The organism is Flavobacterium album, from assembly GCF_003096035.1.
In the GTDB taxonomy this organism is placed as follows: domain Bacteria; phylum Bacteroidota; class Bacteroidia; order Flavobacteriales; family Flavobacteriaceae; genus Flavobacterium; species Flavobacterium album.
Genome location: NZ_CP029186.1, coordinates 2,939,264 through 2,996,934 on the forward strand (window position 1 = coordinate 2,939,264; position 57,671 = coordinate 2,996,934).

General features: G+C 43.9%; 51 protein-coding genes (1 of these 51 cut by a window edge). 30 read left to right on the forward strand and 21 right to left on the reverse strand.

What is annotated here, in order from left to right:
* The 6 genes from HYN59_RS13315 to acs all read right to left on the reverse strand — a co-directional run.
* Window positions 1-709 carry the 5' portion of a beta-ketoacyl-[acyl-carrier-protein] synthase family protein gene (locus HYN59_RS13315; protein WP_108778730.1) on the reverse strand. The gene continues 566 nt to the left of window position 1, outside the view, so only the first 709 of its 1,275 coding nucleotides appear in the window; its start codon is at window positions 707-709; its stop codon lies beyond the left edge, outside the window.
* Entirely contained in the window at window positions 706-1,143 is a 438-nt protein-coding gene (locus HYN59_RS13320) for a 3-hydroxyacyl-ACP dehydratase FabZ family protein (RefSeq protein ID WP_108778731.1), read from the reverse strand. Before HYN59_RS13320 ends, HYN59_RS13315 begins: the two co-directional genes overlap by 4 nt.
* Window positions 1,144-1,255: 112 nt before the next feature.
* Window positions 1,256-2,308 (reverse strand): type III polyketide synthase, encoded by a 1,053-nt coding sequence (locus tag HYN59_RS13325; protein ID WP_108778732.1) that lies wholly within the window; start codon window positions 2,306-2,308, stop codon window positions 1,256-1,258.
* Complete coding sequence (locus HYN59_RS13330) at window positions 2,305-3,018, reverse strand: methyltransferase domain-containing protein (RefSeq protein WP_108778733.1); 714 nt, start codon at window positions 3,016-3,018, stop codon at window positions 2,305-2,307. Before HYN59_RS13330 ends, HYN59_RS13325 begins: the two co-directional genes overlap by 4 nt.
* Window positions 3,018-4,148 (reverse strand): NAD(P)/FAD-dependent oxidoreductase, encoded by a 1,131-nt coding sequence (locus HYN59_RS13335; protein ID WP_108778734.1) that lies wholly within the window; start codon window positions 4,146-4,148, stop codon window positions 3,018-3,020. The genes HYN59_RS13330 and HYN59_RS13335 overlap by 1 nt, the downstream gene beginning before the upstream one ends.
* Window positions 4,149-4,289: 141 nt before the next feature.
* On the reverse strand, window positions 4,290-6,197 hold the full coding sequence (gene acs / locus HYN59_RS13340; RefSeq protein ID WP_108778735.1) for an acetate--CoA ligase: 1,908 nt from the start codon (window positions 6,195-6,197) through the stop codon (window positions 4,290-4,292).
* Window positions 6,198-6,463: 266 nt separating this feature from the next.
* On the opposite strand from acs, the gene HYN59_RS13345 reads away from it, so the two are divergent.
* From HYN59_RS13345 to HYN59_RS13365, 5 genes are read left to right on the forward strand one after another with little or no spacing between them, the layout of a single operon-like run.
* Complete coding sequence (locus HYN59_RS13345) at window positions 6,464-7,195, forward strand: class I SAM-dependent methyltransferase (protein WP_108778736.1); 732 nt, start codon at window positions 6,464-6,466, stop codon at window positions 7,193-7,195.
* Between the two features lies 1 nt (window position 7,196).
* Window positions 7,197-7,928, forward strand: a complete 732-nt coding sequence (locus HYN59_RS13350; protein ID WP_108778737.1) for a ZIP family metal transporter — start codon at window positions 7,197-7,199, stop codon at window positions 7,926-7,928.
* Between the two features lie 17 nt (window positions 7,929-7,945).
* Complete coding sequence (gene murQ, locus HYN59_RS13355; protein WP_108778738.1) at window positions 7,946-8,761, forward strand: N-acetylmuramic acid 6-phosphate etherase; 816 nt, start codon at window positions 7,946-7,948, stop codon at window positions 8,759-8,761.
* Complete coding sequence (locus tag HYN59_RS13360; protein WP_108778739.1) at window positions 8,748-8,969, forward strand: DUF6095 family protein; 222 nt, start codon at window positions 8,748-8,750, stop codon at window positions 8,967-8,969. The genes murQ and HYN59_RS13360 overlap by 14 nt, the downstream gene beginning before the upstream one ends.
* Window positions 8,966-9,340 carry a DNA topoisomerase IV gene (locus HYN59_RS13365; protein ID WP_108778740.1) on the forward strand — a complete coding sequence of 125 codons (375 nt, stop codon included), beginning with the start codon at window positions 8,966-8,968 and terminating at the stop codon, window positions 9,338-9,340. Before HYN59_RS13360 ends, HYN59_RS13365 begins: the two co-directional genes overlap by 4 nt.
* A 55-nt stretch (window positions 9,341-9,395) precedes the next feature.
* Here the strand turns inward: HYN59_RS13365 and HYN59_RS13370 are convergent, their stop codons facing one another.
* The 7 genes from HYN59_RS13370 to HYN59_RS13405 all read right to left on the reverse strand — a co-directional run bounded on the left by HYN59_RS13370 (window position 9,396) and on the right by HYN59_RS13405 (window position 18,091).
* A complete protein-coding gene (locus tag HYN59_RS13370; protein WP_108778741.1) occupies window positions 9,396-12,041 on the reverse strand; it encodes a DNA gyrase/topoisomerase IV subunit A in 2,646 nt (881 codons plus the stop codon).
* A complete protein-coding gene (locus HYN59_RS13375) occupies window positions 12,042-12,473 on the reverse strand; it encodes a hypothetical protein (protein ID WP_108778742.1) in 432 nt (143 codons plus the stop codon).
* 67 nt (window positions 12,474-12,540) lie between these two features.
* The gene (locus tag HYN59_RS13380) at window positions 12,541-14,391 is read right to left on the reverse strand and encodes a DNA topoisomerase IV subunit B (RefSeq protein WP_108778743.1); all 1,851 of its coding nucleotides are present in this window, start codon (window positions 14,389-14,391) and stop codon (window positions 12,541-12,543) included.
* 231 nt (window positions 14,392-14,622) lie between these two features.
* Window positions 14,623-15,588, reverse strand: coding sequence for a transglutaminase domain-containing protein (locus HYN59_RS13385; protein ID WP_108778744.1), 966 nt, complete (start codon window positions 15,586-15,588; stop codon window positions 14,623-14,625).
* Window positions 15,589-15,618: 30 nt separating this feature from the next.
* Entirely contained in the window at window positions 15,619-16,554 is a 936-nt protein-coding gene (locus HYN59_RS13390) for a transglutaminase domain-containing protein (RefSeq protein WP_108778745.1), read from the reverse strand.
* Window positions 16,555-16,884: 330 nt separating this feature from the next.
* The gene (locus HYN59_RS13400) at window positions 16,885-17,568 is read right to left on the reverse strand and encodes a TIGR02117 family protein (protein WP_108778747.1); all 684 of its coding nucleotides are present in this window, start codon (window positions 17,566-17,568) and stop codon (window positions 16,885-16,887) included.
* Window positions 17,552-18,091 (reverse strand): NADPH-dependent FMN reductase, encoded by a 540-nt coding sequence (locus HYN59_RS13405; RefSeq protein ID WP_108778748.1) that lies wholly within the window; start codon window positions 18,089-18,091, stop codon window positions 17,552-17,554. The genes HYN59_RS13400 and HYN59_RS13405 overlap by 17 nt, the downstream gene beginning before the upstream one ends.
* A 91-nt stretch (window positions 18,092-18,182) precedes the next feature.
* Here HYN59_RS13405 and HYN59_RS13410 point away from each other — a divergent pair, with 91 nt between their 5' ends.
* Together HYN59_RS13410 and HYN59_RS13415 are read left to right on the forward strand one after the other, a co-directional pair.
* Entirely contained in the window at window positions 18,183-18,461 is a 279-nt protein-coding gene (locus HYN59_RS13410; protein WP_108778749.1) for a hypothetical protein, read from the forward strand.
* Window positions 18,462-18,463: 2 nt separating this feature from the next.
* Entirely contained in the window at window positions 18,464-18,925 is a 462-nt protein-coding gene (locus tag HYN59_RS13415; RefSeq protein WP_108778750.1) for a hypothetical protein, read from the forward strand.
* Between the two features lie 59 nt (window positions 18,926-18,984).
* Here the strand turns inward: HYN59_RS13415 and ychF are convergent, their stop codons facing one another.
* Entirely contained in the window at window positions 18,985-20,079 is a 1,095-nt protein-coding gene (gene ychF, locus HYN59_RS13420; RefSeq protein WP_108778751.1) for a redox-regulated ATPase YchF, read from the reverse strand.
* A gap of 227 nt (window positions 20,080-20,306) precedes the next feature.
* Between ychF and HYN59_RS13425 the strand changes: the two genes are divergently transcribed.
* The 3 genes from HYN59_RS13425 (at window position 20,307) to HYN59_RS13435 (ending at window position 22,422) form a co-directional block, all read left to right on the forward strand.
* Entirely contained in the window at window positions 20,307-20,825 is a 519-nt protein-coding gene (locus HYN59_RS13425) for a hypothetical protein (protein ID WP_108778752.1), read from the forward strand.
* Window positions 20,826-20,984: 159 nt separating this feature from the next.
* A complete protein-coding gene (locus tag HYN59_RS13430; RefSeq protein ID WP_108778753.1) occupies window positions 20,985-21,416 on the forward strand; it encodes a T9SS type A sorting domain-containing protein in 432 nt (143 codons plus the stop codon).
* A 1-nt stretch (window position 21,417) separates the two neighbouring features.
* Window positions 21,418-22,422, forward strand: coding sequence for a hypothetical protein (locus HYN59_RS13435; protein ID WP_108778754.1), 1,005 nt, complete (start codon window positions 21,418-21,420; stop codon window positions 22,420-22,422).
* A gap of 89 nt (window positions 22,423-22,511) precedes the next feature.
* On the opposite strand, the gene HYN59_RS13440 is transcribed toward HYN59_RS13435, so the two are convergent.
* Entirely contained in the window at window positions 22,512-22,862 is a 351-nt protein-coding gene (locus HYN59_RS13440) for a 4Fe-4S dicluster domain-containing protein (protein ID WP_108778755.1), read from the reverse strand.
* A 71-nt stretch (window positions 22,863-22,933) separates the two neighbouring features.
* Between HYN59_RS13440 and HYN59_RS13445 the strand changes: the two genes are divergently transcribed.
* The 9 genes from HYN59_RS13445 (at window position 22,934) to HYN59_RS13485 (ending at window position 37,278) form a co-directional block, all read left to right on the forward strand.
* Complete coding sequence (locus tag HYN59_RS13445) at window positions 22,934-23,992, forward strand: acyl-CoA reductase (RefSeq protein ID WP_108778756.1); 1,059 nt, start codon at window positions 22,934-22,936, stop codon at window positions 23,990-23,992.
* A gap of 75 nt (window positions 23,993-24,067) precedes the next feature.
* On the forward strand, window positions 24,068-25,138 hold the full coding sequence (serC, locus tag HYN59_RS13450; RefSeq protein WP_108778757.1) for a 3-phosphoserine/phosphohydroxythreonine transaminase: 1,071 nt from the start codon (window positions 24,068-24,070) through the stop codon (window positions 25,136-25,138).
* A gap of 98 nt (window positions 25,139-25,236) precedes the next feature.
* Window positions 25,237-26,202 carry a D-2-hydroxyacid dehydrogenase gene (locus HYN59_RS13455; protein WP_108778758.1) on the forward strand — a complete coding sequence of 322 codons (966 nt, stop codon included), beginning with the start codon at window positions 25,237-25,239 and terminating at the stop codon, window positions 26,200-26,202.
* Between the two features lie 74 nt (window positions 26,203-26,276).
* Window positions 26,277-27,020, forward strand: coding sequence for a hypothetical protein (locus tag HYN59_RS13460; RefSeq protein ID WP_146185938.1), 744 nt, complete (start codon window positions 26,277-26,279; stop codon window positions 27,018-27,020).
* Window positions 27,017-27,589: a pseudouridine synthase gene (locus tag HYN59_RS13465; RefSeq protein ID WP_108778760.1), complete on the forward strand. Its 573-nt coding sequence runs from the start codon at window positions 27,017-27,019 to the stop codon at window positions 27,587-27,589. The genes HYN59_RS13460 and HYN59_RS13465 overlap by 4 nt, the downstream gene beginning before the upstream one ends.
* Before the next feature lie 104 nt (window positions 27,590-27,693).
* The gene (locus HYN59_RS13470; protein ID WP_108778761.1) at window positions 27,694-28,446 is read left to right on the forward strand and encodes a transporter; all 753 of its coding nucleotides are present in this window, start codon (window positions 27,694-27,696) and stop codon (window positions 28,444-28,446) included.
* Between the two features lie 66 nt (window positions 28,447-28,512).
* The gene (locus tag HYN59_RS13475) at window positions 28,513-33,630 is read left to right on the forward strand and encodes a translocation/assembly module TamB domain-containing protein (RefSeq protein WP_108778762.1); all 5,118 of its coding nucleotides are present in this window, start codon (window positions 28,513-28,515) and stop codon (window positions 33,628-33,630) included.
* Complete coding sequence (gene tamL / locus HYN59_RS13480; protein ID WP_219928777.1) at window positions 33,611-35,947, forward strand: translocation and assembly module lipoprotein TamL; 2,337 nt, start codon at window positions 33,611-33,613, stop codon at window positions 35,945-35,947. Before HYN59_RS13475 ends, tamL begins: the two co-directional genes overlap by 20 nt.
* An 89-nt stretch (window positions 35,948-36,036) precedes the next feature.
* Window positions 36,037-37,278 carry a pyridoxal phosphate-dependent decarboxylase family protein gene (locus HYN59_RS13485; RefSeq protein ID WP_108778764.1) on the forward strand — a complete coding sequence of 414 codons (1,242 nt, stop codon included), beginning with the start codon at window positions 36,037-36,039 and terminating at the stop codon, window positions 37,276-37,278.
* Between the two features lie 3 nt (window positions 37,279-37,281).
* Here the strand turns inward: HYN59_RS13485 and HYN59_RS13490 are convergent, their stop codons facing one another.
* Complete coding sequence (locus HYN59_RS13490) at window positions 37,282-38,547, reverse strand: NAD(P)/FAD-dependent oxidoreductase (RefSeq protein WP_108779740.1); 1,266 nt, start codon at window positions 38,545-38,547, stop codon at window positions 37,282-37,284.
* A gap of 242 nt (window positions 38,548-38,789) precedes the next feature.
* Between HYN59_RS13490 and HYN59_RS13495 the strand changes: the two genes are divergently transcribed.
* The 3 genes from HYN59_RS13495 to HYN59_RS13505 all read left to right on the forward strand — a co-directional run bounded on the left by HYN59_RS13495 (window position 38,790) and on the right by HYN59_RS13505 (window position 41,415).
* Window positions 38,790-39,764: a YihY/virulence factor BrkB family protein gene (locus HYN59_RS13495; RefSeq protein ID WP_108778765.1), complete on the forward strand. Its 975-nt coding sequence runs from the start codon at window positions 38,790-38,792 to the stop codon at window positions 39,762-39,764.
* A 118-nt stretch (window positions 39,765-39,882) separates the two neighbouring features.
* Window positions 39,883-40,170 (forward strand): DUF3817 domain-containing protein, encoded by a 288-nt coding sequence (locus HYN59_RS13500; RefSeq protein ID WP_108778766.1) that lies wholly within the window; start codon window positions 39,883-39,885, stop codon window positions 40,168-40,170.
* A complete protein-coding gene (locus tag HYN59_RS13505; protein ID WP_108778767.1) occupies window positions 40,171-41,415 on the forward strand; it encodes a mechanosensitive ion channel family protein in 1,245 nt (414 codons plus the stop codon). It begins immediately after the preceding gene.
* 429 nt (window positions 41,416-41,844) lie between these two features.
* On the opposite strand, the gene HYN59_RS13510 is transcribed toward HYN59_RS13505, so the two are convergent.
* The 3 genes from HYN59_RS13510 to HYN59_RS13520 all read right to left on the reverse strand — a co-directional run bounded on the left by HYN59_RS13510 (window position 41,845) and on the right by HYN59_RS13520 (window position 44,995).
* Entirely contained in the window at window positions 41,845-42,237 is a 393-nt protein-coding gene (locus HYN59_RS13510) for an acyl-CoA thioesterase (protein ID WP_108778768.1), read from the reverse strand.
* A complete protein-coding gene (locus HYN59_RS13515) occupies window positions 42,234-42,653 on the reverse strand; it encodes an NUDIX domain-containing protein (RefSeq protein ID WP_108778769.1) in 420 nt (139 codons plus the stop codon). The genes HYN59_RS13510 and HYN59_RS13515 overlap by 4 nt, the downstream gene beginning before the upstream one ends.
* A gap of 365 nt (window positions 42,654-43,018) precedes the next feature.
* Entirely contained in the window at window positions 43,019-44,995 is a 1,977-nt protein-coding gene (locus tag HYN59_RS13520) for an alpha-ketoacid dehydrogenase subunit alpha/beta (RefSeq protein WP_108779741.1), read from the reverse strand.
* Window positions 44,996-45,139: 144 nt separating this feature from the next.
* Here HYN59_RS13520 and HYN59_RS13525 point away from each other — a divergent pair, with 144 nt between their 5' ends.
* The 4 genes from HYN59_RS13525 (at window position 45,140) to HYN59_RS13535 (ending at window position 48,432) form a co-directional block, all read left to right on the forward strand.
* Entirely contained in the window at window positions 45,140-47,125 is a 1,986-nt protein-coding gene (locus HYN59_RS13525) for an AlbA family DNA-binding domain-containing protein (protein ID WP_108778770.1), read from the forward strand.
* Between the two features lie 54 nt (window positions 47,126-47,179).
* Complete coding sequence (locus HYN59_RS18095) at window positions 47,180-47,347, forward strand: hypothetical protein (RefSeq protein WP_181369439.1); 168 nt, start codon at window positions 47,180-47,182, stop codon at window positions 47,345-47,347.
* Between the two features lie 10 nt (window positions 47,348-47,357).
* A complete protein-coding gene (locus HYN59_RS13530) occupies window positions 47,358-47,837 on the forward strand; it encodes a hypothetical protein (protein ID WP_146185939.1) in 480 nt (159 codons plus the stop codon).
* A gap of 133 nt (window positions 47,838-47,970) precedes the next feature.
* Entirely contained in the window at window positions 47,971-48,432 is a 462-nt protein-coding gene (locus HYN59_RS13535) for a DUF7684 family protein (RefSeq protein ID WP_108778772.1), read from the forward strand.
* Between the two features lie 142 nt (window positions 48,433-48,574).
* On the opposite strand, the gene HYN59_RS13540 is transcribed toward HYN59_RS13535, so the two are convergent.
* Window positions 48,575-49,333: a response regulator transcription factor gene (locus HYN59_RS13540; RefSeq protein ID WP_108778773.1), complete on the reverse strand. Its 759-nt coding sequence runs from the start codon at window positions 49,331-49,333 to the stop codon at window positions 48,575-48,577.
* A 6-nt stretch (window positions 49,334-49,339) separates the two neighbouring features.
* Entirely contained in the window at window positions 49,340-51,445 is a 2,106-nt protein-coding gene (locus tag HYN59_RS13545; RefSeq protein ID WP_108778774.1) for a histidine kinase dimerization/phosphoacceptor domain -containing protein, read from the reverse strand.
* A 162-nt stretch (window positions 51,446-51,607) separates the two neighbouring features.
* Between HYN59_RS13545 and HYN59_RS13550 the strand changes: the two genes are divergently transcribed.
* The 4 genes from HYN59_RS13550 to HYN59_RS13565 all read left to right on the forward strand — a co-directional run bounded on the left by HYN59_RS13550 (window position 51,608) and on the right by HYN59_RS13565 (window position 57,659).
* Window positions 51,608-52,348: a LytR/AlgR family response regulator transcription factor gene (locus HYN59_RS13550; protein WP_108778775.1), complete on the forward strand. Its 741-nt coding sequence runs from the start codon at window positions 51,608-51,610 to the stop codon at window positions 52,346-52,348.
* A gap of 267 nt (window positions 52,349-52,615) precedes the next feature.
* The gene (locus HYN59_RS13555) at window positions 52,616-52,918 is read left to right on the forward strand and encodes a hypothetical protein (protein ID WP_146185940.1); all 303 of its coding nucleotides are present in this window, start codon (window positions 52,616-52,618) and stop codon (window positions 52,916-52,918) included.
* Window positions 52,911-55,292 (forward strand): T9SS type A sorting domain-containing protein, encoded by a 2,382-nt coding sequence (locus HYN59_RS13560; RefSeq protein WP_108778777.1) that lies wholly within the window; start codon window positions 52,911-52,913, stop codon window positions 55,290-55,292. The genes HYN59_RS13555 and HYN59_RS13560 overlap by 8 nt, the downstream gene beginning before the upstream one ends.
* A gap of 189 nt (window positions 55,293-55,481) precedes the next feature.
* Window positions 55,482-57,659 carry a hypothetical protein gene (locus HYN59_RS13565; RefSeq protein ID WP_108778778.1) on the forward strand — a complete coding sequence of 726 codons (2,178 nt, stop codon included), beginning with the start codon at window positions 55,482-55,484 and terminating at the stop codon, window positions 57,657-57,659.
* The last annotated feature ends 12 nt before the right edge of the window (window positions 57,660-57,671 follow it).

Here is a 57,671-nt window from a genome sequence, read left to right on the forward strand (position 1 = left end):
CCGGCACAAACCCCGATGCCGATGTGCTCATCGGTCGTGAGCCTTGTTCCGGTGTTTCGTTATGCTTAAAAGTGCATACCCGCATTGCATCAAAGCCGGCCCAGATGTAAGGCCCGCTGTCGCCCGTGCTTCCTGCCAGCATTCGTTTGGCATGTCCGCACTTTATACGTTCATAAGCCATCAGGATGCTCTCCGTTCCCGTCACACAGGCGGATGAATTCGTCGTTATCTGGTTGCCCAGCCCCAGCTTGCCGCCCAAATAGGCGCTTATGCCGCTATTCATGGTCTGGGCTACAACGGTGCTGCCCAAGCGGCGTGTCTGCAGATCGTCTATCTTATAAATGCTTTCGCGAAATTTATCAATGCCCGATGTTCCCGAACCGAAAATAATACCACTGTCCCAATCGGGTTCGTCGCTGGTATTTATTTCCAGTCCGGCATTAGCCCAGGCTTCCATCCCTGCAATAAGACCATACAAAATCCCGGTGCTGTTGAAGCCACGCAATTCCAGTTCAGAGAAATACTTTGCTTTTAATTCGTCTGTTATCTCTGGCCTGCCCGCAATCTGGCAGGAAAACTGTAACCTTTCCAGTTCCGCATCGTGTTTTATACCGGATATCCCATTTTTAATGGCATGGGTAAACACAGGAATGCCGACCCCATTTGGAGCGGCAATGCCAAGACCTGTTATTACAACCCTCCTGTTCATTTATTGTTCGTTATCAGGCCTGCAATCGTCCCTTTGCAAACGTCGTCACCGGCTTCGTCTCTCATTACTACCCTGCATTTCAATTTACCGAAACGGAAATATATTTTTTCTGAAACCACAGTAACTTTTTCATTAGGATAAACCGGTTTTAAAAATTCTATTTCATTTGATGTTAAGGCAATTGCGATATTTGTATTCAATTCATTATTTAATAAAAATATACCCAGGCAAACAACCCCGATCTGTGCCATGCATTCCGTCAAAATCACGCCGGGCGTTACGGGATGGCCTTTGAAATGCCCACTGTAAAAATTAAGATTTTTATCAAAAGTGTACGTTCCGGTTATGCCGCTTTCATCTATATGCAGAAGCTCATCCACAAAGAGGAAAGGCTTTTGGTAAGGGAGTTTTGTAAGGATTTCGTTTTTATTCATTATCGTTTTTCCTCCTGCAAGGTTTTCAAAACCTTGTAGGTTTTATTACTAAATGTTTTCTGTACTCTTAATTTATACCTACAAGGTTTTTAAAACCTTGCAGGATCACGGGTTACCACTCCAATAAAACCCGTTGCGCCGAGAACCCCGGCCCGAAGCTCAGCATAACTCCCTTCTCTCTCTGTTGTGGATTGGTATCCATAATTTTTTCCAATACATACAACACTGTTGCGCTCGACATATTGCCATATTGTTTTAATGTTTCTTTAGTCGCGTCAATGTTTTTTCCCAAGCATGAGAATAATTCCTCTACGGTACTCACGATCTTCCTCCCTCCGGGATGGAATATAAGGTGGTCTATATCGTCTATCTTCAAATTGTTCTTTTCCAAAAAAGGGTGGATAATATCCGGAAAGTGCGATGCTATGGTTTCCGGCACCTCAATGTCCAGTACCATTTGAAGGCCTCCATTAGTTAGCTTGAAGCCCATCATGTGTTCCGCATCATAAAAATGGTACATCTGCTCGTCCAGTATTTTCGGCCCTTTATCTTCTTCATAAGATGACAGCAGGCAGCACGCAGCGCCGTCGCCAAAAATTGCCGCGCTGATGATGTTCGGCATCGAAAAATCATTAAGCTGGAACGTAGCAGTTGGGGCTTCCACGGCTATAACCGCGGCACGCTTGCCGGGATTAGCCTTGAGGAAATTTTTCGCATAAATGATTCCCGAAATTCCCGCTGCACAGCCCATTTCGGTAACCGGCAGGCGAACGATGTCCTGTTTCAGCTTCATACGGTTGACCAAGTAAGCATCGAGTGACGGAATCATGATACCCGTACAGCTCACCGTAATGATATAATCCAGCGTTTTCGGTTCCCATCCTGCTTTATCTAAAGCGTTTTGCAGGACTTTTTCACCCAATTCAATAACCTCGCGGACATAAATATCATTCTTTTCCTCAAACGAAGTTGCTGTAAAAACCTCTTCAGGTTCCATGATGGAATAGCGTTTATCTACGGCAGCACCCTCGAATATCTTCTTTACTTTCCGGATAAAGCGTTCATCCTGGCCATCAAGCCACATGCCCACCAAAGGTAATATTTCTTCTGTGGTCCGGGAATAATTGGGCAGTTGTTTGGCAACCGTTATAATTTTTACGCTCATACTTTTGAAATGACCCATTGATAGCGGAATGCCCACCTCCAGCGGATGCTGCTGTTTTTTATGTTTAGTTTTTTGGCGAATGCCTGCAACTCTTCCTTTTTAAATCCTCTTAATATCGACACCAGTCCATCCTCGCGGGACATACGGTTAAGGGCAAAGATCCGGCAGAGCATTTCGAAAAGCCTGTAGGCTATTTTGCTGCGGTGCAGATCGTTTATCACTACGCCTGTTGACGCATTCCTGTTAAAGGTCGTCATTATTTTTAATATTTCCTCATCTCTAAAATGGTGAAGCGTCAGCGTGCACAATACAATGTCGTATTTCAGGGTTGCAAACTCGTCCTTAAAGATGTCAATGCATTTGTATTCGATATCCGGAAAATCTTTTGAGAGCTTTTCGGCATAATTGACAGTGAATTGGTTAGCATCAATCCCTATCAGCTTAAATCTCAGGCTGTGTTTTTTGGCATGCACCGAAAGCATCCGCAACATATCGCCGTTTCCACAGCCCACATCGGCTATGGTTATCGTTTTGGTTGTATTTGTTTTTTTAAGCAATTCTTCCACACCTTCAAGTGTAAGTTTGTTGCCACCCAATAATTGGTTTATGGAAGCGATCTTGTCCAATGCATCGCGCAACTCCTCGCCTTCCAGTGAAAAGTCATCCATTATCTCAGGCTCCTGTGTACGGTGTTTGGTCGTTATCCCCATTACGAAGCAATATCTATAGGTTGGCCGTGTGTTCGCTTTATAATTTTCGGCAGCAGCGACGGAAACGATGTAACCGCATGCAGTAATGGCCGTGTAAGCAATTTATTGTGCAGGGCGCTCCCCAATAGCCTGCCGGTTTTCAGCCGTTGGCTAAATTGCTTTTTCCATTCGCCGGCATACCTTTTTTCGAGTTCTTCGCGTGAGGTGATCGTCCCATCGAAATAGGAAGATACAAATTCTGAAGCGACCTTGGCACTGTGTATTGCCATCGCCATACCGTTGCCACACAAAGGATGGATGAGCCCCGCGGTGTCGCCCATCATCAGGATATGATTTTCAACCGGGAGTTTTTTATCGAACGATACCTGGCTTATCGTCAGTGGCTTGTCAAAAAGAGGGGTGCTGTTTTCCAGTATCGCTTTCAGGTTTTTGTTTTTATAAAGGACTTCGAGCTGAAACTCCTCAATATTCTTATATTTTTTAAAGGTTTCATAATCGGCAAGGTAGCAGACGTTCACCACATCGTTCTCTACTTTCGATACGCCGCAATAGCCACCGGGAAAGTTGTGCAGTGCGACGGTATCATTAGGGAATTCGCCTTTATAATGCCCTTTAACAGCAAGCCATGGTGACTTCTTTTGAATGAATTCGCGGTTCATTTCTTTGTCAATGTTCGACCTCTTACCGAATGCCCCCAACACGATTTTCGATGTATATATCGCATCGGAAGATTCCACGTAAAATTTATCATCGATAAAATTAACACCTTTTACTTCCCCCAAAATCACTTTACAGCCGTTTTCCTTCGCTTTTTCGCACAGATAATTATCCAGCGCATAACGGCTTACGCCAAAACCTCCCAGTGGGAGCTGTGCCGTTACAGGATGGCCGGTCACGGATGAGAATTCAAACTTGCTGATGGACACAGGATTCAGGAAGGAGACATCGGCGCCAAGCCATTTTAAATAGGGCATTACTTCATTCGAAATATATTCGCCGCATACTTTGTGTTTTGGGTATGATGTTCTCTCTATAATTGTAACCGACAGCCCTTTTTGGGACAGGTGAATGCCCGCCGTGAGCCCTGCAAGGCCACCGCCAACAATAAGTACGTCGGGATTTCTTTCCATGAAACGAATTTAGGGAAAGGGTTAGAACACGGATGTTATAGTTTTGCCAATATTTTAACTCTTCGTCTTTTTTCGCAAAGTTGGCCGAAAACCTTGGAGCAAAAGCTATAAAGCAAAAAAGGCAGCCGTAGCTGCCATTAATTATACTCTTTCGTCCTTTATCTCATCTATAATCTCAGGATTCAACAGCGTACTTGTGTCCCCGAAATTAGAGAAGTCACCTTCTGCTATTTTGCGTAGTATCCTTCGCATAATCTTGCCCGAGCGTGTTTTTGGCAAGCCGGATACGAACTGTATTTTATCCAGCTTGGCAATAGGCCCGATGTGGCTCGAAATATGCTCATTGATCTCGCGGCTAAGGTTATCCCTGTCGCGGCCTTCACCCGTTTCCTTCAGGATGATGAAGCCGTAGAGCGCATTTCCTTTTATATCGTGCGGATAGCCTACAATAGCCGACTCTGCCACCGCAGGGTGCTCGTTGATGGCATCTTCAATAGGCGCTGTTCCCAGGTTGTGCCCCGAAACGATTACTACATCGTCTACCCTTCCGGTAATGCGGTAGTAGCCTACTTCATCACGAAGCGCACCATCGCCTGTAAAATATTTCCCAGGGAAAGTAGAGAAATAAGTTTCCTTAAAGCGCTGGTGGTCGCCCCATATCGTGCGCGCCATTCCCGGCCACGGGAACTTTATGCACAGGCTGCCCACTACCTGGTTGCCTTCTATCTCGTTGCGCTTTTCATCCATCAGTACAGGCTGTATACCCGGTAACGGAAGTGTAGCATAGGTTGGCTTGGTCGGCGTTACGAAAGGTATCGGCGATATCATGATGCCGCCCGTCTCTGTTTGCCACCAGGTGTCTACAATAGGGGCTCTTTTTTTGCCTACATGATCGTTGTACCAGTGCCATGCCTCCTCGTTGATAGGCTCCCCTACCGACCCGATAACCTTCAGGCTAGAAAGATCGTTCTTGTCTACCCATTCCCAATTCTCTTTGGCAAGCGAACGTATAGCAGTCGGCGCTGTATAGAACTGCGTAACCTTATGCTTGTCTATAACTTCCCAAAAACGGCCAAAGTCAGGGTATGAAGGGACACCTTCGAAGATCACTGTTGTAGCGCCATTTAATAATGGGCCATATAAAATATAGGAGTGCCCCGTGATCCAGCCTATATCGGCTGTACACCAGAAGATATCATTCTCTTCGTAGGCAAAAATATTCTTGAAGGTATAAGCGGTATGTACCATGTACCCTGCAGTGGTGTGCAGCATGCCTTTTGGCTTTCCGGTAGATCCTGAAGTATACAGGATGAATAATGGGTCCTCAGCATCCATGATCTCTGCCACGTTATTAGCAACAGCATCATCGAGCAGCGGCTGCAGCCACTGGTCACGGCCTTCTTTCATGTTCACCTGCGTACCGGTACGTTTTACTACTAAAACCTGCTTCACCGAAAGGCATTTTTCGAGCGCTTCATCGACAATGCATTTCAGGTCGATTGTCTTATTGCCACGGAAACCGCCATCCGACGTTATCACCATTTTGCACTGCGAGTCCATTATCCTTGCTGCCACAGCAGATGCAGAAAACCCTGCAAACACTACCGAATGTATAGCGCCTATGCGTGCACAAGCCAGTACGGCAATTGCAAGTTCAGGGATCATCGGGAGGTAAATACATACCCTGTCGCCCTTTTTGATGCCCTGGTCACGCAGTACGTTAGCCATTTTGGCAACGCGGTCGTACAATTCATTATACGTTATATGGAGCGCTTCTTCTTTGGGGTCGTTAGGCTCAAAAATGATAGCGGTCTTCTCGCCTCTTTTCGCTAAATGCCTGTCGATACAGTTTTTAACGATATTTACTTTGGCATTCAGAAACCATTTTACATCGGCTTCCTGCATATCGAATTCCACAACCTTATCCCATTTCTGGTACCATGTAAAGTTCTCATCGGCTATTTTATCCCAAAATTTACGGGGCTCGCGGATGGACTTATTATAATGCTTAAAATATTGCTCAAGGCTTTTTACCTGATAGTAACTCATCTTGCTTGTTTTTTGGTGTTGTAAAGATACAATCCTTTAGTAATTATAGTAATTTTTCTTCAGGTTTTTAGCTTGCGTTTCTTATTAAAATGCAAATTTAATTTGGTAAATACCACAAATGTGAAATCGGGCGCAAACCTCGCCAAAGCTTCCAACGCGCTTTTTCATGCCCAAACCATGGCTTTTTATATGTAATTTAATAGTACTACCATAGAAAATATAGTAAATTTGCCGTTTAACCTTAAACGAGATATCGTACGCCCGCTATGCATCAAGAGAAAAAAAAATGGTTTGCTTCCTGGTTTGACACTCCGTATTATCACATACTTTATAAGGACCGGGACTATGAAGAAGCACAGCTCTTTATGGACAACCTTACCAATTACCTTAACCTTCCTGAAGATGCTAAAATACTCGACCTGGCGTGTGGGAAAGGCCGCCATTCGGTGTACCTGAACCAGTTGGGTTATGATGTTACGGGTGCCGACCTATCTGAAAACAGCATAGAAAAAGCATCTAAATACAGCAACGAAAAATTGCATTTTACGGTACACGATATGCGGGAGCCTTTCGATGAAAAGTTTGATGCGATATTCAACCTCTTTACCAGCTTTGGCTATTTTGAAGATGATGCCGATAACCTTAAAACACTAAAAGCCATCTGCGAAAGCCTTGCCGAATACGGTTTTGGCGTTATCGATTTCATGAATGTGCACCACGTGATCAATAACCTTGTGCCCGAAGAAGTAAAAACTGTTGAAGGCATCGATTTCCATATAAAAAGGTATGTAAAGGAGGGCCATATAATTAAGGAAATTGATTTCGAGGCCTGTGGAGAAAAATACCATTTTACCGAAAAAGTACAGGCACTGACATTGGAAGATTTTGAACGGATGATGGAAGAAGCCGGGATATACCTGCTTGATATTTTTGGCGATTACAAGCTGAGGAAATTCTTCAAAAATGAGTCGGAGCGATTAATAATGATCTTTAAATAAAATGATATACTTATTACCTTTATTATCGGTCATTTTAGGCTATGGGGTAGCTCTGATATTAAAACCGAGCAATAAAAAAAGCCTTAAACTATTGCTTGCGTTCAGCGGTTCTTTCCTGCTGTCCCTCACGGTGATGCATTTGCTGCCCGAAGTATATGAAAGCAGTATGCAGGGCCATGAAGGGCACGATCACGGGCATGAACATACACACAACAATATTGTTGGCATCTACATCATGGCGGGTATCGTTTTCCAGATCATACTTGAATATTTTTCCAAAGGCGCCGAGCATGGCCATGTACATGCTTCTTCGCATGATCACGACCATGAGCATTCCAACGCCATGCCATGGCTGCTTTTCCTTAGCCTGTGCATCCATGCGCTGCTGGAAGGCATGCCTGTAAGCCACCACAACGACCTGGCCTGGGGCATAGCGGTACACCACTTCCCTATCGCCATTATCCTTACGGCCTTCTTCATCAATTCCGGATTGAATAAATCAGCTATATTCCTGTTTATGATGGTATTTGCCGCTATGACACCGCTTGGCACACTGGCATCCGGGCAATTGCATGTTATAGGCGATTATTATACTGAAATATCAGCCATAGTTGTCGGGATATTATTCCACATTTCATCAACAATAATTTTCGAAAGCAGCGAGGGTCACAAGTTTAACCTTGCCAAGCTTTTGGTTATCATATTAGGGGTAATCATGGCTTATTTTCTTTAATTTTACCATAAAAACCTATGCCGTTTACAAGAACTACCGAGCAATCATCAAAGTACGGGCATCTTGAAAAAATGCCTGTAGCAGACCTGCTTGCCAATATCAACAATGAAGATAAGACCGTACCGCTTGCTGTAGAAAAAGCGCTTCCGCAGATTGAAAAACTTGTGGAGAAAACTGTAGCGCAGCTCAAAGCAGGCGGACGTTTATTCTACATCGGCGCAGGCACCAGCGGAAGGCTGGGTATTGTGGATGCTTCCGAATGCCCCCCTACCTTCGGCGTTCCGTTCGACCTTGTTATCGGCATCATTGCAGGCGGTGATACAGCCATACGCAAAGCGGTAGAGTTTGCCGAAGATGATGATGAGCAGGCATGGGCCGACCTTTCTGTATGGAATATCAATGAGAATGATATGGTTGTGGGCATAGCAGCATCGGGCACAACGCCTTATGTTATTGGCGGGTTAGACAAATGCAATGAACATAACATTCCTACAGGATGCATAACCTGCAATGCGGGAAGCCCTCTGGCAGCTGTCGCCAACTATCCTGTGGAAGTCGTGGTAGGTCCGGAATTCGTCACCGGAAGCTCACGCATGAAAGCGGGTACGGCACAAAAACTTGTGCTGAATATGATATCTACTGCTACAATGATACAGCTTGGCCGCGTAAAGGGCAACAAAATGGTAGACATGCAGCTGAGCAACCACAAGCTGGTAGCCCGCGGTGTACAAATGATCATGGATGAGCTTGGCATAGAGCAGGAAGAAGCTGCAATGCTTCTTGAAGAGCATCAAAACGTAAGAAAAGCAATAGAAGCGTATGGGAACCGATAAAAAAGTACTTGTAAAAGGCCTTAAATACATGGGCGGTGCTCTGCCATTGATACTAATGGGGCCGGTAGTAATTCACAGCTCGTTTAAAAACCAGGGTCACCCGTTCTTTATACCGGTATTAGGGCTGGGTATTATCTTTTGTGTCCTTGCCATTTTACTGATGTTCCTGGGATTGCGCACTATAATGAAAAGCCTTTTTAACTCATGAAAAATTATATCACACTCCTTTCTTTAAGTTTTTTATTTATCGGATGCTACCAGCAGGAACGTAACTGCAAAGATTTTAAAACGGGAAAATTCAGGGCCGAATACGAGATTGATGGCAAGAAGCAGGCCTCCACATTTGAGCGTACCGAAAACCTGGAAATCGAAAATTTTGGCGGAAAAACTGATTCGGCTTCGATAAGGTGGGTCAATGACTGTGAATATGTCATGCAAAAGATCAATCCAAAAAACATGCAGGAAAAAAAGGCTGTGAGCATTAAGATACTTACTACCAATGCAAATTCTTATACGTTCGAGTTCTCGCTTGTAGGTGATACGAAGAAGCAAAAAGGAACGGTTACAAAAATTGATTAGCGGCGGCTATTCCTTACAATAAAAAACGGCATCCTTAAAAGAATGCCGTTTTTTATTACTCAAGGCTTAACGTTATCTGCCCGTCCTCGTCCAGTGTAATAGTCGTATTCTCGTCGGTAATATCTACCCCATCCTTCACTTCAATCTCTTCAGGTACTACCTCTTCCGGCTCTTCATACGGCAGTGGGTCCAGCAGGTTGATCTGTTTTACTTTATCAGCAGTAAGCTGGTTGCCCAAAGCTTTTATCCCTTTTACAGCAATGAAATTTTCAATATCTACCGTAATGGTTTCTTTCTGTACACCTTTTACTTTGGCAAAAATAACCTCAGCTACCGGCCTGTAGTCCGTAGAAACGATCTCAAGTTGCGACTTATCATGCTCAGATATAAAGATTTCCTCCTTGTTCTCGTTCTCTACCAGAAAACGTTTCACATAATAGCGTTCTTTTTCACCGTCATAATAAATAGCTGATATTGGCTTGTTTGGGTTCCACTTTTCAAGGACGATCATCCCTTCATCAAAATGCGTCGTCAGTTCCGGAATAATGGTTTTCACCTTTCCGGACTGGTTAATGATGAGCAGCCTGTCGTTCGGCCTGAATTCGCCCAGCAACTCTCCCCTGCCATCCACATTGAGGCGCTGCACGGTGTCGTCAAACCATATCCTGCGCGGCTTGAGAGTTGAAATGCCCTTCTCCTTAAGTTCAATCTTCTTGATGGGGTATTTGGTAACGGTATTCCCCCTGGAAGCCCTGCCTTTTATGCCAATGGTTGCAAAATCAATATCGAATTTCAGTTTTTTCACACTTCCTACCTGGCGCAGCAGTACGGTGATCAATTCCGCTTCGCCATTCGGGTTATCGGAGAAATAAAGCACCATCGAGTCTTTGGTCCCTGCGGTCAGGTCATACACCTTATCGCGGGTCACTCCCGAAACATTGAAACGCTTGATATACGATGGCCCCGACTTTCCGTCGCGGTAAATCATGTTGTATATGGTACGCTTGTCGTTCTTATCGAACACTGCAACGTGTATAATGTCCTTACCTACAAAGGTCTTGACATCTACTTTGGTAATTATCATACTGCCGTTACGCAGGAACACGATAACATCGTCGATATCCGAACAGTCGGCCACGTACTCATCTTTTTTGAGGCCTGTGCCCACAAAGCCCTCCTCACGGTTTACATAGAGTTTGATATTGCGCAATACTACTTTTGTAGCTTCAATATTATCAAAGCTGCGGAGCTCGGTCTTGCGCTCGCGGCCTTTTCCGTACTTGTCTTTCAGGTTTTGGAAATAGGCGATCGCAAAATCGATGATATGCTCAAGATGATGCTTTACCTGCTCAATCTCACCTTCAAGGGCTTCAATCTTCTGCTGTGCCTTATCAATATCGAACTTCGAAATACGCTTGATGCGGATCTCTGTCAGCCGTACGATATCTTCTTCGGTAACAGCACGCTTCAGGTGTTTTGTGAATGGTTTTAATCCTTCGTCAATGGCTTTTATAACGCCTTCCCAGGTTTCTTCCTCCTCAATCAGGCGATAAATCCTGTTCTCGATAAAGATACGCTCAAGCGACTGGAAATGCCAGCTTTCCTCAAGTTCGTCCAATTCAATTTCCAGTTCTCGTTTCAGCAGGTCTACCGTGCGGTGCGTGGAAATCCTCAACATTTCGCTTACGCCCACAAAACGCGGCTTGTGATCCTCGATAACACAGCCCAACGGCGCTACAGAAGTTTCACATGCCGTAAAGGCAAACAGTGCATCTATAGTCTTATCCGGCGATACCCCCGGCGGAAGATGGATCAATATCTCAACTTCAGCGGCAGTATTGTCTTCTATTTTTTTGATTTTGATCTTACCCTTCTCGTTGGCTTTAAGGATACTGTCTATCAGTGTAGTCGTATTTGTGCTGAATGGGATCTGTGTAATGACCAGCGTACTCTTGTCCTGTTGGCCTATCTTCGCACGCACACGCACACGCCCGCCACGCATACCGTCGTTATAACCTGATACATCGGCAATACCGGCTGTCGGGAAATCCGGGTACAGCGTAAACGGCTTGCCCTTTAATATCTTAATCGAAGCGTCGATAAGCTCGTTGAAGTTATGCGGCAGCACTTTGGTAGAAAGCCCCACGGCAATACCCTCAGCGCCCTGTGCCAGCAATAACGGAAACTTTACCGGAAGGTTGATCGGCTCGTTGCGTCGGCCGTCATAGGACAGCTGCCACGGCGTAATCTTGGGGCTGTACAATACCTCAAGGGCAAACTTCGAAAGGCGTGCCTCGATGTAACGCGATGCCGCGGCCCCGTCGCCGGTAAGGATGTTACCCCAGTTCCCTTGCGTATCGATAAGGAGTTCCTTCTGCCCTATCTGCACCATGGCATCGCCGATACTCGCGTCACCGTGCGGGTGGTACTGCATGGTATGCCCTACCACGTTGGCTACTTTGTTGTAGCGGCCATCGTCAAGCTCGCGGAGCGAGTGCATGATGCGTCGCTGAACGGGCTTAAAGCCGTCTTCAATGGCGGGTACGGCACGCTCCAGGATCACATACGACGCATAGTCCAGGAACCAGTCCTTGTACATGCCGGTTACCTTAGTTATGGTATCCTGCGAATCGGGGTTGTCGTCCTTTTCGTAAAAATGCTCCCCTTCAAAGGAGTTTATATTTTCTTCTTCTTCGTTCATTTAATCTCCAAAATATTTTATTCCGGCTTGTTTGAATATCTCTTTTAAATGTTCTGTACCTTCAGAGCACATTGAATTGTATTTAAAACTTCCATAAGATGTTCCACATTCAAGACAAACTTCAATATCGGCAATAATCTCCATTTTCTTATTGTAAAACAGAATGGTATGACGAGGAATAAAACATGCCGCCGCAGTACATTCCTCCTTTCGCTTCTTAATAAATAGCAAATCAAAAACAAGTTTCTTAAATTTATCATCTAAGAATACTCTTTCTTTTATATAAGAACTGTCGAGTACAAACTTTTTATTTTCAACAACTAACCCCATTCCATCACGGGGACCTCTGCGGAGCGTATCCCAATAATTTCTTTCCGGGTATGAAATAACTTCTATTTTTTCAGTTTGCGAGAAAGGGAATGTGTCTTCCATTTTTTTGCTACAGCTTCCAAGAGATAGAAGAACAGTAAAAAATATTAAAGTTTTGATATATGAAAACCTACTCCACCGCATCCAGTTCCACTTTCAAATTATTAATGATAAACTCCTGCCTGTCCGGGGTGTTTTTGCCCATGTAGAACTCCAGCAGGTTTTGTATGGAGGTCGCGCTGTCCAGCTGTACCGGGTCGAGGCGTATCTCCTGCCCTATGAAGTGCTTGAACTCATCCGGTGATATTTCTCCCAATCCCTTGAATCGTGTTATTTCCGGCTTGCCTGACAGCTTTTCTATGGCGTTGCGGCGTTCCTCTTCACTATAGCAGTATATGGTTTCTTTTTTGTTGCGCACGCGAAACAATGGCGTTTGCAAAATGTACAGGTGGTTCTCCTTGATAAGCTCGGGGAAGAACTGGAGGAAGAACGTAATGAGCAGCAGGCGGATGTGCATACCGTCAACGTCAGCATCGGTGGCGATCACAATATTGTTGTAGCGCAGGTTCTCCATTTCCTCCTCAATGTCGAGTGCGGCCTGGAGCAGGTTGAATTCTTCGTTCTCGTACACGATCTTTTTGCTCATGCCGTAGGAGTTCAGCGGCTTACCGCGAAGGCTGAACACCGCCTGGGTATTCACGTCCCTCGACTTGGTAATGGATCCCGAAGCCGAGTCCCCCTCGGTAATAAACAGCGTGCTCTCCAGACTCCGCGGGTTCTTGGCATCGGTAAGGTGCACACGGCAATCCCGTAGTTTTTTATTGTGCAGGGAGGCTTTTTTAGCCCTGTCCCTCGCCAGCTTACGAATGCCCGAAAGCTCCTTTCGCTCGCGTTCGGCCTGTAATATTTTCTTCAGCAGCGCATCAGCGGTTTCCGGGTTGCGGTGCAGGAAGTTATCAAGCTTATTTTTAATGAAATCGTTAACGAACGTACGCACGCTCGGCGCATTCGGCCCCATATCAGTCGAACCCAGCTTGGTTTTTGTCTGCGATTCGAAAACCGGCTCCTCCACTTTCACGCTAATGGCACTTACGATAGATTTACGAATGTCGGATGCTTCAAAGTTCTTGTTGTAGAATTCCTTTATCGTCCGCACGATCGCCTCTCGGAAAGCACCTAAATGCGTACCGCCCTGCGTGGTATTCTGCCCGTTGACGAACGAGTAGTATTCCTCGCTGTACTGGGTCTTGCTGTGCGTCATGGCGATCTCTATGTCATCGTCCTTCAGGTGGATGATGTCATAAATGCGGTCCTCCTCGGCAATGGTTTCACCCAAGAGGTCCTTAAGCCCGTTTTCGCTAAAATATTTCTCACCGTTATAAATTATTGTCAGCCCCGTATTGAGGAAGCAATAATTCTTGAGCATCTTTACGATGTACTCGTTACGGTATTTATAATTCTTGAATATGGTTTCATCGGCGGTAAAGGTCACTTTCGTACCCTTTCGCTTAGACGTTTCGGTTTGCTCCTCCTCACTGGTCAGTTCCCCGGCAGAGAACTCCGCCGCCTTGATAAGCCCGTCGCGCACCGATTCCACGCGGAAATAGTTGGACAGTGCGTTGACTGCCTTTGTACCCACACCATTCAGCCCGACCGATTTCTTAAAGGCTTTCGAATCGTACTTACCTCCCGTGTTCATTTTCGACACTACATCCACCACCTTGCCCAACGGAATGCCCCGGCCAAAGTCGCGCACGCTCACTGTCTTGTCTTTCAGCGTTACTTCGATGGTCTTGCCGGTACCCATTACGAATTCGTCAATGGAGTTGTCAATCACCTCTTTTATAAGGATGTAGATACCGTCATCGGGAGAAGAGCCGTCGCCCAGCTTACCGATGTACATACCCGGACGCATCCGGATGTGCTCCTTCCAGTCGAGTGAACGGATATTGTCTTCAGTGTACTGATTCTGCTCCAGCATAAAATTTAATGGATTTTCCGCTAATATAGCGCAAATGCACAAAAAATGAAAGCCTGGGGACAGAAACTTATTAAAAGGGTCTTAACAATAGCTGCTTGATTTGCTAAAGATTTTAATTCGGTGCGTCTTCCATTTCGACGGCAGGAGAAATCTCAAAATGTTTTCGGTAATCTGAGATTTCTCCACTCCGCTGCGCTCCGGTCGAAATGAAAAACCGCACTCAAACCAAACTTACCGTATCCTATACGCTGCTACCGACTTCTGATTAATATAGATCGTCAGAATACCATTAGAAGCCTTACTCAAAGGCACCTGGAATTCGGTAATACCGGCAGTGGTTACGGAATTAGCATCCTTAAAGACTTTTTCTTTACTAAATGCATAACTCACTTTATCACCGGGCTGCAGGTTCTTTAGCTTAAAAGAAATAAACCCTGAGCCTGGGTTGGTAAACGTACCACCATCAGGATTTATGAATTCATAGCCGCCCATCAGGTAATTACCATAATACAACGGCAGCAATGCAAAATCCTTTTCCGTCTTTGCGGTAAATAGCCACTTTTTATCATCCGGAAAATGGTTGAAGAAGAACACGTCCGGGTTGGTGAAAAAGTACTTGTCATTGAACTTAAAGCCAAACTGCGGCTTCTCTCCTGTTACCGTACCCGCAGCCCATGTAGCATCAAGCAGCTTCCACTCCCCGCCTACTTTAACGGCATTCCAGGCATGGTCGCTCGCACCGGGCGCTGCCCCGATGTGGGCAGGATGCGATTTGGATGTACCTGTAATCATAACGGATTCCAAACCGGCTTTTTCGGATACAACAAGGAATAATGTAGCATAGCCCTGGCAGACACCTTTATTCGACTTTAATGTTTTCTGTGCAAGGTCATCTTTAAATTTTTTCTGCTTTGCTTCCTTTTCTTCCTGTGTTTTAAATGAATACGCGACAGGCCGTTCATTAGCACCATAAGCAGCAAGGTCGTATTTAATATGTGTTGCGATCCATGTGAAAATGGCGCGTGCTTTTTCATCGTCGCGCTTAAAGTCGGCATTCACTTTGGCCGCAAATTTATCCGCGTCATTAAAATCAGGATAAGCTTTAACGACAGCATCTACTTTTGCGAAATCCTGGGCAGACATACAGCCCGATATTAGCAAAAGTATTATAAAGAATAGATTATGTATTTTTTTCATGTTTCTTAATTATTCAAAAAGAGTGCCAGATTAGTTAATCTTATACGCCGCTACCGACTTCCTATTCGCGAATATTGTAAGCGTGCCTGTTGCTGACTTATCCAGAACAATTGTAAACTCTCCTACTCCATTGTTTATTTTCGGGGTAACCTTGTGCGAAAATGCGCCTGAGGTGTATTGGTACAGCACATCATCACCAGGCTTGAGTCCGCGTATCTTAAACTGTACTAACCTCGAACCTGTGGATTTTATTATGCCTGCCGTTGGGCTGATAACTTCGTAATCAAGGTTGTAATATAATGGCAACGCCGCAAACTCCGACTCGCTTTTGCCTGTGAGCAGCCATTTTTTATCATCCGGAAAATGGTTCAGAAAAAACTGCTGCGGGCTGGTAAAGAAATAGTTAGCATCGTACCCCAGGTCGCCTGAAATACCACCCGATCCCCAGGTAACGTCCACCAGCTTCCACTGGCCGTTGACCTGTATTACATTCCATGCGTGGTTGCCTTTTGCAGGTGCCTTGCCAATGTCCGAAGGCACCGACTTGGCCGTACCGTAAACCACTTCGCTTTGCAAGCCGAGTTTTTCTGCAACTACTTTATACAGCATCGAGTAGCCGTGGCAAACTCCTTTACGGGAAAGCAGCGTTTTATTGGCCAGGTCGTTCTCTATAGCGGCAATCTTTTTCTTTCGTTCGGCTTCATTATTTGCCGAAAAATGAATTGGCTTGCGACCCGGTGCGCCGGGCGACCTGTCATAGCTTATATTCAATGCGATCCATGTGTATGCCGCGCGTGCCCGCTCATCCTGCCTGCTAAAATCGGACGCTATTTGCGAAGCCAGCCTGTCGGTTGTGGTAAATGTTTTTGGATAGGTTTTTACTTTCGCATCGACTTTTGGGTAATCCTGGGCCTGTGCGAATCCTATCGAAAGGATACTGATAAAGAGTAGATTAATTGCCTTCATGAGTATTTCTATCCAAGAAGAATGCCAGATTTAGTTAATACAGCACTACAACTATAAGGAAATAAGCAAGTAAAAGAAGTGGAGTTAAATTCAGTAGCACTTTCCACCAAGTAAAATGCTCTTTTTCTCCTAAATAATTCCTCAGCATCACAATCGAATTTACTATTGAAAAAATAACCGAAAACACTATACAAATTGTTATGACCGAACCCACTATCCAAAATAAATTATAATAAAAGCTGATGAAATCGTATACAATTCCAATAACTGATGCCGCTATAAGCAAAAATGGCGGTATCACCCAATTCCTCTTTGGATCATCAACTAAACTCATCTGTAATGTGTAAATATCCCACCCTCATAAACCGTCCACAGTGCGGCTCTCTGGTTAGCGGCTTTTAGAGCATTATTAGCCCAGGTGTTGCAGGTATAGAACAGGCTGTATTTGCCTTTGCCTTCATAAAACGCATCGTACTGGCCGTAGCTGTGATTAGCTATCCAAAGGTTTTTTTTATCCTCCCCATATTGAAAACTGTCACTGATGTACTGCGCCAGACTTTCATAATCCTTTTTGCTTATAGTGATTTTTACGCAGCTATCGTCTTCTTTAAGGTCGGTATAATATCGGGTGTGCATTGCTGATGTACCAAGGTAAAAAGCCGCCTTTGCCGCAGTGCTGGCCTTGAGGTCGCTCCACTCGGGCGTATCGAGGTAAAAGCCCTTATCGCCCCAGCCGAAAGCCACATATTTCATAATGCTATCCTTCGATTTGGTGTGAATGTAAAGTATCTCCTTGCTCCAGTCTTTTATTTCATTCTTTACGGGGACTACAATATCGGTATGCACGCCATTAGAGTTGATGAAAATGGTCACATCGCTGCTTGCTTCCGGCTCATTGTTTACGGTAATATGCGAGCAGATGAGTATCGCAAGTATATAGACGGCAAGAAATGCAACGATGCCTAAAATAAACCTGCCCGTGAATTTGAATGCCTGCTTAAGCTTTTTGTTCATGATCGAAATTGCGTATTATTTCCTTTAACGCATCATCATACTCTTTATTGGATATTTTTCCCGCCTCCACATCAAAATTCTCATGGAACTTTGGCAGCGAAAAGGTATCGCGTATATCACCGCCGTAACGTGGGAGGCTTATTTTGGCAGCCTCAAGGGAGTTTTTAGCGCCATATCCGCCCGGCGATGTAGACAGCAGCAATATCGGCTTGTTGTCAAACACCAGCTTCTTTTGTCGGGAAGCCCAGTCGTAAATGTTCTTGAAGGCAACCGTCATACCCGCATTGTGTTCGGCTACAGAAATCACGAGCATATCGGCCCACTCTATTTTGTCGAGGAATACACGTGCTACAGGCGGCGCTCCGATCAGTTTTTCTTTATCCACGCTGAACAGCGGCAGTTCAAAATCGTTGAGGTCGATTATTTCAGTTTCCGCTGCATCGATAAGCCCTGCGGCGTAGGTTGCGAGTTTTTTATTGATGGATGTGGAGGAGCTGCTTCCGGCAAAGGCGAGTAGTTTCATAATTTTTACATTTATCTTTCGTTAAAAGTAGGTAGAATTTTCAGAAAGCCGGAATTATTTTTTAGACTATATTTATAACCAAACCAACCTTATGAGTAAAACAGCACGCCAAAGCGCCAAGAGGAAAGCCACAATATATAACGGACTTGGTATATTTTTCCTGATCCTGCAGTTGTCTGCCTACATGGGCGAATTGCGTAATCCCGAATCGATGAATATGTCGGGCGGCATGCTCACCGGTTATATCCTAGGCATTAGCCTCTTCCTTTATGTAGCACTCATCTTCTTTTATCTGTCACATAAAACAAAGAAACGGGCCAAATCAATAGTAAGCGAAGAAGACCTGGAAGTTATAGGGCAAAACGATTAGCTATGGCATCAACTTTTTGGTACTTAGAAGATGGCAGGGGGTTTGCAAGACGGTGGTCCGGAATGTTTTATATGCTTAAGCTTATTAATAATGAGATTAAGCTGATAAATGGTGCCGAAGATTTTTCACAGTACCTCGATCACTACATTTGGGATGAAGAAGCCGATGAATATAATGGCTATGGCGGCTTTATCAGGGCAAGCACAAGCGAAGATATCATGCCAGAAATCGACCTGCGTGAATTTACGGAAACGAACAGGAACTATTTTTGGAAAGGTGCACAAAATGCTTTACGTAAACTTATTATTGCCAACGATGAAAAATATGAAGGCATCATTTTTCTGATGAAGAACCTTCTTGACATGCATAAAAGAATAAAACGCGGTGAAAATCCTCAATTATTAAACCATCTTAAAAATATTGAGCCTTACAGTGGAGAGAAAAAAGGCCCGGGATGGGAATAAAAAAGCCTGCTGAATATATCCAACAGGCTCGTAATTCGTAATTTATAATTCGTAATTCCTTACACGTTAAACCTGAAATGCATTACATCCCCGTCTTTAACGATATATTCTTTTCCTTCTACTTTTAACTTTCCTGCTTCTTTTACTTTCGCTTCAGTGCCATAGGTAACATAATCATCATAACCTATCACTTCTGCGCGGATGAAGCCTTTCTCGAAATCCGAGTGGATCACGCCTGCTGCCTGTGGGGCTGTATCGCCAATATTGATAGTCCATGCGCGAACTTCTTTCACACCTGCGGTAAAATACGTTTGCAGTGTCAGCAATTTATAAGCCGACCTGATCAGTGCCGAAGCGCCCGGCTCTTTCAGTCCAAGGTCTTCCAGGAACATCTGGCGCTCTTCGTAGGTTTCAAGTTCAGTAATGTCAGCTTCGGTTCCCACAGCAAGGAACATTACCTCAGCATTCTCATCTTTCACAAGTTCGCGCACCTGTTCTACATATTTGTTGCCTGTAGCGGCGGAACCTTCGTCGACGTTGCATACATACAGCACCGGCTTGGTCGTAATAAGCTGGAAATTTTCTATAAGGTCGATCTCATCCTGGTTTTGCGGCACTACAGTACGGGCCGACTTCGCCTGAAGCAATGCTTCGCGTATTCTCTCTAATAGTGATACTTCTGTCTGCGCCTCTTTGCTTCCTACCTTAGCTGCTTTCTTCGCTTTTTCAAGGCGTTTTTCAACCGTTTCAAGATCCTTTAGCTGAAGTTCTATATCGATGGTCTCTTTATCGCGGATAGGGTTCACACTGCCGTCAACGTGCACGATGTTGTCGTTGTCAAAACAGCGCAGCACGTGGATGATGGCATTACACTCCCTGATGTTCCCAAGGAACTGGTTGCCAAGCCCCTCGCCTTTGCTGGCGCCTTTTACAAGTCCGGCAATATCTACGATCTCAACAGTAGCAGGAACAACGCGCTCCGGGTTTACCAGCTCCTCCAGCTTTTCAAGCCTTGGATCGGGAACGTTCACTACGCCAATGTTCGGCTCGATGGTACAAAATGGAAAATTTGCGCTCTGCGCCTTGGCGTTTGACAAACAATTAAAAAGTGTCGATTTCCCTACGTTAGGCAATCCTACTATCCCTGCTTTCATTTATTACTGATTTTTTGAGGGTGCAAAGATAACACTTTGGTTCCGAGTTTCAAAGTTCCGGGTTCGGGGTTTTTGGTGCATCCAACAATACCTACGTTTCGATTGGCAACTCCGAACTCTAAACCCTAAACTAATTAACTGTTTTATAATTACTTTATGTTTTTCTAATAACTCATTTAACAATACGCTCATAACTTTGTTTTCCATAACCTTAAAAGACAATAAGCATGAAAAATATCGCAGTAATTGCAATGCTGGCAATGGGGCTTATGCTCCATGCCCAGGTAAATAAAAATGTAACGAAAGAAAGTACCACTACCACAGTAACTGTAAATAACGGCACAGGAACACCTAAGAAAGTGGTTAAAACACAAAATACGGAAGCTATCCAGAATATTGAGTTGCAGGACGCCAACAGCAACAAACTAAATAAAGACGTTAAGCAGACACCGGTAGAGGTAAATTCTTCAACGACTGTGTCCGGCGACGGGATACCAACCTATTATGAGACCAACGGGCAGCGTTACATTTTTGTACCCGACAGAAATGGCTACAAGGTATCATCCTCTACCAATGTGAATGATTTCGGCGTCATGCGTAAAACATCGAATGGCCAGTACATCTACCATTCAAAAGACAAAACAGCAATAGGCTATATTGATGCCAACGGTAATTTTGTGGTAGAATCTTATGATGACAAATCAGACGGAGTAACGGTAGAAACCTATACAAAGGTAAGGCAGTAATTTATCGGCTTAAATTTGCTATGATAGAAAATCCTGAAGTGTAATGCTTCAGGATTTTTTGTTGCAATTTAGTAATGATTAAATTTAACAGCAGCGAAAATTACTGACACATAGTTTTATATATTTGCCCGTAAAGCAATTAACCAATACTAAATTTAAATGAAGCAAAAATTACTCATTCTTTTCGGCCTGGCCGTATCGGGTGTTTACGCACAAAGCGGTGTAAACAGCGGTGCCGTGTCCGGCAACAGCCTTATCTATTCTGTAGGTGAGATATATGTGCTGCCGGTTGGAAATCCCAACGGTGCGTCATCGGGTACCATCGGCGCCATATCGCGTATTGAATTCCTTGGCATTGACGAAATAGCAGTTACTGAAAAAGGTATTAAAGTCTACCCCAACCCTACGGCACATTCTGTTTATTTTGAAACGACAGAAATAATTAGCAATGTAGAAGTATATGATACCAATGGGCGGCTTGTAATTTCCTTAAAACCGCAAAACAACCAGGCTGACCTTAGCATATTGCAAAGCGGCACTTACATTATCAGGACAAACAACAATCAATCATTTAAAGTTATAAAGAAATAACATGAAAAAAATATTACTTTCCGCTCTTCTTTTATTATCTGCAATTACGTTCGCTCAGGGCCCTCAGGGTATCAGTTACCAGGCAGTGGCTTTTACCAGTGGCGGCAACCCTGTGGTTAACGGTACTGTAGGCATCAGGATAAGCATACTGGATAACTCGGCAACCGGTACCGTTGTTTACTCAGAAACTCACAGTAAACCTACTAATGCCCAGGGATTATTCAACCTGAACATAGGCCAGGGAACAGCAGTTACCGGGACCTTTAGCGCTATAAGCTGGGGCGTTAATACAAAATTCCTTAAAGTTGAGGTAGACCCTGCAGGTGGCACATCTTACAGTATTACAGGCACTAACCAGCTTATGAGCGTGCCTTATGCGCTATATGCACAAAACGTTGGTGATAATGCTCTTGCCGGTATTGGCACCGGAGCTTTAAAAAGCAGCAGCTACGCAGTTATAGATAATAATAAAGTTCACGTATTCAGCAACGGTGCTTGGTATACACAAACAGCTACCAGCGAGATTTATAGTTCGTCTATAATAAACTCTAACGGAAACTTTGCCGTGATAGACAACAATAAGGTGTATGGCTTCAGCAATGGCACGTGGAGTACAAAAGTCTGCTCTGGAGAGGTATACAGTTCAGCTATCATTACGTCCGGTGGCAAGTTTGCCATAAGAGATGGAAGCAACGTCCATATTTTTTACAATGGAAGCTGGAGTACACAAACCTGCTCAGGGGAAGTATATGCTTCAGACATTATAATTTCTGAAGGTAATTTTATAATAATTGACCAGAATAATGCACATGCATTCAGTAACGGTACATGGGCTACTAAAACCTGCTCGAGTGAGGTATATAACAGTGCTGTAATTAGTTCTAATGGTAATTTCATCATCAGGGACGGCAATAATGTCCATGGCTTTAATAACGGCGTATGGGCAACAAAAACATGTTCTTCAGAGGTGTATAATAGCGCTATTATTAACTCAGTAACTAATTAATATCTTCTATTAATAAACAAAAAATCCTGAAGCCTAACTTCAGGATTTTTTTATTTGAGATAAGTTGTCTGTTTATAAAACGTTTAAGCCTATTCATTATGTAAGAATGCCTGCCTGTTAAGCAGTGTTTCCTCGCTTTCCACGTGGTTATCATCGGGCACGCAGCAATCTACCGGGCAAACGGCAGCACATTGCGGCTCGTCATGGAAACCTTTGCATTCCGTACATTTATCGGGCACTATATAGTAAATATCATCCGATATAGGTGTGCGTGGTTCATCCGCGTCCACTTCTTCTCCGGTAGGTAGTACTACCCTTCCTTTTAGTGCAGTACCATCTTTATACCTCCAGTCATCGGCACCTTCGTAGATGGCCGTGTTTGGGCATTCGGGCTCGCAGGCACCGCAGTTGATACATTCGTCTGTTATAATAATAGCCATGGCTTATGTCTTAGTATTAATACGTAAATTTGCAGCAAAATTACGTCCAAATCAATTCATACGCAAACATAATGACGTTAACAGAAACAAAAAAAGCATTCATAGAGCTGGGTAAATTCCTATCACAATTTTCTTTAGATGGAAATCATAAAAACCCGGAAGTGCTTCATAATGAAGATTTCTACGATAACTTTATAACGCTTATAGAACTTTCCAGGTCGCACAACGGCTGGTATACCGAAGAGCAGGTTTATTTTTCAATAAAGTCCTGGGCCGAAGCGCTTACTCCTGAAAATCTGGATAAATGGCTTGAAAATTACAACCTTGAGAACAGCGGCGGCAAATCGGTAGGGCTTATCCTGGCAGGCAATATCCCGTTAGTAGGGTTTCATGATTTCCTATCGGTGCTAATCACAGGGCACACCGCTCTGGTAAAGATGTCGTCGAACGACCAGCATCTGCTTCCGTTTTTAGAGAAATACCTCATCGCTGTAGAGCCAAAATTGAAAGAGCGCATTGTTTTTACGGAAGGAAAGCTCGAAAATTTCGATGCCGTTATCGCTACCGGAAGCAACAACACAGCCCGTTATTTTGAATATTATTTTAAGGACAAGCCCTCCATCATTCGCAAAAACAGGAACTCGGTAGCCGTGCTTACGGGCAACGAAAGCAAAGAAGAGCTTGTTGGCCTGGGGGAAGACATCTTCCGTTACTTTGGTTTGGGATGCCGCAATGTATCTAAATTGTTTGTTCCGAAAGGTTATGACTTTAAAGATTTTTTTGAAGCAATCTATGAATACAGGGATGTGATCTTCTATGAGAAATATGCCAACAATTACGACTATAATAAGGCAGTTTTCCTGATGAGCAATTTTAAGCTCCTGGATAACGAATTCCTTACGCTTAAAGAAGACAGCAGCTATGCCTCCCCTATTTCGAGTGTATTCTACGAATATTATGATGATATTAATGAAGTGATGGCAAGGCTTACTGCCGAAAACGGGCAGATCCAATGTATCGTAGGTAAAGAAACTATAAAGGGCAGCATCCCTTTTGGGCAGACACAAAAACCTGCCTTGTGGGATTATGCCGATAATGTGGATACCATTGCATTTTTGTCAAAAATATAGCGGAATTATTTGTAATAATTTCTGCGTTTTTCAGTTCCTATTTTGGAAATTTGCACGACCAAATTACATCTGTAAATGAAAAAACATAATTTCAGTGCAGGGCCTTCGATCCTGCCGCAGGAAGTTTTCGAAAAAGCCTCACAGGCGGTGCTTGAATTTAATAATTCCGGGCTCTCTTTATTGGAAATATCCCATCGCAGCAAGGATTTTGTTGCGGTAATGGAAGAAGCAAGGGCTCTTGTGCTGGAACTAATGGGGCTTACCGGAAAAGGCTACCAGGCGTTATTCCTTTCGGGTGGCGCCAGCATGGAGTTCGTGAGGGTTCCCTATAATTTTATGACCAAAAGCGGAAAAGCCGCTTATCTTGATACCGGTACCTGGGCAGCAGCAGCGCTGAAAGAAGCCCGGGAGTTTGGCGACACGATTGTCGTAGCCTCTTCTAAATCTGATAATTATAATTACATCCCAAAAGAGTATACTATACCTGCTGATGCAGATTATTTCCATTGCACCAGCAATAACACGATATTCGGTACGCAGATGCATTCTTTCCCGGCAACAGAAGTGCCTATAGTTTGCGATATGAGTTCTGATATATTTTCCCGTAAGGTGGATTTCTCGAAATTCGGGATGATCTATGCCGGTGCGCAAAAGAATATGGGCCCCGCGGGTACAACGCTTGTGGTAGTTAAGGAGGAATTGCTGGGCAAGACCGGCAGGCATATCCCGTCGATACTGGATTACAAGCAGCACATCGATAAGGAAAGCATGTACAATACGCCATCGGTATTTGCGGTGTATACTTCTTACTTAACACTCCAGTGGCTCAAAAACAATGGAGGTATTGAAGCCATGGAAAAGAAAAACGATGCCAAAGCGGAGCTGCTATATGCTGAGATCGACCGCAACCCGCTATTTGTCGGTACTGCGAAAACTGAAGACCGTTCTAAAATGAACATTACCTTCCTTTTGAACGATGCATCGCACAACGAACAATTTGACAAACTCTGGAAAGCAGCAGGCATCAGCGGGCTTGCCGGGCACAGGTCGGTTGGCGGTTATCGCGCATCCATCTATAACGCCATGCCGATTGAGAGTGTACAGGTGTTGGTGGATGTTATGAGAGAACTGGAAAAGAAAGTTTAATTTGTTTAAAGTTTAAAGTTTCAGGTTGCCACTCATGACCTTATAAGTCCGAGTGAAGTTCAATCTGAATTCTGAAATCTAAAATCTGAAATCCTATAATGAAAATATTAGCAAACGACGGCATCTCTAAAAGCGGTATTGCCGCCCTTGAAGAAGCCGGTTTTGAAGTGATCACGACCAAAGTAGCCCAGGAACAGGTGGCTAACTATATAAATAATAATAATATAAGCGTAATCCTTGTGCGAAGTGCAACCAAGGTACGAAAGGACATTATCGATGCCTGTCCCAGGCTTAAGATCATAGGCCGCGGCGGTGTGGGAATGGACAATATCGATGTGGAGTATGCCCGCGAAAAAGGCATCCACGTAATCAACACCCCGGCATCGTCATCCGATTCGGTGGCAGAGCTGGTGTTTGCGCATTTGTTTACCGGAGTGCGTTTTCTTTACGATGCCAACCGAAATATGCCACTGGAAGGTGACACCAATTTTGAAGGGCTTAAAAAAACGTATGCCAACGGTATCGAGCTTCGCGGCAAGACACTGGGCATTATCGGCTTCGGGCGTATAGGGCGTTCGGTAGCCAGGATAGCTTTAGGCTTAGGAATGCGTGTTATCGCTTCTGATAAATTTGTAGGCAATGCCGAAATACGCGTTGATTTCTACAACGGGCAGTTCATCAATGTAGATATCCCTACGGAGCCTATGGAAGATATCCTGAAGCATGCCGATTTTATTACGCTGCATGTTCCTGCGCAGGAAAGCGGCTACGTAATTGGAGCGGCAGAACTGGAAGCCATGAAAGATGGCGTGGGTATCATCAATGCTGCACGTGGCGGCATTATTGATGAAGTAGCGCTTATCGATGCACTGGAATCCGGTAAGGTAGCATTTGCGGGCCTTGATGTTTTTGAAGACGAGCCAAAACCTGCCATCCAGGTACTGATGCATCCTAAAGTATCACTTACCCCACACATAGGCGCAGCAACGCTTGAAGCACAGGACCGTATAGGCACTGAGCTGGCAGAGCAGATAGTTAGCTTGCTGAAAACGGAGAATTTATAAGGGTTTTATTATTGCGATTCCGCGCCTGTAGATAAGTTTGGTATCTGCCCGGGGGATTAAAATTTTTATGATGCATGAAAAGAAAAATGTTATTTTTCGCCACCATCGCAGCGATGCTTTGCACCTCCTGTATGTCTTTAGCCCTGAAAATGATTGGCGCTTATGACAAGGAAAGCAGTGTTTCCTATTATTCGAATGCTGATAAAACTGTTGCATACATCCCAATGAAGCACATTGGGCCGAAGGAATTTTATGGAAATGTAAAAAGCAAAGTAGATTCGCTACAGCGGGAAGGCTATATTGTATTTATGGAAAGCGTACGTGTGACCGATTCCCTGACCCCTCAGCAAAAAGATACGCTGAAGTGGAAGATCAGGAAGCTTACAGGTATATCGATTAGCCAATCCGGTTATATTGATACCATAAACGGTACGCTGATGGGACACAAATTCAAAAATAAAAAAGGCCTTATCAACCAGCCCCGATATTCCAGGATGGGTGTTGACACCCTAAAGGGACGCGTTGTAGACGTACCTATGAACCATCTCATTAAAGCGTACGAAGACGAATACGGCCCGATACAACTCAATGACTGCGATTATGTGCTGGCATTCGACAAAAAATATGAATGCGGAAGGATAGCTACAAAGGAATCGAATGCCATGATACTGGACTATCGCAACAGGCACCTTGCCGAAGCCATTGTAGCGGAACCCTCTAAAAAAATTATCGTAATGTATGGCGCACTCCATGAAAAAGGCATGATCAAAGAATTGAAATCCATAGATTCTGCATGGGTAGCCAAACCTAAGCTATGAGCCTTTACCGCCATTTCATATTATTTAAACCCTACGGCTACCTAAGCCAGTTTACCTACAACCTGAAACGTAATAAAAAGCTGCTTGGCGAACTCTATGATTTCCCTGAATTCACCATGGCCATCGGGCGGCTCGATGAAGATTCTGAAGGCCTGCTGCTGCTTACTACCGACGGGATGATGAGCGAGATCGTGCGCAGTAAAAAAGTGGAAAAGGAATATTATGTACAGGTAGACGGACTCATTACTGAAGAAGCTATTGAGCAGCTTAAGAATGGCGTTGAGATTGGCTTCAAAGGCTTGCGCTACACTACCCTGCGGTGTGAAGCCCATATAGTACAAAATGCGCCTGACTTCCCTTTGCGGGGTAAAAAAATACGCGATGAGCGCCACGGCCCTACCTCATGGCTTTCTGTAACGGTAACCGAAGGCAAGTTCCGCCAGGTACGCAAAATGACAGCGGCGGTTGGATTTCCTACACTGCGATTGGTACGTGTGCGTGTCGGTAATGTTGCGTTGGGTGATCTGCAGCCGGGAGAAGTAAAGGAAGTTGAGGGCTTTGATGTCTGATAAGAGAATATTTCATCCACACAAAAAATTTTGTAAGATATTTTGGCAAAATTTTAAAACTGGCGTTTTCATATAATAAGTAGTTTTAGGTAAACACCGAAACTATGCTTATTAAACGATTTATCCCGCTTCTCTTGTTGTCTTTTTTTTCACCAGATATCAGCGCGCAGGATGAGATAGAGACTGACAGGCCCGACCATACCGAAACCGCATCTATAGTGCCTGCGGGCCGGTTCCAGTCGGAGAGCGGGTTTCAGCTTACAAAAACTGATAAAGATGCCAAAGAGTTTTTCCTGCCGCAAACATTATGGAAATTCGGGCTCAATGATCGTGTTGAACTGCGCCTGATAACAGAGCTTACCTACAACAAATATAAAGACAGTATTGACACGGGCTTGTCACCTGTAACCGTAGGTTTTAAGGTTAACCTTTTTAAGGAGAAAGGCCTGTTACCTGAAACCTCGTTTATTGCGCACCTGGTACTGCCGAAAGTGGCTTCAAAAGACCTAAAGGCAAACCTGCTGGCACCGGAATTACTATTTCTTTTTGATAATGAATTATCAGACAAGGCAAGCCTCGGTTATAATATCGGCGTAAAATGGGATGGTGAATCGCCCGACCCGATATATGCCTATACCTTTGCACCTGATTTTAAGCTGAATGACAAATGTAAGGTATTCGTAGAATCCTACGGCTATCTACCTGAACATCAGCATCCCGAACATTGGGTAGACGGTGGTTTTATATGGCTGGTGACGAGCAACCTGCAGCTGGATATTGCCGGTAGCTATGAATTGACATCGAATGCGCACTTTCATCAATATTTTGAAACAGTAGGCATATCGTTCAGGATATAATGTTGTAAGATTTTTTAGCAAAACTTTAGAATAACACTGTTCATTAAATCCCTATTTTTAACTTTAATGAACACAAAGGTTAAAAAATACTTACGGAAAACCGGAAAAATACTTCTCTGGATAATAGGAACTGTCATTGGGTTGTTCCTGCTTGTTGTATTATTATTGCAAATCCCATACTTCCAAAATCTTGCTAAAGACAAGGCAGTCAGCTATCTTGAGGGCAAAATCGGCACTGAAGTAAAGCTGGACCGTATTGAGATCGGCCTGCCAAAAAAGGTAATATTGGAAGGTTTATATCTGGAAAGCCAGCAGGGCGATACGCTCCTTGCCGGAGATAAGCTTGCCGTGGATATCAGCCTTTTTAAGCTGTTGAGCAATGAGGTCGAGATCAACTCCATCGACCTTGAAGGGATCACCGCCAATGTAAAACGCAATAAAGATTCCGTTTTCAACTTTGATTATATCATAAAAGCTTTTGCATCGGACAAGCCAAAGGATACTACCGCTGCCCCCATGAAGTTTTCGATAGACAAAATAAATCTTGACAGGATTCATGTAAAATATGACGATGCCATTACAAAAAACAATCTTTCAGCCAACATAGAACATTTTGATACGCGTATAAAGACATTCGACCTGGACAAAATGGAATTTGAAGTGCCGAAAATAAAGCTTGACGGACTCAAACTTACTTTAAAACAGGGAATGGTGGCGCAGGTAGCCCAAACGACACAGAAAGCAGCCGAGGAAGCATCTAAAAAACCCGACCTGAAACTAAAACTCGGAGATATAGAACTGGCCAATATTGATATTGGTTACGATAATGAGGGCAGCCGCCTGGATACAGGGATAAAACTGAAAAGGCTGGCGCTGGAGGTGAATGAGATCAACCTGAAAACACAGTTAATCGACCTTAAAAGCATTGAACTGAACGGGCTGAAAGGCCAGCTGGCTTTTGGGAAATTTGAAAAGCAGGTACAGAAAGCGCTTCCTGAAAAAAGTGCCGCAGTGGCACAGTCACAATGGAAATTTAAACTGGCAAATGCGGATATTACAGATGTTGCTTTTAAATTCGATAACCAAAATGCTGCCCCCGTTGCAAAAGGCATTGATTTTAACCATCTTGATATTTCTGACTTCACACTTGCAGCTAAGGACTTTTCGTATGGGCCTGATGCCATTTCGGGAGATATTGATAAATTCACTGTGCGCGATAAAAGCGGTGTGGATATTAGGGAGCTGCGCACCAACTTCTTCTACGGCCCGAAAGGCGCTGAACTGAAAAACCTGTATCTCGAAACACCGAATACATTGCTGAAAGACCAGGTTATTGTGGCCTACCCTTCTTTGGAATCCATTAAAGAGAATATAGGCGACCTGAAAGTTGACGCTAACCTGGAAGGCAGTAAAGTGGGGTTTAAGGATGTGCTGCTATTTGCCCCTGCATTGGCTGATACCCCTCCTTTTAAAGGGAACCCGAACGGTACGCTGAATATCAGCAGCCGCATGGAAGGCAAAGTGAGCGACCTGAGTATCGCAAAGCTGGAAGTAAGCGGCATTGGGGGGACATCCATCGCGGCAAGCGGCAGGATAAAAGGCCTTCCTGATGTAAAGACCGCTTATTTCGACCTGAATGTTTCTGCCTTCCGTTCTACCTCTAAAGATATCAACAGCTATATTCCTCCCGGTACTATACCTGCCAATATACAGCTTCCGGCAAACCTTTCGGCGAAAGCCAAATTTAAAGGGACACTCCAGAATTTTAATACCAATGTTAACCTGGTTAGCAGCTTTGGGAATGCGAATATCAAAGCTACTTTTGACCAACGCCGTAAGAACTACGAGCACTATAATGCCGATGTAGATATTGTGAATTTTGATATCGGTAAGCTGATAATGAATGATTCGCTGGGTAAAGTTACACTTAAAGCTAAAGTTAAGGGTACCGGACTCAACCCTCAGACAGCTAATGCTACCCTTGCCGGAAAACTAGCTAAAGCGGAATTCAATGGCTACACGTATCGTGACCTGGCTATTAACGGAAAAATAAGCAACGGCAGCTTTGATGTTAAAGCCGCTATGGACGATCCTAACCTTGATTTCCAGCTGGTGGCGAGCGGTGGGTTTAAAGGAAAATACCCTAATGGGAAGATCCGCCTTAATGTAGATATTGCCGATCTTGACAAGCTCAACCTTCATGCAGGTCCGCTAAAGCTGCGTGGCAATGTGGATGCCGATATTACTGATGCGAACCCGGATAACCTGAACGGCACCATCAGCCTGCACCACTTTATGTTCGCTAATGAAAAAGAGGAATTTGCCCTCGATTCCATCAATATTATTACAGTCACAAAACCGGATACCACTTCGATAGAATTAAAATCGTCAATTGCAAAGGCAAGCATAAAAGGGAAATATAAATTGACTGAGGTTGGTACCGCCCTGGGCAATACCTTCGCTAAATATTATAATACTAACCCGGGCGCACCTAAAAAAGCGACCGGCCCGCAACAATTTGATATCGAGCTTGTAATTGATAACGACCCTGTACTGTACAAACTTGTGCCACAAATTACAAGACTAGAGCCAATAAACATTAAAGGAAGCTACAACAGCGTGAATGACAGCATTGTAATAAACAGCGACATTCCGCGGGTAGTGTATGGCAATTACACACTGTCGGGTGCAAAACTCAATATAAAAAATGAAGAAGATGCACTGGGCTATAGTGTTGTGATAGACCAGGTACAGGGCGCGCAATTTACATTACCACACACGTCCCTGACAGGAAATGTGAAAGACAATGTTATAGCCTATAAACTGCAGATACTGGATACTAAGGAAAAAGAGCAATACCTGCTTGCGGGACAATTGAGAGCCGCTAATGGCAATACCGAATTACAGCTTGACCCTGAAGGCCTTAAGCTAAATTATGAGCCATGGAATATAGCGGTAGATAACCTGCTGCGTTTTGGCAAGGGCGGTATTTATGCTAATAACTTTGAGATAAGCAATGATGGCGGATCTATCAAATTACAGTCACAATCAGAAGCGCCTAATGCACCCCTGAATGTGGAGCTGGATAATTTTAAGATCGAGACGCTGACCAATATGATACAGAAGGATGAGCAGAAATTCAGGGGAACCATAAATGGTACGGCCGAAGTGCGCAACCTTACTACAAGCCCTGTATTCACTTCCGACCTGGACATTAGGAATTTTGCTGTGGCTAAAGATACTGTAGGCGATATCAGGATACGCGTAAACAACCAGGTTGCCAACACCTATGCCGCAGAAGTATCGATCACAGGGCAGGGCAACCAGGTAAACCTTGACGGAAGCTACAATATTGTGGGCCAGAATTTTGATCTGGACCTTGATATCCAAAAACTGAATATTGCCAGCGTTCAGGCGTTCAGCTTCGGGCAGGTAAAAGACGGTGAAGGCTATCTTTCCGGAAAATTCGATATTACCGGGACCGTACCCGACCCAAATGTAGCCGGAAACCTAAAATTCAATGATGTAGGCTTGCGGGTGACCCAGCTGAATTCGTTCTTTAAAGGTATGAATGACGATATCACCTTTACAGATGCCGGCATACGTTTTGACAATTTTAATATAGAGGACGAAAAGAGCAACGAGCTGACCATAAATGGTACAGTAGCCACTACTGATTACAGGAATTTCGGGTTTAACCTTAAGGTGGATGCCGAGAATTTCAGGGCAGTAAACTCCAAAGCCTCTGATAATGATTTTTATTATGGGAACCTGTTTATCGATACCCACCTTGCGGTAAAAGGCACACTGGACAGCCCTGTTGTTGATGGCGACCTGCGTGTGAACGAGGATACTGAATTTACAGTAGTGCTGCCACAACAGGATCCGAGGATTGCGGACAGGGAAGGCATTGTGGAGTTCATTGACCAGGATAATATGGAAATGCAGCAACGCCTGAAAATTCAGGAAGCCGTCAATTCAACGGCATTTAAAGGCATGGATGTTTCGGTTAATATCGAGATCGTAAAAGAAGCTGAACTAAACCTGATTATTGACAAAGGCAATGGCGACTTCCTTCAACTGAAAGGCGAGGCCAAGCTAAATGGCGGCATAGACCAGTCAGGAAAAACTACGCTGACAGGACGGTATGAGTTTGATGAAGGTTCCTACCAGATGACGTTTAACCTTATTAAGCGTAAATTCGATATACAAAAAGGCAGTTACATTCTCTGGACAGGCGACCCTACACAGGCAGACGTAAGCATTACAGCGGTTTATAAAGCCGATATCGCACCTATTGACCTTGTTGACAGTCAGATAACAAACCCCAACCAAAGGAACCTTTACAAGCAGAAGATCCCCATTCAAACGCTTTTAAAGATCAATGGCGAACTGCTAAAACCTGAACTTACATTTGACATTATTGTCCCGGATGGGAATTACAACGTAGACCCATCGGTTATAAGCCTGACGAAATCGAAACTGGAGCAGTTGCGCCAACAACCATCAGAACTTAATAAGCAGGTCTTTGCCGTGCTGCTGCTTAACCGCTTCATCGGCGAAAACCCGTTTGCCAGTGAGGCCGGCGGTACGAGCGGAGAATCTATGGCGAGGCAGAGTGTGAGCAAGCTGCTTTCACAACAGCTGAATAACCTTGCTGCCGACCTGGTAAAGGGTGTCGACTTTAACTTTGACCTCGAGTCTACCGACGATTATACTACGGGGCAGCAGGAAAACCGCACCGACCTGAATGTGGCAGTCTCCAAGCAACTACTGAACGACAGGCTGAAAGTTACCATAGGCAGCAGCTTTGGCCTTGAAGGCCCGCAGCAGGCCAATGAGGAAACCACCAATATTGCGGGTGACGTTTCTGTAGATTACCAGCTGACCAAGGACGGCAGGTATATGGTACGCGCCTATCGCAAGAACGAATACCAGGTTGCGTTGCAGGGCCAGGTGATTGAGACCGGTGTTGCATTCGTCATCACGATGGATTATAACAAGTTCCGTGAATTGTTCCATCGCACGGAGGAAGAAAAAGAAGCGCGCAGGCAGGAAAAAGAGCGTAAAGAACGCGAAAGGGCCGAGCGGAAAAAAGAAAAAGAAAAAAAAGAAGCTGAGAAAAAAGAGGATGCCAAAGAAGACCTGCCACCAAACAGTACCAATGACGATGATAAAAAATAAGCTTACATACTATGTGATGTTAGCATTGCTGTTCGCCTATGGCTGCAGCAATACCAAATACCTGCCCGAAGGTGACATGCTTTACGTAGGCGGCGAGGTTGAAGTAAAAGACAGTGTGATGCCCCGCAAGGAACGAAAAGCTATGGAAAAAGTGATGAAAGGATTGCTGCGGCCAAAACCCAACAGTGGTTTCCTGGGGCTCAGGCCAAAGCTCTATATCTACAATCTTGCGGGAGAGCCTAAGAAAGATAGCGGCTTCCGGCACTGGCTGCGGACGAAGGTGGGTGAACCGCCTGTATTGTTCAGCCAGGTGGACCTTGATTATAATGCGGATATCCTGCAGAACTATGCCGAGAACAAAGGCTACTTTAAAGTGCGTACAGCAGCCGACTCAACCTCACGTCATAAAAGGGCAAAAGCAATATATACGGTAACGCCAAAACAGCGATATACAATAAGGGAAGTGAAATTCCCCGGCGATTCGGCAGCAACGGAAATTGACAGTACGGTTGCCAGCATACGCCGCAGGAGCCGCCTGAAAAAAGGGCAGCCTTATGACCTGGATGTAATTAAAGAAGAACGCGAAAGGATAGACCAGCGCCTTAAAAACAGGGGATATTTCTATTTCAGCCCCGACTATATACTGGTACAGGTAGACAGCACCGTGGGCAACCACCAGGTAGACCTGATTGTAAAGGTAAAGGATGAAACTCCCGAACGCGCCAAAAGGGTTTACAAGATCGGGGATATTTTTATCTATCCTAATTATTCGATCGCAAATGCGAAAGATACGCTGCTTACCGCTACCGACTCCATAGAAAAATATAAGGACTTCACGATCATAGACCCGCAGCATACGTTCCGCCCTATTATTTACGACCGTACGATGTTTTTCCGTAAAGGCGACATCTACAGCCGCAGGGACCATAACCTTTCGCTAAACAGGCTGGTGAACCTGGGCACTTTTAAATTCGTAAAGAATGAGTTCCGGCCTTCGGATTCTATCGATGGCGTACTGGACACCTACTACTACCTCACTCCCCTGCCACGCAAATCGATACGTTTTGAAGTGCTGGGCAAGACCAATTCGGCCAACTACAACGGTACCGAGGCCAGCGTGAACTGGAGTAATCGCAACGCCTTCAGGGCAGCAGAATTGCTTTCACTGTCGGTTTTCGGGGGCGCTGAGATACAGGCATCCGGCCAAAATAAAGGATACAACGTTTACCGTGTGGGTGGCGAGGCCAGCATTGTATGGCCGCGGTTCATCACCCCGATAAAGATACAGGACTCGAGCGCTTTTGTGCCACGTACGCGGGCGCTTGTCAGCTACGAATACCAGAACAGGGCGCGGCTGTACTCCCTTAATTCCTTCAGGGCACAGTTCGGCTATTTGTGGAAAGACAATATCCGGACGGAACATAACCTGAATCCTTTTGATGTAAATTATGTAAGCCCCGCAACAGTAACTCAGGAATACCGGGACCAGATAACGGCAGCGGATTCCCTTAACGATGGTACCGGCGAAGCATTGCGCAAAGTAATTGACAAGCAGCTTATTTTCGGTCCAACATATTCGTATACCTACACCAATACGGCACAGAAAAGAAAGAAACATACATTTTACTACAAAGGATCGCTGGATGTAGCGGGAACAATCGCCGGCCTTGGTACCGGCGCTGATGCCAAAACAAAAGAACCTGAACAAATACTGGGCGTTGCTTTTAGCCAATTCGTAAAAACAGAGCAGGATTTCAGATACTACCTAAAGCTTGGTGATAATTCGCAGCTTGCCAACCGTATCATTATCGGCGTTGGCGTACCGTATGGCAACTCGACAGAACTCCCGTTTATACGGCAGTTCTTTATTGGGGGGACCAACAGTTTAAGGGCATTCCGGGCGCGGTCTATCGGGCCGGGAACCTACAGGCCTGAAACGAACCCCAACGGCTTCCTGCCCGATCAAAGTGGCGACCTGAAACTCGAAATGAATACCGAATACCGTGCAAAGCTATTTAGTGTAGTGCACGGGGCGCTATTTGTAGATGCCGGAAATATCTGGCTTTGGAATAAAAATGATGATAAACAGGGATCGCAATTTACAAGCAAGTTCTATGAGCAGCTTGCAGTGGGAACCGGTGCGGGATTGCGCTTCGACCTGTCTTTCCTGATATTGCGCCTTGACCTTGCTTTCCCGCTGCGCAAACCCTGGCTGCCGGAAGGCCAGCGCTGGGTAATTGACGATATAGATTTTGGAAGCAAATACTGGCGCAGGGAAAACCTGGTTTTCAATTTAGCGATAGGATATCCGTTTTAATTTATATTTTTCATCGAAGTAAATACCTTTTAAATGATCACGGTCATATTTTTGGATAGCAGCCCGCAGTAGCTTTGCGAAAAAACAATATGCTTTTTTGGAAAAAACGAACTGCTGAAAACCAGCAGCAATATATTCAGCAGGCCCTCAAAGACAACGTCAATTTTTCAACCGACACATCATTGGGATATCCTGCATCAAAACTGGATCCGAAAGTGTTTTCGACAGAAGCCCCTTTTTTGAAAGATGCTCCCTTGCTTCAGGTCTTTGTAAACAATCCTAACAACATTGGCTGCCATACCTGCGGGACCTCGGAGAAAGCGTTTAAAGGCACGCAGGAAATTGAGGTGGATGTCCTCAATATGATCGCGGTTGATATTTTCAAAGCTCCACCCGGCGGCTTTGATGGCTACATTGCCCCCGGCGGCACCGAAGCTAATATACAGGCCTTATGGATGTACCGAAATTATTTTATCAATGAATATAATGCCAAAGCACAGGAAATTGCTATCGTAGCCTCAGAGGACACACACTATTCTATTGCAAAGGGAGCCAACCTGCTAATGCTGGAATGGCTTAAAATTCCTGTAGACGAAAACAACCGAAGCATTGATGAAAATGTGCTGGAAGGCATTATCCTTGAAGCCCGTTCACGCGGTAAAAAGTATTTCATTACGGTTGCGAATATGGGTACCACCATGTTCGGGTCTGTAGATGACCCTGATACCTACAGCAGTATATATGACAGGCACAGCATTGTTTACAGGCTGCATATTGACGGCGCTTATGGCGGCTTCGTGTACCCTTTCAGTAATCCCGACAGCAGGATCAATTTTAACAATCCAAATATAAGCTCTGTAACTATCGATGCGCATAAGATGCTCCAGGCTCCATATGGCACGGGAATCTTTATTTGCAGGAAAGGGCTCATCCAAAACACGCTTACCAAAGAGGCTGAATATGTAGAAGGCATGGACCTGACATTATGCGGAAGCCGGCCGGGTGTAAATGCCGTTGCCGTATGGATGATATTGTCTACTTACGGGCCGCATGGGTGGTTTGAAAAGATAAGCGTATTGCAAATGCGCACCTCATGGTTCTGCAAAGTACTGCAAGAAAAAGGGATTCCCTATTTCCGGGAGCCTTACATGAATATTGTTACCATAAATGCCGCATTTGTCACGGATGAAATTGCAGCGCGTTTTGACCTGGTACCGCAAAAGCACGACCCATCAAACCTGTGGTATAAAGTAGTGGTAATGGACCATGTTGAGATTGAGCACCTGACAGCATTGCTCAATACATTAAATACTGTCACGGTATTATTATAGTACTCAGGTTTTGGAACGTTTATCTGGCCTGATGATCATGCGCAATGACTGGTCCTTGGAGAAGTAAGCAATCATCCAGTTGTAGAAAGTCGTTACCCTGTTGCGGTAGCTTATGAGCGACATCAGGTGGATGAACAGCCACATCAGCCAGGCGATAAAGCCTTTAAAGTGCATTTTTGGCTTTGGTAAATCTACCACAGCTTTATTCTTGCCTATAATTGCCATAGAGCCTTTATCATGGTATTTAAAGGCTTTTAGCGGCTTGCTTTTCAGTTCGTTCTTAAAGTTTTTGGCGAGGTTAAGCCCCTGTTGTATAGCAACCTGCGCAACCTGCGGATGCCCGTCAGGGAAAGCCGTATCGGTAAGCTGAATGCAGGTATCGCCAATGGAATAAATATTATCGGTATTTACTACTTTATTATAGGCATCTACGCTCATCCTACGGCCGCGGCCATAGCTTTCTGCCGGTATGCCCTCGAATATTTTTGCCGATACTCCTGCCGCCCAGATAAGGTTTTTTGAATAGATGGTCTCGCCGGTATTTAAGTGAACGGTATCCTCGGTATAGTCAGTCACACGGCAATGAAGTTTTACGATAACGCCCATTTTAGTCAGGGCTTTCAGCGTGTCTTCCTGTGATTTTTTGCTCATAGGGGAAAGCAATGCGTCGCCGCCGTCCACAAGATAAATGTTGCTTACGCTCGTAGAAAGTTCGGGATATTCCCTACGCAGGATGCCGCTGCGCATTTCGGCAAACATACCTGATACTTCTACTCCCGTTGGCCCTCCACCGGCAACTACTATATTAAGGTACTTGCGGCGTTCCCTGCTGTTTTTACAAATAGATGCCCTTTCCATGCGTTGCAATAACTTGTTGCGCATCTCTATGGCATCATTCAGGGTTTTCATTGGAATGGAATTTTTTCGGACATTCTCCATCCCGAAATAGTTGGTTTCGGCACCGGTCGCAAATATAAGGCGGTCGTATTCCAGTTCGCCGTTATGCAGCACAACTTTGTTTTCGGCAGTGTTTACCGAGATTACCTCTCCCAGCCTGAAGTGAACATTCCTTGTACCCGAAAAAAGTTTCCTGAAAGGATAGCTGATACTGGATGGTTCAAGATAGGCTGTTGCCACCTGGTAGATCAGCGGAGGAAAAAAATTATAATTATTTTTATCAACCAAAGTTACATCAAAGTTCTTATCCCCGGCGAGGCCTTTTGCAAGATTGATACCGGCAAACCCTCCTCCTATTATAACTATTTTCATGAAATTTTTTTTATGCAGGTTAGAATACTGCTGCTTAACACCAATAAAGTTATGGATTTTACTGTTAGCACACAATGATTTTAGCCCATCACTTTTAAATTTATGAAATAATTGGCTATTTTAAATTGTAAGTTAATTCTTTAGCACAAAACTCCGCAGTCGTGATATTATAATTTTATAGTTATGTTAATATTGTAGTATTTGCCTGATGCTATGCTTATTTTTATGGTAAAGATCCAGAAATGAAAAACGTTTTCAGCAAAAACACATTTAAAAATATTAAATGTATCTTAATTGACACATTTAAAGGCTTTACGAACGACAAGGGGCTGAAGCTGAGCGCCTCCCTCTCCTATTATACCGTATTTTCTATGGCGCCGCTGCTGCTGCTTATTATATCGCTTGCGGGGGCATTTTTTGGAAGAGAGGCCAGTGAGGGTAAAATATTCGAGGAGATAAACGGCCTCATTGGCAGTGAAGCAGCCCTGCAGGTTCAACAGATCATCAAAAATCTTGAGCTTTCGGGTAAAACTACATTATCGGTAATCATCGGTTCTATTACACTTATAATTGGTGCAACAACGGTTTTTGGCGAAATACAGGATTCGATCAATATCATTTGGAAAGTAAAGGCCAAACCGAAAAGAGGGTGGGTAAAGCTACTGAAAGACAGGCTGCTTTCAGGTTCCTTAATTGTTGGGCTTGGATTTTTGCTTATTGTTACCTTGATGGTAAATGGTGTACTACTGGCGCTTAGCGACATGCTCAGAGCACGCTTCCCTGACCTTACTATAATCATTTTGAATATTGTCAATCTGGTGATTAGTTTTGGTGTAATTACAATACTTTTCGGGGTAATATTCAAAGTGCTGCCGGATGCTAAGATCGCATGGAAGCACGTGAGGGCCGGAGCCTTCTTTACAGCCTGCCTCTTCCTGTTGGGCCGTTACCTGATAGGGTTATACATTGAAACCACAGCTGCAGGATCTCCCTATGGTGCCGCAGGGTCTATAATAATCATTCTTCTTTGGGTGTACTATACGGCAGCAATACTCTATTTTGGGGCGGAATTTACAAGGGCCTATACGAGTTTCAAAGGCGCACGCATTGAGCCTGCCGACTATGCCGTATATGTGGAGCAAAAAGAGACAGAGCGCGACGTGAAGTTCATACCGCCTATGCCCTCCTCGCTTGACGACGAAAAAAAAAAGCAGTAATCCCAGGCTATACCTCAAGTGTTATAATCAATACGTAAATGGCCTTTGTGCAAAATTCCCTGTGTTAAACCGGCTGTAAAAATCTGCTATTGCCTACATTTGCAGAAATTTTTATACCATGATACGCCTGTTTAAGATAATAGCTACCCTTGAGGGTATTTCTGCACTGATTTTATTTTTTGTTGCAATGCCGCTAAAATACATTTGGGATACACCGGAATACATTCGCCCTACCGGCATGGCGCACGGTGTGCTGTTCACGATCTATATTATTTTTGCCACAATGCTGAAGTTTGAAATGAACTGGCCGTGGAAAAAATTTATCATAATCTGTCTCGCGTCAATACCTCCATTTGGTACTTTTATAATGGAATGGAAATACCTCAGAACTCCATCAAATTCATAAATGGATTATTTCAACTGGGCATATAAGGCACTTAGGGCGCTCGAATTCGGGCGCACTACATCATTGTATGGCAACCTGGCAGTAAATCTTGTTGTTATAACCGTTATTGCCCTTATTCTGGATTTTGTTTTTAAAAAGATACTCGTATTTGCCCTGGCAGTGGTCGCCCGCCGCACGGAAACTACTTTCGATGATTTCCTCGTTGAGAACAAGACGGCAAAATATGTTGCCCACCTTATTCCGCTCTATTTTATTTATAAAGTACTCCCCATCGTCCTGAAGGATTTTATTTATTGGGAGAACATGATCTCAAAAGGTACCTCGATATCTATTATCATGCTCAGCCTCTGGATCATCAGGAGTATTTTCAACGCGTTGAAAGATTACCTTAAGCAGCAGCCTGATTACAATGATAAGCCCATCGACAGTTATATACAGGTTGTAATGCTGGTGCTGTGGGTATTCGGGATAACCGGGATTATACTGATACTATTTAATACTACGATTACTTTTCTACTAGGAACTTTCGGTACGATATCTGCCATAATTATTGTGGTATTCAAAGATACCATCCTTGGGTTTGTGGCAAGTATACAGGTTACGGTAAACGACATCGTACGCATAGGCGACTGGATAACCATTGAAAAGTTCGGCGCCGATGGCTATGTTATTGAGATCAACCTCGCTACGGTAAAGGTGCAGAACTTTGACCACACCACTACTACCGTACCCACCTACAGCCTGATCTCCGACTCGTTCAAGAACTGGCGCGGAATGATGGATTCGGATGGCAGGCGCATCAAAAGGCATATACTGATTAAGGCCAATAGCGTGCGTTTCATCCACCGCGATGAAATTGAAGACCTTAGCAAAATACAGCTGATTTCTGAATACCTGCTGCACCGACAGGCTGATATCGACAAGTGGAATCGCGAAAACAATATTGATAAGTCACTATCCATAAACGGCCGAAACCTCACTAATCTCGGGATATTCCGTAAATACATCAACAGCTATATTGAGACGCATCCCGGCGCTAATAAGGACCTGACTATCATGTGCCGCCACCTGCAGCCCACCGAAAAAGGCATCCCTATTGAGATCTATCTTTTTACTTCTGATAAGCGCTGGCTGAATTACGAATATATCATGGCCGATATTTTTGACCACGTGATTGCTTCTGTAGCGTATTTCGGTTTGGAGATTTTTGAACTGCCTACGGGTAAAGGGTATATGGAGGAATAAACTCTTCTTTTGTCTTGAAACAAAAGAAGTAAAAGTTCAAGGCTTCAAATTTTTCACTTAAAATCTACAGCAAATTTCTCCCCTCGCAACCCGAGCCGCTCGAACAAGTTCTTCGCTCGCGGGTCGCTCTCCTTCTCCCAACGCCGAACCTTCCCTTAATTTTTACGCGAAAAATTTAAGGCCGAGCTTCACTCATAATCGCTCACTCAAATGACAGTCAATTTCCGTCCGAGTGAAGCTCGCGTGAGCGATCGCAGCGGCATCCCCGTAGCTGTTGAGGGATAAAGTGGAGAGCGCGACGGCGTATCCCCGATAGTTATCGGGAGGAGCCGGCACGCCCTTGAAAAGATATTGGATTATCAGACCTTTAGACTTTTGGAATACCTAAAGTTTCGAATTTATTTTTTGGAATTCGGAATTTCAGAAAAACTACGGCTTTAATATCCTGTCCTTCACATATTCTATCCTGGTCTTGCCGTGGGCGGAAGGGCGGCCAAAACTGTCGAGGTTGACCATAGTGATATTATCTACCGTAATAATCTTTTCCTGTGTCATTTTGTTGCGCACTTCAGAGCGTAGTACTAATGATGTTTTTCCGAAACGCACCACATCAATGCCTATCTCGATAATATCGCCCTGTTTTGCCGAGCTCATAAAGTTGATTTCTGACATGTGCTTGGTCACGATCCGTTGGTTTTCAAGCTGTATGATGGAGTATAATGCAGCTTCCTCATCTATCCATGCGAGCAGCCTGCCGCCAAATAAGGTACCATTGGGGTTAAGGTCTTCGGGTTTTACCCATTTGCGTGTGTGGAATCTCATAGCGTGTACTTTTGTAAGGCTAAAGTTACGATATCTGCATGGTCAAATGCTAATTCCGGCAGGACTTTAACCGAAAACCATTTCGCTTCGGCAGCATCATCAGCGGCTACGGCAACGGCATTTTCTTCAGCAAAACCTACATAAACAACAGATACAGTATGCTGCCTTGGGTCACGACCCGGCTTTCCGAACGCGCCAAGCTGCTCCAGCTCCCTTACTACAAGCCCTGTCTCTTCGCTGAGCTCGCGGCGGGCAGCATCGGGAAGGTCTTCGCCCTCATCTACAAATCCGCCGGGGATAGCCCATTGGCCTTTAAAGGGTTCGTTCTTGCGTTTTATGAAAAGTATCTCGTGGCCTGTGCCTGCCTTACGGAAGATTACGGCGTCGGTGGTGACAAGTATTTTTGAAGTTCTCATTCTTTATTTTCTTATCCAAAATTACGGAATAAGCTATATCTTTTTGAGATATCATAAATGATTTTGTTTATAGTGGTATTTAACTATACCGCAGAGATGAGCAAAGGAGACGCGAAGATTCAAAGTTTTAGACGGTTGAGAACTCAAAGTCATTCTGCTAAAGCAGAATTTGGGGATTAATTTCACGCAAAGCCGCGAAGACGCAAAGTTGAAGACCACACATTGCGTAGCAATAACTTTGCGGCTTATGGGCACATTGCGCCTGCATGAGTCTTAGCGGCTTTGCGCCTTTGCGTGACAAAACCAAAGCCAATAAAAAAGCTGCCTAAATAATTCAGGCAGCTTACTATGTTTCAATCCAAAACTTAATAGGCCATTAACTCAAGCAACGCCCCTTCAAACCTGCCTTTTGATAGATACTGGTCTTCCAGCGCTTTGGTGAATGGAATAGCGCTCTCAAGGCTGCCTACACGTTTCACAGGGCCGTCGAGGTATTCGAAGCACTGCTCCATGATCATGGCCGAGATGTCGCTGGCCACACCGCCGAAAAGCGTATCTTCCTGTAGTATGATGACTTTACCGGTCTTTTTAACCGACCTGAATATCGTTTCCGTATCCAGCGGCTGCAGGGTACGCAGGTCGATAAGGTCGGCCTTGATGTCCGGGTTCTTGTCCAGTGTTTCTAGAGCCCAGTGTACGCCCGCACCAAACGAGATCACCGTTACATCCTCCCCTTCCCTGAGCATTGCTGCCTGCCCGAACGGGATCGTGTAGTAATCCTTAGGTACATCCTGGTAGGCGCTCCTGTATAGCGCTTTGTGCTCGAAGAACATCACCGGGTTCGGGTCGTTGATGGCTGTCGCCAAAAGGCCTTTGGCGTCATACGGGAATGCAGGATACACCACCTTGAGTCCCGGGGTCTTGGTAAACCACGCCTCGTTGGTCTGTGAGTGGAACGGCCCCGCCTGAACGCCCGCGCCGCAAGGCATACGCACTACCACATCGGCGTTTTCCTGCCAGCGGTAATGCACCTTCGCAAGGTAGTTCACGATCGGGTTAAAGCCCGTGGACACAAAATCGGCGAACTGCATCTCTATAACCGACTTCACGCCGTTGATCGAAAGCCCCATGCCTGCCGACACCACGGCCGACTCGCATATAGGAGTATTGCGTACGCGCTCCTTGCCGAATTGTGCCACAAAGCCATCGGTGATCTTGAACGCACCGCCATATTCGGCGATGTCCTGACCCATGATAACAAGGTTTTCGTGGCGCTCCATCGACTGCCTTAACCCCTGCTGGATGGCATCGATCATACGTATATTTTCCACATCCGATGAAGGGTTAACCTCTTCATGCTGATAGGGTTTGTAAACATCATTTAATTCTTCGCTCAAACTGGCTTCAATAGCCGGTTCGGCAGAAGCCTGCTGGTAATTCTCGTCGATTTCCTTTTTCAGCTCTGCGCGGATGGCATCGTCATTATCGTCGGTCAGCACGCCTTCAGCTTTCAGGAACTTGCGGTAATTCTCTACCGGGTCTTTTACGGCCCAGGCATCCATCAGCTCCTGCGGAACGTACTTGGTACCGCTCGCCTCTTCGTGCCCGCGCATCCTGAACGTCTTGAATTCCAATAGTACCGGACGCGGGTTTTCGCGCATCGAGGTAGCCAGTTCCTCCAGCTTGGTGTACACCTCCAATATATTGTTACCGTCAAGGATGTGCGATTCCATACCGTAGCCAATGCCCTTGTCGGCCAGGTTCTCGCAGCGGTACTGCTCGTTGGTCGGCGTGGAAAGTCCGTAGCCGTTGTTCTCGATAATGAACATCACCGGAAGTTCCCACACGGCAGCAATGTTGAGCGCCTCGTGGAAATCGCCCTCGCTGGTAGCGCCCTCGCCGGTAAACACTGCGGTCACTTTGCCTTCCTTGCGAAGCTTGTGCGCCAACGCGATACCGTCGGCAACGCCAAGCTGCGGGCCCAGGTGCGATATCATCCCGATGATCTTGTACTCCTGCGTACCGAAGTGGAACGAGCGGTCGCGGCCCTTAGTAAAGCCGTTGGCCTTGCCCTGCCACTGCGAGAACAGGCGGTACAGCGGGATGTCGCGGCCGGTGAACACGCCCAGGTTGCGGTGCATCGGGAGAATGTATTCGTCTTTGCCCAGCACAGCGGTAACGCCCACCGAGATAGCCTCCTGCCCAATGCCGGAGAACCACTTGGACACTTTGCCCTGGCGGATAAGAATAAGCATCTTCTCCTCTATCAGCCTTGGCTTTAGTAATTTCTTATATAAATCGAGTAATTGTTCGTTGGTTAACTGTTTTCTATCGAAATTCATCTTGTTTTTTGAATAATCGTTAAGGTTGCCCAAAAGTAAGAAAATAACAGGAGGTAGGGAAAAATGTTATGGGAATTTATTTTTGTTAAAATTGTTAAGAAATTTTTTGTAGGTTTATATAAATAATTTTAACCTTACAAACCAATGAATCAAATATTATTTAATGAACTTCTCAGCAGAGGCGAGGCTGACACTTTAGATTTTAAATTGAAAGGGTATTTTGTAGAGGATGTGTCCAGTTCCAAAAAAGACAAGGATAACGATTTCATAAAAGATGTTTTAGCACTTTCAAATACAATACGCGACGAGAATGCTTATATTATAATTGGAGTAGACGACGATGGGAATAAAATTGGCATCGCAGAAGATGACTTTGTTGATGGGGCTGTATTACAGAGTAAGATTAAAGACAAAGTTTATCCACTACCAAAGTTATCCACCTACCCTTTTTATGATGAAGACGGTTTAAAATTTCAGATAATTGAAATTCCTGTTGTATGGAATCAAAGCCCTTGTTTACCGACCTTCACATCTGGGATGATTATTGAAAAGGGGCAGGTGTATTTGAGGAGAATGACTAGTAATGAAAGAGCTAATGCTGATGAAATTGTGAAGATTTCAGATTGGTTAAGAACTTTGCCTAAACAGGCAGAGGCAAACTCAAAAGCACATAAAAAATCGAGAGAAGCATCAGGATTTAGATTTGATGAAGTTACGATCCAAAAGCTATTTGGAAATGAAGCTGCTGAAGATGAAGACACTGATAGATTGCGAGAATATTATTTTAAAAATGATATATTCGATAAGATAGCAGTTGACTTGCCATTAAGAATTTTAGTCGGCCATAAAGGAATAGGCAAATCTGCACTTTTCAATGTTTCCATGTTAGAAGATAAAGATGCTGGACGATTACCAATCAAAATAAAGCCGGGAGACGTCGCTAACCTTGGGAAGGGAACCACTGATTTTTCAGACGCTATTAGTAGCTGGCGAAAAGGATTATTCAGTCTTATTTTTAAAAAAGCCTTAGTATATTTTGGAATTAAAAAAACCTTCGATATAGATTTTGAAGATATTGAGGGACAATTTTTAGATGCCTTGGTCTCAGTTTTGAGCCAAGAATTAGAAGAAGATAATATAAATGAACAATATCTTCGAAGCATAGAAAGGTTTATAGACAACCCTGTTATCAACGTTTACATTGATGACTTAGATAGGGGTTGGGAAGGTACGAAATATGACATTACAAAAATTTCAGCACTTCTGAATGCAGTTAGAGATATTATCGGAACGGAAAATAGAAAACTACAATTCAAGGTTTCCCTAAGATCTGATGTGTATTTTCTGTATAGAACATCTGATGAAAGCACAGATAAAACTCAAGGGTCAGTAATTTGGTACAAATGGACTCAACACGAGATACTTGGTTTATTAATTAAAAGAGTTAGAACTTTTTTTGGAAAAGATGTAGATGAAGGTTTGCTCCGATCTGCTCATCAAGCAGACCTTGCTAAGAATTTAGATAATATTATTGAGCCAATATATGCTGGCCAAGGAAAATGGGAAAATAAAGAAATGTATAAAGTGCTTTTGTCTGTTATTCGTAAACGACCAAGGGATCTAGTTAAATTACTCACTCTAGCAGCAAGGAATGCTGATAATAGAAATTCAAAGATAATAATGACACAAGATATGAAGGCGATTTTTGATGAATATTCATTAGATCGAATTCAAGATACAATTAATGAATATAAATCTGAATTACCTGCGATAGAAAGATTGTTATTTGGAATGAAACCCGATAGAATGACTTCTAAAACTTCCGAAAGTTTCTACTATACTACTGAGAGTTTGTTAAAAAAAATAAATAAGATTAGAGAAAGAGGCGAATTCTTTTTTTCGAATGGGCGAAAAGCTTATGCGAAAGACTTAGCTGCCTTTTTATATAAAATCAATTTTTTGACTGCAACAAAACCTCAAGATGACGGGTTTATTGAACGTAAAGACTTTGAAGAAAATAGATATTTAGTACCTAAGTTTGAGGATTTTGGATATGACTGGGAAGTTCATATGGCTTTTAGGTGGGGGTTACAACCAAGCAATCAAGAGTTTATTTATTCAAAAATCTAAATATCTTAAGATAAAATTCCCCCGCTAGCGACCACAACTATTAAACAAACATTTATGACCACCTCCCAACAAATCAACTCCTACGTTTCCACCCTCCCCGCTCCCAAACGCGCCGAAATGCAGCAACTTCACGAACGCATCCTAAAGCTCTTGCCGGGTGCCAGGCTGTGGTTCCATGATGGTACTAATGTGGAAGGCAAGGTGGTTTCCAACAATAACTAATTTTAAATCAATGAAATCAATAATAAGAATGGGAATATTAAGCGGGTTTTTATCTCTATTTGGCTGCACAAATAATGCATCACTAACGGATAGTTCTATTCGAGCAAAGCAGATCGTGATCACAGAACTGAACGGGCAATTAAAACTTTTGGACCAGCATAAAACAGAATTTGATTTAATCGGCATCACCTCCAATGGGATTGACTGTATTTATTTTGTAAAAGACAGCAACAAATTCCAGATCGAATTTGAAGCGATGGGTAACGATCAGATCCAATTTATTGATAAATTGAAAGCTTTTGCAAGCCAAAACGGATATGCGACCCAGATGAAGACCTACGGCAACAAGCCCCAATACGATGCGCCTGAGGCTCCTGTGCTGAAGATCTTGACAAATTCTGATATAGAAGAAACTGCTGTAATAGCGCAGAAAATTCAGAGAGATGTATTTGGGAATAATGAAGAGACGAAATATGATGTTGTACCTTGATCTGTAAATAAACCAGAGTAAACAACACTTCTAATGACCACAACCCAACAAATCTCCATCCACCTCTCCACCCTCCCCGCTCCCAAACGCACCGAAATGCAGGAGCTACCTCAATTTAATAAATAAACAAGCAATGAAACTTTTATCAACCTATAATAACCAAAAAGTATGCTGGATTGACTATGCTGACTTGCCTGAACAATTACCGGCTAATAACTGGATATGCCTTGCTATTGCTAATAATGTGCCTGATGATGATATTTTTGAAGCTTTCGTGAACGCGTCTGTTGCTAATGGCTTACTTGAATTTAAAGCCTGGGGTAAATACGGAGAGCTGCTTCATGATAATTTTGATTCTATTGTTTCGTTTATTGAAGTTATGGAAGGCCATCCCAAAATTGAAGTAGTGACTACGTGGCATAACGATCAGAGCCTTGCAGATGTTTTTTGGCAATGCTTCTTTGCAACTTCTCTTCCTGAAAATGTGGATTTAAATAATCTTACGGTTGTCTGTACAGATCTGGATGGAATCGATCGAAGCAATGAGCTTGAAGAACATATCGGGCAATTTAAACAGGGTTGGTTGCCTGAATAATTCTGTACCAAAAAAATAATAACCAATGATAACCCAACAAATCTCCATCTACCATAACCCTTAAATCAAAAAAGCCGCACAATGTGCAGCTTTACTTTCCTTATGGGGAATTATTTGATTTTTAAAGATGTGAATTCTATGGTTACAATTTAAGGCTGTTAATCCTTCGGTATTCTTCTGCATTAACCCCAAATTTTTCTTTAAACAATTTGCTAAAGCTGCTATAGCTGCTAAAGCCCAATTCATAAGATATATCTTTTAAGGTTAGCTCTGACCTGTCTAAATATGCCATACATTTTTCCATTTTGCAATGCATAATGTACTGGTGTGGCGTAGTATTGGTATATTCTTTAAAAATATCAATAAAACGGTGCTTTTTCCAGGGGGTCAGGTCTATAAGGTCCTGAAGGTATATTTTTTCAAGAATATTATCATTAATATGTTTGATTACTTTCTTTATATGGTATGGGGTTTCATCTTTTATTGCAGGCGAAGTAACCCTGCTGATGTCTATTTTTTTATATTTAAAGTTATGGAGCGCCAACGCTACATTGGCAATTATATCGGTGGCTTTATAGGGTTTTACAATATAACCGAACGGGAATGTTTTTTTTATATCGTTTATAGTATTTTTATCATACAGGGATGTCATATACAAAAACGGGATGCTGCCTTTGGAATGCAAATATTCGCCAATTTTTATACCGTCATAGGTTTTCCGCAACATCACATCGATTATTACAAGTGCAGGTTTTTTGTCTTCGATCGCTTTTACGGCCTCGTCATAACCCGTTATGTTAATAATGGAGTCATAGCCTTCTTTTGACAGTATCCTTCTTATGTCGCTTGCGATCAGCAATTCATCTTCAACAATAAGTACAAGCGCAGGGTTTCTTTCCATTGTTACCTAATTATTTTGAAAAGTGATATTGTAACATAAATTTTGTTCCTCGCTGACATTAACGCGGCCTTTTATTTGGTCGATAAGAAGGTAGATAAGCTCTCTTCCAAAAGAGTTTTTAGGCTGCGATTTGCCGATTTGTTTGATGCCATTATCTGAATAGGATAGCTCGAAAATACCTTCCTCATATTGAAGGTTAATGCTAATTACCGTAATTTTTTGTTTCGTATGCACGTGCTTTATAGTGTTCAGTACCATCTCATTTAAAATTAGCCCTAACGGAATTGCTTTTTGGATATCGAACATGTAGTGTGGAATGTCAATATCAAATATAAGCTTATGGGTATTGCTTTTAAAAGCATTGTCCATTGAGCTTATAAGCTCATTAACGAATTTGTGAAAATCAATCTTGCTTATATTTTCCTCCTCATATAAGCTTTGATGAATCAGGGCCATTGATAAAATGCGGGAGGTAGCCTCTTCCAGGAAAGCATTAATATCCTTTACATTTTCTGAGTCTACCTGCAGGTTAAGAAGGCTGATGACCATCTGGAAGTTATTCTTTACCCTGTGGTGCACCTCTTTTATTAAGAGGTTCTTCTCTAAAAGATTTTTTTCGAGCTCTTCTTTTTGCCGGTTCACGATATTGTTCCTTATCTCCAGCTGTTTGCTCTTCTTTATTTTTTGTTTGTAATCTTTAAATATAACGATCATAAGTACTACAGTCATCACCAAAGCAGCTATAAGCAGTATTGCCTTTATGTGCTCTTTCTTTATTGCCTCCTTATGTTTTATGTTCTCTTCATTTAATTTTTTTACCTCCACATTTTTTTGGGCCAGGTCAACCGCAGAGGATAAATTGTTGAGATTAAAATTGTTTTGTATTTTTTCCTTTTCACTTTCAAAGCGCACTGCTTCTTCTAAAAGCGAAACAGATTTTTCTGTCTCATTATTAAATATTTCTATTTTGCAAAGGTGTTTTTTGCACTCTTTCAAAATATCAAGATCCTTATACGTTTTCGGACTTTTGCCCTTCAAAAGGCTCACGGTATTATCAAAAAAAAATTTTGCCTTACCCATTTCTTTTTTGGAGTAATATGTCAATCCTAAAGTATAATTGCAGAAAACCAGCGTTTCAGGATACCAATACTCGCTGGCAGTATATATTTTACTCCTGTCTATAACAAGCTGTGCCTGTTGCCTGCCTTTATCTGTGTTTCCAAGATAATAGTTAATCAGCGCTAAATTGGACCGTATAAATAGTTTAATTTCCTCCTTATACGCAAGTTTCATGGCTTCTTTAAAGGTGGTTTCAGCCTGTTTATATCTCTTGAGGTTAAGCAGGATGGTACCTTTATCTAAGAGCATTATAAGTTTTGTATTATCAAAATATGTTTCATACCGCTTTGCCAGGTTGAATGCTTTGTCACAATACTCCAAAGCCTGGTCATACAAACCCATTTTTGTGTACAAACGGCTTATTTCAGTGCAGGCGAGGCGCATACCCGGAGTATAGTCTGTAATACCAAAACCTTCCAGTGCTTCCTGGTAAATTTTGATTGCCTCATCATATTTTGACATTGACACATATGCATCGGCAAGGCGTACTTTGATATTGCATTTTTGGATTATAAACTTTTGACTTCTTGTTTTCTCCAGCGCCCCGGTAGCTATTTCTATAACCAGGTCATTCCTCCCATAAGCTGAATTAATTTCGCAAACCCGCATCACTGCAACAAGATAATCCTGCCAGTCTTTCAGTTCCTCAAAAATGTCTGCTGCTTTTCCCGCATATTTTAAGCTGCTGTCATACTTATATTCAGCAATTTCATTGTCTGCTGCCGTAAGATAATAAATCCCGAACCCTTTCCGGTAATTATTTTGCTGTACAAGATCAAATAAAGTGGCGGTATAGGTTTTTGCCTCATTTATGTTATTAGGCCTCACAGCTTTTATGTATCTGTATACCGGGCCAACCTTAAGGGTGTCGTGTAATCCTGAAGCCAGGACTTCCAGTAATGCTTCTTTTTCCCTGCTTACTTCAGTTTGGCAGTAGCTGTTCAATAAGGGTAAAAACAGCATAGCCATTATCAGTCTATCCAATTTCTTCATATAATTAAAGTTATTTGCTGTCTATCGGGGGAAAAATAACTTCATTACCATAATGTTATCCAAATATAACTAAAAATCTACTTTTTAATATTTCACTGCTCTTTTTAGTAGTAACATAAATAATATCCAACATTACTTTGCTGCATACTAATACAGAAGACCATGCTGAGCACCATAATTGTGGATGACGAACCTATTGTAATCGATATCATTAGAAAGATTGTCAGCCAAAATTTATTAGAGTTGAATATTGTCGGACATGCTTTAAATCTGGATGATGCAAAAAAGTTAATAAATAAATATCGTCCCACAGTTCTTTTACTGGATGTAGAGGTTGGAAACAGGGAGAGCTTTGAACTGGTTAAAGACCTCGACTACCCTCATGAAAAAATATTTCTTTCATCCAACAGGGAATATGCATATAATGCTTTTATGCATAATGCTGCAGGGTTTGTATTAAAGCCTTTCAACAAGGAGGAATTAATAAACACTCTTACGGCCGCCCTGGCAAAAATAAAAAGTAACAGCCAGTTACCGGAGCCTGCAGGAGGACAAAAGGCATCGAAGGATTTTATAGCAGTGTCTTCATTCGACAGTTATGAAATCATTAAGCTGAACGAACTGATGTACTGTACTGCCGAGGGCAAATACACGCATTTTAAACTAAAAAATGGAAGAAAAATACTTTCATCCAGGCATTTAGGGGCATACAGCAATTTGCTGGAACATAACAAGTCCTTTTTCAGGGTAAGCCGTTCTCACATCATAAATTTTGATTTTGTAATACGGATAATAAAGAAGGACGGATTGCAATGCGAGCTTTCCGATGGCACTATAGTGTCGGTTTCCAGACGAAAGGCTTTGGAATTCAATAACTACATCAGGCTTGAAGACTATAGCTAAATTTTAAATAAAATCTGAAACCACACAATCCTTATATCTGCATTTGGCTACCTGTGTTCCGCCACTTGCTACCTTGACAGCGAAACAGTGAATATTATATAGAACCTTTGCAATACCTAAACCTAAACAGGATTCCTTTCTACCAGAAGTCATAGCGTAGCAACAGCAACTAATAGCTGTCCGGGGGAGAAATAAGTCTGCGCTATGCTTCAACCAGTATAGGAAACGCCTGTTGCCGGTTTTTCCAATTAATTAAATAATGAGAAAATGAGAAAAAAACTATTATTGTTAACCGTATTTGTATTATGCTCAGGTATTGGCTATTCGATGGCCCTGCCAGGTATAAACTCAGGGGGCATGTCTCCGGTGGTTCAGTTCGATGACGATGGAGATGAGCCGCCCACAGAAGACCCGCCACCGCCCGCTCCTATAAACAGCTACTCGTACCTGCTTCTGGCTGTAGGCGTTTCCTTCGGCTATTTTGTGTTCAGGCGTGCAAGCCCTAAGGTTTTGTATCCTGCACGGCCCGGAAAAATATTCATCAATAAAAAGGATACCAGTCATGAGTAAAAAACACCAAAGGTCATTAAATATTGGTAAATTTTTAATGATCATGCTCTCCTTCGGCGCATCTGCTCAGGTCCAGAACAACGGTTCGCTTTATATAGCCGAAGGAGGTGTAATGTACATAGCCAATTCCGGCTTTGCTTTTGGTGCAGCACCAGCGCAAACGGCTACTTCCAGGGCCTCCTCCAACGGGGTGCTTGCATTTGCCGGAAATGCCACGTGGAGCAATGCTTCCGCCGCGCATTTTGTTGATGGCTATATAAGGTATTATGGCACCTCGCCGTTCATTGCGCCTGTTGGCGATAACATTTATGCCCCTGCAGGGATAACTCCTTCAGACAATTCAGGCGTAGATGCCGCCTATTTTAATGAAGCCCCTTCTGCGGTCGGCACGGCCCTGAACAGCGCTGTTTCGGCCATCTCCGGGGTAGAATACTGGAAAATTTCAGGAGCGGGGTCATCCGTTATATCTCTGACATGGAGGGCTTCAAGCGGGTTAAGCAGCATGCTGCTTACGCCATCGCTATCGTATATTACCATCGCCGGCTACAATGGATCGGAGTGGGTAGAGATACCTTCATTTTTTGACAACACATCCATACTCGGCGGCACATCGTCGGTAACAGTGGGATCGGTGACATCACTGGGCGCTGTTAACCTTTCCGGCTACCAGGCATTCACGATCGCAGTCAAAGAAAATGCTTCCTGCTTCCCCATGGTGGCCTCATCAGGAAACACAAAGGTATGGAACGGTACAGACTGGTTGCCCGGCGCACCGGGGCTTAACGACCCTGTGGTCATCAACCAGCCGTATTCTGACGGAAGCTTTTCCTGCTACTCGGTAACGCTCAATGCAGACATCACCCTGGCCGATGGTGATAAACTTGAGGTAGCAAACGGCTTTTCGGGTACGGGGAAAGTAATAATGAGCTCCGGGGCGAGCCTTTTGCAGCGCAGTCCGTCAGGAGTGCCACCGGCTATCGAGATGACAAAAGTAACCAACCCGATGCGCAGGTTCGACTACGTGTTCCTGAGCAGCCCGCTTAATGATTTCGCTACTTTTTTCCAGCAGATCAACAGTCCGGCCAATGTAGCTGTCAATGGAGCCTTCGGTACCTATCCCCTGTCATCATTCTATAATTTATATACCGATGGAGATGCAAACAATTCGGTTACCGTTACCGCATCAAACGTTCCTGTGGGCAGGGGTTTTGCCGCTACGGTAGATCCGTTGCAGGGCCCCTATGCCATAAGCAACGAGCCGCACTCATGGGACCTCGAAAAATATCCCGTACACATTAAAGCAGCGGGTACGGCCAACAACGGTACCATAACCGTACCGGTACCCACCGCGGCTGGCTGGGTAAGGATCGGTAATCCCTATCCGTCGCCGATGAACGCAGAGAAGCTTCTTGATGCTATGGGCGACAATTTCAGGAAAACGATCTATTTCTGGACCTACAACTCCCCGAGGCAGAGCTGGGCAAATGTTTCGGGCAATTATAATGCTGCCGATTATGCCATCTTTAATTATACCGGCGGTGTAGCTGCATGCCCAACCTGCCAGGTGCCTACGGGCTATGTGGCCACAATGCAGTCGGTATATGTAAGGAAGCTCAACCCGGGCGCTATCACGTTTAGCCTGACCAACTGCCTTCGCGAACTCGATGGCAACAACAACTTTTTCAGGACGGCACAAAACGCCGAAGGTAAGTACAGGATAAACATGTCGGGGGCTACAACCTTTAGCCAGGTGCTGGTAGCCTACGATGCCGACAGGACCTACGGTTATGACAATGGGTACGATTCGGCAAGGATGCCGGGTGGCCTTACCTCCGAACTGAATACCATGGTAGAAGGCCAGAATTCCGGTTACGCCATACAAACACGTCCGGCATTCGAGATCAACGATGTTGTCCCGGTACAGGTTGTCCAAAGGGCCGATGAGGTAATGTCATTATCCCTTGTGGAGACGACAGGTGTTTTCCAGTCGGGGACCATAGGGATATATGTACACGACAAAGTGCTGGATGTATACCACAACCTGGGTACCGATGGGCCGTATACGTTTGTACAGCCGCAGGGTACCGACAATGCCCGATTCGAAATTGTGTATATGGACGAGTCCCTTGGCACCAACGATTTAAAGAAAACAAGGACCGTAGCCTATACCTACAACAAATATTTTAACGCACAGTCGGGCAGGAACATGGCCCATATAGAAATCTACGATCTGGCGGGCCGCCTCGTGGAGGAGTATGGAAACATCAATGCCACATCTGTCGTTAGGCCGTTCAACCATGCACAGGCGGTATACTTAGCCAAAATAAAGATGGAGGACGGGACTGTTGTAAGCCAAAAACTCATCAACTACTAACATATAAGCTTTGGCAGGCAAGTCCGGAGAATAAAGTTGGTTATAGTTTTAACCGGTGCATTATGCCAAAGATGCCGCCTGCCTGCTGTAAGGCTGTCTTTGGCCAACCCTGCCGTAAGGGCGGCAGGGTTACTTTATAACTGCCCTTAAAAATTAACCTTACTACATAGTAATCTAATAATCGAAACAATGAAAAAAATTATATTTATTCTTTTCCTGTTCCTCGGCCTTTGTGCCACAGCACAGGTAAAAGTTGGGGACAATCCAACGGCAGTGAATGCCAGCGCCGTACTTGAAACGGAAAGTACGACCAAAGGCTTTTTGCCCCCCAGGATGACGACCGCACAGCGGGACGCTATTAGCAACCCTGCAAAAGGGCTAATGATCTATAACACCGAAACCAACTGTACCGAAACGTTCTTAGGTATAGGAGTTTCCGGAACCGGCACTACGGGATGGAAAAACTTATGTAAGGCCAATATCAATGCGACTTTTACCGCCAGTACATTAAACTGTGCGGTAACTAATTCGCTGAAAGGCGATTATGTTGCGACAGTAGCCATGACTGAGGCTAACTACAAGATTGTGACTGTTACTACACTTTCAGCAGGGGATTATACAGCCAGCAGTAATGAATTGAATGGAGTCAAATTCGCTGCGGAAGGAACCATTTCCTCTGTGGGTGCCGGTACGCAACTGAAACTGATGGCCTCGGGTTCACCAACAGCTGTAGGCACTTTCACATACACTGTAACCCTATCTGGACAGACTTGTACATTTGATGTAACTTATGCTAATCCGCCAGCTCCACTACAGGATAACCAAACAAATTGTAGCGGGAGCGCAGCGGGTAGATATGTAACTAATAATTCAACCACCAGTGCAGAAAAAATAGATATTACCGTTACTCCTACAGGAATTGGTTATTATAGTTATACTGCAGGTCCGGTTAACGGGATAACGTTTTCAGCTAACGGAACATTTGTGGCTGGAGATGTAAATAATGTAAAAACCATTACGCTTACAGCCAGTGGTACGCCTCTGGCGGCAGGTACTTTTACCTACACGGTTACAGGAACGAATGTTACCTCCAGCTGTTCTTTTAGCGTAACCGTGACAGCCGAAAAGCAATTCCTGTCAGCAACTACCAATACATTAACTATCACATCTACAAACAATTACTTTACTTATTCCAATGTCACAGCTTCGGCAGGCGGGATTAGTATCTCAGGTAGTAATATTACATTAAAGGCTGGTAAAACCTATTACCTGGAAGCCAGCCTGAGGGCGCTGGCTCCAAATGGTGGCTATGTTGCTTTTGAATTTGTGAATGCCTCCAACAATCGCCTGGCTGGTACATCACGAGGTATTGCCGCTAGCAACCAAAGTAGCACCCCTGCCGCAGGTTTCTATACTGTGGGCACTAGCGATGAAATTGTCAGCCTGAAAGTGGTAGCCTTTAATGGCGTAGCTGTTTACTCCGATTCAAACGGTGGTGGTTCGCTCATAATTAAAGAGGTTGGAAGTTCCAGGGGATACCTGTCAGCTTTAGCGGGATCATCTAGTCAAAACCTTTTTACGGCATCGGATTTTTTATGGGGTACCGCAGTCAGCTCAAATGCAGGAGTATCAGTATCAGGCAGCAGTATTACATTGAAGGCAAATAAAACCTATCGCCTGTTTGCTGCCATCAGGGCTTATGGCGCAGTAAGCAATTTTTCGAATTTCTATTTTGCAAATGCTTCAAACACAAAACTTACAGGTACTTCCACCGGAATTATAATAGTTCCGTACACCTCGCAGAGCTGTACCCCAGCTACCGGTATTTATACCGTTGGTGCCAGCGATGAAATAATAAAGCTAAGAATTGCACCTGGATCAGGATCATTGACTAGTGCTAATGATGCTAATGGTAATTGCGTATTGATTGTGGAAGAGATTACCGGTGCATCCTACCTCACCAGTACACTCGTTGACCAACAGAATACTTCCTCAGTAAATGCGAACCTTAATTACAATACTCCCACAAGCAGTACCGGAGGCCTATCCATCTCTGGGCAAAATATTACATTGAAGGCAGGTAAAGTCTACCGCATCGCTCAACACGTGAGGCTGGGTGGTAGTACTACCAACCCATTCATCGGTTTCACGTTCGCCAATAGTGCTAATACCAACCTGAGCGGTATTAACATAGGGGGCTGCTATGGGCAGGACCATAACCAAAGTTCCACTCCTTCCTGTGGCTTTTACCGGGTCGGAAGTAGTGATGAAACTGTTAAAATTAAAGTAACAGGTACCAGCGGTAATAGTAAGATGTTCTCACAGTCTAACGGGGAATCTCCATTAGTAATCGATGAACTTAACTGATAAATTATATAG

Coding starts and splice junctions, on each gene's coding strand:
- HYN59_RS13470 (WP_108778761.1), top strand. CDS start 27,694: ATGCTTATTAAACGATTTATCCCGCTTCTCTTGTTGTCTTTTTTTTCA.
- HYN59_RS13405 (WP_108778748.1), bottom strand. CDS start 18,091: ATGAAACTACTCGCCTTTGCCGGAAGCAGCTCCTCCACATCCATCAAT.
- HYN59_RS13415 (WP_108778750.1), top strand. CDS start 18,464: ATGGCATCAACTTTTTGGTACTTAGAAGATGGCAGGGGGTTTGCAAGA.
- HYN59_RS13330 (WP_108778733.1), bottom strand. CDS start 3,018: ATGGGGATAACGACCAAACACCGTACACAGGAGCCTGAGATAATGGAT.
- HYN59_RS13320 (WP_108778731.1), bottom strand. CDS start 1,143: ATGAATAAAAACGAAATCCTTACAAAACTCCCTTACCAAAAGCCTTTC.
- HYN59_RS13555 (WP_146185940.1), top strand. CDS start 52,616: ATGAGAAAAAAACTATTATTGTTAACCGTATTTGTATTATGCTCAGGT.
- HYN59_RS13525 (WP_108778770.1), top strand. CDS start 45,140: ATGAATCAAATATTATTTAATGAACTTCTCAGCAGAGGCGAGGCTGAC.
- HYN59_RS13565 (WP_108778778.1), top strand. CDS start 55,482: ATGAAAAAAATTATATTTATTCTTTTCCTGTTCCTCGGCCTTTGTGCC.
- HYN59_RS13465 (WP_108778760.1), top strand. CDS start 27,017: ATGAGCCTTTACCGCCATTTCATATTATTTAAACCCTACGGCTACCTA.
- HYN59_RS13490 (WP_108779740.1), bottom strand. CDS start 38,547: ATGAAAATAGTTATAATAGGAGGAGGGTTTGCCGGTATCAATCTTGCA.
- HYN59_RS13360 (WP_108778739.1), top strand. CDS start 8,748: ATGGGAACCGATAAAAAAGTACTTGTAAAAGGCCTTAAATACATGGGC.
- HYN59_RS13495 (WP_108778765.1), top strand. CDS start 38,790: ATGAAAAACGTTTTCAGCAAAAACACATTTAAAAATATTAAATGTATC.
- HYN59_RS13510 (WP_108778768.1), bottom strand. CDS start 42,237: ATGAGATTCCACACACGCAAATGGGTAAAACCCGAAGACCTTAACCCC.
- HYN59_RS13505 (WP_108778767.1), top strand. CDS start 40,171: ATGGATTATTTCAACTGGGCATATAAGGCACTTAGGGCGCTCGAATTC.
- HYN59_RS13460 (WP_146185938.1), top strand. CDS start 26,277: ATGAAAAGAAAAATGTTATTTTTCGCCACCATCGCAGCGATGCTTTGC.
- HYN59_RS13390 (WP_108778745.1), bottom strand. CDS start 16,554: ATGAAGGCAATTAATCTACTCTTTATCAGTATCCTTTCGATAGGATTC.
- HYN59_RS13550 (WP_108778775.1), top strand. CDS start 51,608: ATGCTGAGCACCATAATTGTGGATGACGAACCTATTGTAATCGATATC.
- HYN59_RS13425 (WP_108778752.1), top strand. CDS start 20,307: ATGAAAAATATCGCAGTAATTGCAATGCTGGCAATGGGGCTTATGCTC.
- HYN59_RS13370 (WP_108778741.1), bottom strand. CDS start 12,041: ATGAACGAAGAAGAAGAAAATATAAACTCCTTTGAAGGGGAGCATTTT.
- HYN59_RS13325 (WP_108778732.1), bottom strand. CDS start 2,308: ATGAGCGTAAAAATTATAACGGTTGCCAAACAACTGCCCAATTATTCC.
- HYN59_RS13400 (WP_108778747.1), bottom strand. CDS start 17,568: ATGAACAAAAAGCTTAAGCAGGCATTCAAATTCACGGGCAGGTTTATT.
- ychF (WP_108778751.1), bottom strand. CDS start 20,079: ATGAAAGCAGGGATAGTAGGATTGCCTAACGTAGGGAAATCGACACTT.
- HYN59_RS13335 (WP_108778734.1), bottom strand. CDS start 4,148: ATGGAAAGAAATCCCGACGTACTTATTGTTGGCGGTGGCCTTGCAGGG.
- HYN59_RS13520 (WP_108779741.1), bottom strand. CDS start 44,995: ATGAATTTCGATAGAAAACAGTTAACCAACGAACAATTACTCGATTTA.
- HYN59_RS13535 (WP_108778772.1), top strand. CDS start 47,971: ATGAAACTTTTATCAACCTATAATAACCAAAAAGTATGCTGGATTGAC.
- HYN59_RS13500 (WP_108778766.1), top strand. CDS start 39,883: ATGATACGCCTGTTTAAGATAATAGCTACCCTTGAGGGTATTTCTGCA.
- murQ (WP_108778738.1), top strand. CDS start 7,946: ATGCCGTTTACAAGAACTACCGAGCAATCATCAAAGTACGGGCATCTT.
- HYN59_RS13540 (WP_108778773.1), bottom strand. CDS start 49,333: ATGGAAAGAAACCCTGCGCTTGTACTTATTGTTGAAGATGAATTGCTG.
- HYN59_RS13445 (WP_108778756.1), top strand. CDS start 22,934: ATGACGTTAACAGAAACAAAAAAAGCATTCATAGAGCTGGGTAAATTC.
- HYN59_RS18095 (WP_181369439.1), top strand. CDS start 47,180: ATGACCACCTCCCAACAAATCAACTCCTACGTTTCCACCCTCCCCGCT.
- tamL (WP_219928777.1), top strand. CDS start 33,611: ATGACGATGATAAAAAATAAGCTTACATACTATGTGATGTTAGCATTG.
- HYN59_RS13455 (WP_108778758.1), top strand. CDS start 25,237: ATGAAAATATTAGCAAACGACGGCATCTCTAAAAGCGGTATTGCCGCC.
- HYN59_RS13410 (WP_108778749.1), top strand. CDS start 18,183: ATGAGTAAAACAGCACGCCAAAGCGCCAAGAGGAAAGCCACAATATAT.
- HYN59_RS13530 (WP_146185939.1), top strand. CDS start 47,358: ATGAAATCAATAATAAGAATGGGAATATTAAGCGGGTTTTTATCTCTA.
- acs (WP_108778735.1), bottom strand. CDS start 6,197: ATGAGTTACTATCAGGTAAAAAGCCTTGAGCAATATTTTAAGCATTAT.
- HYN59_RS13345 (WP_108778736.1), top strand. CDS start 6,464: ATGCATCAAGAGAAAAAAAAATGGTTTGCTTCCTGGTTTGACACTCCG.
- HYN59_RS13385 (WP_108778744.1), bottom strand. CDS start 15,588: ATGAAAAAAATACATAATCTATTCTTTATAATACTTTTGCTAATATCG.
- HYN59_RS13435 (WP_108778754.1), top strand. CDS start 21,418: ATGAAAAAAATATTACTTTCCGCTCTTCTTTTATTATCTGCAATTACG.
- HYN59_RS13485 (WP_108778764.1), top strand. CDS start 36,037: ATGCTTTTTTGGAAAAAACGAACTGCTGAAAACCAGCAGCAATATATT.
- HYN59_RS13440 (WP_108778755.1), bottom strand. CDS start 22,862: ATGGCTATTATTATAACAGACGAATGTATCAACTGCGGTGCCTGCGAG.
- HYN59_RS13365 (WP_108778740.1), top strand. CDS start 8,966: ATGAAAAATTATATCACACTCCTTTCTTTAAGTTTTTTATTTATCGGA.
- HYN59_RS13515 (WP_108778769.1), bottom strand. CDS start 42,653: ATGAGAACTTCAAAAATACTTGTCACCACCGACGCCGTAATCTTCCGT.
- HYN59_RS13560 (WP_108778777.1), top strand. CDS start 52,911: ATGAGTAAAAAACACCAAAGGTCATTAAATATTGGTAAATTTTTAATG.
- HYN59_RS13545 (WP_108778774.1), bottom strand. CDS start 51,445: ATGAAGAAATTGGATAGACTGATAATGGCTATGCTGTTTTTACCCTTA.
- HYN59_RS13430 (WP_108778753.1), top strand. CDS start 20,985: ATGAAGCAAAAATTACTCATTCTTTTCGGCCTGGCCGTATCGGGTGTT.
- HYN59_RS13350 (WP_108778737.1), top strand. CDS start 7,197: ATGATATACTTATTACCTTTATTATCGGTCATTTTAGGCTATGGGGTA.
- HYN59_RS13375 (WP_108778742.1), bottom strand. CDS start 12,473: ATGGAAGACACATTCCCTTTCTCGCAAACTGAAAAAATAGAAGTTATT.
- serC (WP_108778757.1), top strand. CDS start 24,068: ATGAAAAAACATAATTTCAGTGCAGGGCCTTCGATCCTGCCGCAGGAA.
- HYN59_RS13380 (WP_108778743.1), bottom strand. CDS start 14,391: ATGCTGGAGCAGAATCAGTACACTGAAGACAATATCCGTTCACTCGAC.
- HYN59_RS13475 (WP_108778762.1), top strand. CDS start 28,513: ATGAACACAAAGGTTAAAAAATACTTACGGAAAACCGGAAAAATACTT.